General features: G+C 37.4%; 56 protein-coding genes, 1 other RNA gene, 1 pseudogene and 3 other annotated features (2 of these 61 cut by a window edge). Of the genes and pseudogenes, 54 read left to right on the plus strand and 4 right to left on the minus strand.

What is annotated here, in order from left to right; translation table 11 throughout:
• The 8 genes from hemA to FHR85_RS02920 all read left to right on the plus strand — a co-directional run.
• Positions 1-1,304: the 3' portion of a glutamyl-tRNA reductase gene (gene hemA, locus FHR85_RS02885; RefSeq protein WP_167260884.1), read on the plus strand. The gene continues 61 nt to the left of window position 1, outside the view; the window shows 1,304 of its 1,365 coding nt (coding positions 62-1,365); its start codon lies off the left edge, out of view; the stop codon is at positions 1,302-1,304.
• A gap of 19 nt (positions 1,305-1,323) precedes the next feature.
• Complete coding sequence (locus FHR85_RS02890; RefSeq protein ID WP_167260893.1) at positions 1,324-2,151, plus strand: cytochrome C assembly family protein; 828 nt, start codon at positions 1,324-1,326, stop codon at positions 2,149-2,151.
• 16 nt (positions 2,152-2,167) lie between these two features.
• A complete protein-coding gene (gene hemC, locus FHR85_RS02895) occupies positions 2,168-3,097 on the plus strand; it encodes a hydroxymethylbilane synthase (RefSeq protein ID WP_167260895.1) in 930 nt (309 codons plus the stop codon).
• On the plus strand, positions 3,097-3,864 hold the full coding sequence (locus FHR85_RS02900; protein ID WP_167260897.1) for a uroporphyrinogen-III synthase: 768 nt from the start codon (positions 3,097-3,099) through the stop codon (positions 3,862-3,864). The genes hemC and FHR85_RS02900 overlap by 1 nt, the downstream gene beginning before the upstream one ends.
• Before the next feature lie 4 nt (positions 3,865-3,868).
• Positions 3,869-4,846 (plus strand): porphobilinogen synthase, encoded by a 978-nt coding sequence (gene hemB, locus FHR85_RS02905; RefSeq protein WP_167260899.1) that lies wholly within the window; start codon positions 3,869-3,871, stop codon positions 4,844-4,846.
• Positions 4,847-4,860: 14 nt separating this feature from the next.
• Entirely contained in the window at positions 4,861-6,144 is a 1,284-nt protein-coding gene (gene hemL, locus FHR85_RS02910) for a glutamate-1-semialdehyde 2,1-aminomutase (protein ID WP_167260901.1), read from the plus strand.
• A gap of 267 nt (positions 6,145-6,411) precedes the next feature.
• Complete coding sequence (locus FHR85_RS02915) at positions 6,412-6,729, plus strand: hypothetical protein (RefSeq protein ID WP_167260903.1); 318 nt, start codon at positions 6,412-6,414, stop codon at positions 6,727-6,729.
• A gap of 202 nt (positions 6,730-6,931) precedes the next feature.
• Positions 6,932-7,939: a LysM peptidoglycan-binding domain-containing protein gene (locus FHR85_RS02920; RefSeq protein WP_167260905.1), complete on the plus strand. Its 1,008-nt coding sequence runs from the start codon at positions 6,932-6,934 to the stop codon at positions 7,937-7,939.
• Here FHR85_RS02920 and FHR85_RS02925 read toward each other — a convergent pair.
• Positions 7,936-8,124 (minus strand): hypothetical protein, encoded by a 189-nt coding sequence (locus FHR85_RS02925; protein ID WP_167260907.1) that lies wholly within the window; start codon positions 8,122-8,124, stop codon positions 7,936-7,938. The two genes, FHR85_RS02920 and FHR85_RS02925, sit on opposite strands and share 4 nt — an antisense overlap.
• Positions 8,125-8,238: 114 nt before the next feature.
• Positions 8,239-8,465 (plus strand) — a binding site (T-box leader).
• Positions 8,466-8,542: 77 nt separating this feature from the next.
• Here FHR85_RS02925 and FHR85_RS02930 point away from each other — a divergent pair.
• The 30 genes and pseudogenes from FHR85_RS02930 to yajC all read left to right on the plus strand — a co-directional run bounded on the left by FHR85_RS02930 (position 8,543) and on the right by yajC (position 35,478).
• Positions 8,543-11,194, plus strand: a complete 2,652-nt coding sequence (locus FHR85_RS02930) for a valine--tRNA ligase (protein ID WP_167260909.1) — start codon at positions 8,543-8,545, stop codon at positions 11,192-11,194.
• Between the two features lie 79 nt (positions 11,195-11,273).
• Positions 11,274-12,557: a bifunctional folylpolyglutamate synthase/dihydrofolate synthase gene (locus FHR85_RS02935; protein ID WP_167260911.1), complete on the plus strand. Its 1,284-nt coding sequence runs from the start codon at positions 11,274-11,276 to the stop codon at positions 12,555-12,557.
• A gap of 36 nt (positions 12,558-12,593) precedes the next feature.
• Entirely contained in the window at positions 12,594-14,318 is a 1,725-nt protein-coding gene (locus tag FHR85_RS02940) for a sensor domain-containing diguanylate cyclase (RefSeq protein ID WP_167260913.1), read from the plus strand.
• 145 nt (positions 14,319-14,463) lie between these two features.
• A complete protein-coding gene (locus tag FHR85_RS02945) occupies positions 14,464-15,267 on the plus strand; it encodes a hypothetical protein (RefSeq protein ID WP_167260915.1) in 804 nt (267 codons plus the stop codon).
• A gap of 156 nt (positions 15,268-15,423) precedes the next feature.
• Positions 15,424-16,113, plus strand: a complete 690-nt coding sequence (radC, locus tag FHR85_RS02950; protein WP_167260917.1) for a RadC family protein — start codon at positions 15,424-15,426, stop codon at positions 16,111-16,113.
• A 593-nt stretch (positions 16,114-16,706) separates the two neighbouring features.
• Positions 16,707-17,009 (plus strand): annotated as a pseudogene (gene radC, locus FHR85_RS02955) (RadC family protein); the annotation flags it as partial.
• A 130-nt stretch (positions 17,010-17,139) separates the two neighbouring features.
• Positions 17,140-18,249, plus strand: coding sequence for a rod shape-determining protein (mreB, locus tag FHR85_RS02960; RefSeq protein WP_279588341.1), 1,110 nt, complete (start codon positions 17,140-17,142; stop codon positions 18,247-18,249).
• 22 nt (positions 18,250-18,271) lie between these two features.
• Complete coding sequence (gene mreC / locus FHR85_RS02965; RefSeq protein ID WP_167260919.1) at positions 18,272-19,144, plus strand: rod shape-determining protein MreC; 873 nt, start codon at positions 18,272-18,274, stop codon at positions 19,142-19,144.
• Positions 19,141-19,662: a rod shape-determining protein MreD gene (gene mreD, locus FHR85_RS02970; RefSeq protein ID WP_167260921.1), complete on the plus strand. Its 522-nt coding sequence runs from the start codon at positions 19,141-19,143 to the stop codon at positions 19,660-19,662. The genes mreC and mreD overlap by 4 nt, the downstream gene beginning before the upstream one ends.
• A gap of 24 nt (positions 19,663-19,686) precedes the next feature.
• Positions 19,687-20,358, plus strand: coding sequence for a septum site-determining protein MinC (locus FHR85_RS02975; RefSeq protein ID WP_167260923.1), 672 nt, complete (start codon positions 19,687-19,689; stop codon positions 20,356-20,358).
• Position 20,359: 1 nt separating this feature from the next.
• Complete coding sequence (gene minD, locus FHR85_RS02980) at positions 20,360-21,154, plus strand: septum site-determining protein MinD (protein ID WP_167260925.1); 795 nt, start codon at positions 20,360-20,362, stop codon at positions 21,152-21,154.
• Positions 21,155-21,276: 122 nt separating this feature from the next.
• A complete protein-coding gene (locus tag FHR85_RS02985) occupies positions 21,277-22,020 on the plus strand; it encodes a M23 family metallopeptidase (RefSeq protein WP_167260927.1) in 744 nt (247 codons plus the stop codon).
• 1 nt (position 22,021) lies between these two features.
• Positions 22,022-22,822 (plus strand): site-2 protease family protein, encoded by an 801-nt coding sequence (locus tag FHR85_RS02990; protein ID WP_167260929.1) that lies wholly within the window; start codon positions 22,022-22,024, stop codon positions 22,820-22,822.
• A gap of 31 nt (positions 22,823-22,853) precedes the next feature.
• Positions 22,854-24,266, plus strand: coding sequence for a ribonuclease E/G (locus FHR85_RS02995; protein ID WP_167260931.1), 1,413 nt, complete (start codon positions 22,854-22,856; stop codon positions 24,264-24,266).
• Positions 24,267-24,304: 38 nt separating this feature from the next.
• Positions 24,305-24,378 (plus strand) — a sequence feature (ribosomal protein L21 leader region).
• Positions 24,379-24,391: 13 nt separating this feature from the next.
• Positions 24,392-24,700: a 50S ribosomal protein L21 gene (rplU, locus tag FHR85_RS03000; protein WP_167260933.1), complete on the plus strand. Its 309-nt coding sequence runs from the start codon at positions 24,392-24,394 to the stop codon at positions 24,698-24,700.
• Between the two features lie 11 nt (positions 24,701-24,711).
• Positions 24,712-25,044: a ribosomal-processing cysteine protease Prp gene (locus FHR85_RS03005; RefSeq protein ID WP_167260935.1), complete on the plus strand. Its 333-nt coding sequence runs from the start codon at positions 24,712-24,714 to the stop codon at positions 25,042-25,044.
• A 14-nt stretch (positions 25,045-25,058) separates the two neighbouring features.
• Positions 25,059-25,349, plus strand: a complete 291-nt coding sequence (rpmA, locus tag FHR85_RS03010) for a 50S ribosomal protein L27 (RefSeq protein WP_167260937.1) — start codon at positions 25,059-25,061, stop codon at positions 25,347-25,349.
• 145 nt (positions 25,350-25,494) lie between these two features.
• Complete coding sequence (locus FHR85_RS03015) at positions 25,495-26,010, plus strand: Spo0B domain-containing protein (protein ID WP_167260939.1); 516 nt, start codon at positions 25,495-25,497, stop codon at positions 26,008-26,010.
• 27 nt (positions 26,011-26,037) lie between these two features.
• Positions 26,038-27,327 carry a GTPase ObgE gene (obgE, locus tag FHR85_RS03020; RefSeq protein ID WP_167260941.1) on the plus strand — a complete coding sequence of 430 codons (1,290 nt, stop codon included), beginning with the start codon at positions 26,038-26,040 and terminating at the stop codon, positions 27,325-27,327.
• A 76-nt stretch (positions 27,328-27,403) separates the two neighbouring features.
• Positions 27,404-27,868, plus strand: coding sequence for a LysM peptidoglycan-binding domain-containing protein (locus FHR85_RS03025; protein WP_167260943.1), 465 nt, complete (start codon positions 27,404-27,406; stop codon positions 27,866-27,868).
• A 100-nt stretch (positions 27,869-27,968) separates the two neighbouring features.
• The gene (gene nadE, locus FHR85_RS03030; protein WP_167260945.1) at positions 27,969-28,727 is read left to right on the plus strand and encodes an NAD(+) synthase; all 759 of its coding nucleotides are present in this window, start codon (positions 27,969-27,971) and stop codon (positions 28,725-28,727) included.
• A 52-nt stretch (positions 28,728-28,779) separates the two neighbouring features.
• Positions 28,780-29,277 (plus strand): YhcN/YlaJ family sporulation lipoprotein, encoded by a 498-nt coding sequence (locus tag FHR85_RS03035; protein ID WP_167260947.1) that lies wholly within the window; start codon positions 28,780-28,782, stop codon positions 29,275-29,277.
• A 264-nt stretch (positions 29,278-29,541) separates the two neighbouring features.
• Positions 29,542-30,300, plus strand: a complete 759-nt coding sequence (locus FHR85_RS03040; protein ID WP_167260949.1) for a (S)-benzoin forming benzil reductase — start codon at positions 29,542-29,544, stop codon at positions 30,298-30,300.
• A 26-nt stretch (positions 30,301-30,326) separates the two neighbouring features.
• Positions 30,327-31,046: a YebC/PmpR family DNA-binding transcriptional regulator gene (locus FHR85_RS03045; protein ID WP_167260951.1), complete on the plus strand. Its 720-nt coding sequence runs from the start codon at positions 30,327-30,329 to the stop codon at positions 31,044-31,046.
• 143 nt (positions 31,047-31,189) lie between these two features.
• Complete coding sequence (gene ruvA, locus FHR85_RS03050) at positions 31,190-31,795, plus strand: Holliday junction branch migration protein RuvA (RefSeq protein WP_167260953.1); 606 nt, start codon at positions 31,190-31,192, stop codon at positions 31,793-31,795.
• An 11-nt stretch (positions 31,796-31,806) separates the two neighbouring features.
• A complete protein-coding gene (gene ruvB / locus FHR85_RS03055; protein WP_167260955.1) occupies positions 31,807-32,808 on the plus strand; it encodes a Holliday junction branch migration DNA helicase RuvB in 1,002 nt (333 codons plus the stop codon).
• Positions 32,805-33,005 carry a DUF2905 domain-containing protein gene (locus tag FHR85_RS03060; RefSeq protein ID WP_167260957.1) on the plus strand — a complete coding sequence of 67 codons (201 nt, stop codon included), beginning with the start codon at positions 32,805-32,807 and terminating at the stop codon, positions 33,003-33,005. Before ruvB ends, FHR85_RS03060 begins: the two co-directional genes overlap by 4 nt.
• Before the next feature lie 17 nt (positions 33,006-33,022).
• Positions 33,023-34,048, plus strand: a complete 1,026-nt coding sequence (gene queA, locus FHR85_RS03065; protein ID WP_167260959.1) for a tRNA preQ1(34) S-adenosylmethionine ribosyltransferase-isomerase QueA — start codon at positions 33,023-33,025, stop codon at positions 34,046-34,048.
• Positions 34,049-34,066: 18 nt separating this feature from the next.
• Positions 34,067-35,203 carry a tRNA guanosine(34) transglycosylase Tgt gene (tgt, locus tag FHR85_RS03070; RefSeq protein ID WP_167260961.1) on the plus strand — a complete coding sequence of 379 codons (1,137 nt, stop codon included), beginning with the start codon at positions 34,067-34,069 and terminating at the stop codon, positions 35,201-35,203.
• A gap of 17 nt (positions 35,204-35,220) precedes the next feature.
• Positions 35,221-35,478 (plus strand): preprotein translocase subunit YajC, encoded by a 258-nt coding sequence (gene yajC, locus FHR85_RS03075; protein ID WP_167260963.1) that lies wholly within the window; start codon positions 35,221-35,223, stop codon positions 35,476-35,478.
• Between the two features lie 385 nt (positions 35,479-35,863).
• On the opposite strand, the gene FHR85_RS03080 is transcribed toward yajC, so the two are convergent.
• The gene (locus FHR85_RS03080; RefSeq protein WP_167260965.1) at positions 35,864-36,244 is read right to left on the minus strand and encodes a TIGR04086 family membrane protein; all 381 of its coding nucleotides are present in this window, start codon (positions 36,242-36,244) and stop codon (positions 35,864-35,866) included.
• A 109-nt stretch (positions 36,245-36,353) separates the two neighbouring features.
• On the opposite strand from FHR85_RS03080, the gene FHR85_RS03085 reads away from it, so the two are divergent.
• Both FHR85_RS03085 and FHR85_RS03090 read left to right on the plus strand, forming a co-directional pair.
• Complete coding sequence (locus FHR85_RS03085; protein WP_167260967.1) at positions 36,354-37,634, plus strand: sodium:proton antiporter; 1,281 nt, start codon at positions 36,354-36,356, stop codon at positions 37,632-37,634.
• A 63-nt stretch (positions 37,635-37,697) separates the two neighbouring features.
• Positions 37,698-38,348: a DUF421 domain-containing protein gene (locus FHR85_RS03090; RefSeq protein ID WP_167260969.1), complete on the plus strand. Its 651-nt coding sequence runs from the start codon at positions 37,698-37,700 to the stop codon at positions 38,346-38,348.
• Here the strand turns inward: FHR85_RS03090 and spoVB are convergent.
• Positions 38,345-39,886, minus strand: coding sequence for a stage V sporulation protein B (spoVB, locus tag FHR85_RS03095; protein WP_167260971.1), 1,542 nt, complete (start codon positions 39,884-39,886; stop codon positions 38,345-38,347). The genes FHR85_RS03090 and spoVB overlap by 4 nt on opposite strands.
• Positions 39,887-40,066: 180 nt before the next feature.
• On the opposite strand from spoVB, the gene FHR85_RS03100 reads away from it, so the two are divergent.
• The 10 genes from FHR85_RS03100 (at position 40,067) to ssrS (ending at position 52,719) form a co-directional block, all read left to right on the plus strand.
• The gene (locus FHR85_RS03100; protein WP_167260973.1) at positions 40,067-40,375 is read left to right on the plus strand and encodes a post-transcriptional regulator; all 309 of its coding nucleotides are present in this window, start codon (positions 40,067-40,069) and stop codon (positions 40,373-40,375) included.
• 40 nt (positions 40,376-40,415) lie between these two features.
• On the plus strand, positions 40,416-42,686 hold the full coding sequence (gene secDF, locus FHR85_RS03105) for a protein translocase subunit SecDF (protein WP_167260975.1): 2,271 nt from the start codon (positions 40,416-40,418) through the stop codon (positions 42,684-42,686).
• A 116-nt stretch (positions 42,687-42,802) separates the two neighbouring features.
• A complete protein-coding gene (locus FHR85_RS03110; RefSeq protein WP_167260977.1) occupies positions 42,803-43,132 on the plus strand; it encodes a LapA family protein in 330 nt (109 codons plus the stop codon).
• 65 nt (positions 43,133-43,197) lie between these two features.
• Complete coding sequence (gene recJ / locus FHR85_RS03115; RefSeq protein WP_167260979.1) at positions 43,198-45,516, plus strand: single-stranded-DNA-specific exonuclease RecJ; 2,319 nt, start codon at positions 43,198-43,200, stop codon at positions 45,514-45,516.
• Positions 45,506-46,018: an adenine phosphoribosyltransferase gene (locus FHR85_RS03120; RefSeq protein WP_167260981.1), complete on the plus strand. Its 513-nt coding sequence runs from the start codon at positions 45,506-45,508 to the stop codon at positions 46,016-46,018. Before recJ ends, FHR85_RS03120 begins: the two co-directional genes overlap by 11 nt.
• 144 nt (positions 46,019-46,162) lie before the next feature.
• A complete protein-coding gene (locus FHR85_RS03125) occupies positions 46,163-48,352 on the plus strand; it encodes a RelA/SpoT family protein (RefSeq protein WP_167260983.1) in 2,190 nt (729 codons plus the stop codon).
• Between the two features lie 16 nt (positions 48,353-48,368).
• Complete coding sequence (gene dtd / locus FHR85_RS03130) at positions 48,369-48,812, plus strand: D-aminoacyl-tRNA deacylase (RefSeq protein ID WP_167260985.1); 444 nt, start codon at positions 48,369-48,371, stop codon at positions 48,810-48,812.
• A 269-nt stretch (positions 48,813-49,081) separates the two neighbouring features.
• Positions 49,082-49,311, plus strand: a binding site (T-box leader).
• A gap of 70 nt (positions 49,312-49,381) precedes the next feature.
• Positions 49,382-50,650, plus strand: coding sequence for a histidine--tRNA ligase (hisS, locus tag FHR85_RS03135; protein WP_167260987.1), 1,269 nt, complete (start codon positions 49,382-49,384; stop codon positions 50,648-50,650).
• 11 nt (positions 50,651-50,661) lie between these two features.
• Positions 50,662-52,428: an aspartate--tRNA ligase gene (gene aspS / locus FHR85_RS03140; protein WP_167260989.1), complete on the plus strand. Its 1,767-nt coding sequence runs from the start codon at positions 50,662-50,664 to the stop codon at positions 52,426-52,428.
• A 107-nt stretch (positions 52,429-52,535) separates the two neighbouring features.
• Positions 52,536-52,719, plus strand: a non-coding RNA gene (gene ssrS / locus FHR85_RS03145) — 6S RNA.
• Between the two features lie 49 nt (positions 52,720-52,768).
• Here the strand turns inward: ssrS and FHR85_RS03150 are convergent.
• Positions 52,769-53,407: an RsfA family transcriptional regulator gene (locus FHR85_RS03150; protein ID WP_167260991.1), complete on the minus strand. Its 639-nt coding sequence runs from the start codon at positions 53,405-53,407 to the stop codon at positions 52,769-52,771.
• Positions 53,408-53,574: 167 nt separating this feature from the next.
• Here FHR85_RS03150 and FHR85_RS03155 point away from each other — a divergent pair, with 167 nt between their 5' ends.
• The 4 genes from FHR85_RS03155 to mnmA form a co-directional block, all read left to right on the plus strand.
• Positions 53,575-54,873 (plus strand): replication-associated recombination protein A, encoded by a 1,299-nt coding sequence (locus FHR85_RS03155; RefSeq protein ID WP_167260993.1) that lies wholly within the window; start codon positions 53,575-53,577, stop codon positions 54,871-54,873.
• 126 nt (positions 54,874-54,999) lie between these two features.
• On the plus strand, positions 55,000-55,419 hold the full coding sequence (gene cymR, locus FHR85_RS03160; protein WP_167260995.1) for a cysteine metabolism transcriptional regulator CymR: 420 nt from the start codon (positions 55,000-55,002) through the stop codon (positions 55,417-55,419).
• A 21-nt stretch (positions 55,420-55,440) separates the two neighbouring features.
• Positions 55,441-56,592, plus strand: coding sequence for a cysteine desulfurase family protein (locus FHR85_RS03165; protein WP_167260997.1), 1,152 nt, complete (start codon positions 55,441-55,443; stop codon positions 56,590-56,592).
• Positions 56,593-57,671, plus strand: the 5' portion of a protein-coding gene (gene mnmA / locus FHR85_RS03170) for a tRNA 2-thiouridine(34) synthase MnmA (RefSeq protein ID WP_167260999.1). Its footprint extends 34 nt past the window's final position; 1,079 of the gene's 1,113 nt are visible here — the first part of the coding sequence; the start codon lies at positions 56,593-56,595; its stop codon lies beyond the right edge, outside the window.

Below are 57,671 nucleotides of genomic sequence, written 5' to 3' on the forward strand. Positions count from 1 at the left end.
TAACTTTTCCTGATGATCAACTCAGTGAAGCCATGCATCAGCTAAATGAACAAAAAAGCATTTTAGAGAACGTCATTGTATCAACATGTAATCGTACAGAGTTATACGTTGTTGCCGATCAGTTGCATACTGGTCGTTATTATGTGAAGAAGTTTTTAGCTGACTGGTTTTCAATGGATGTTGATTATATTGGTAATTTCATTGACATGAAAGAAGACAATGAAGCCATTGAACACCTGTTTAAGGTAGCTGCGGGCTTAGATTCAATGGTATTAGGGGAAACACAAATATTAGGACAAATTAAAACAGCATTCAAACGCGCGCAACAAGAAGATGCGTCTGGTTTGATGTTTAATCAATTGTTTAAACAAGCTATTACTAATGCTAAACAAGCTCATAAAGAAACAGGCATTGGACAAAATGCTGTTTCAATTAGTTATGCTGCTGTCGAATTATCTAAAACGATTTTTGATAACCTAAAAAATCAACATGTGGTTATTTTAGGTGCCGGTAAAATGGGAGAGTTAGCTGTTCAGAACCTATATGGTTCAGGTGTTAAAGACATTACAGTTGTTAATCGTACTGTTGAGAAGGCTGAAGAAGTAGCAGATAAATTCTCTGGACAAGCTCGTTCAATGGATGAATTGGACACGGTTCTAAAAGATGCTGATATTATGATTACTTCAGTGGGAACAGATGATTATATTTTGAATAAAGATTTTCTTAAACCTATGTTGAAGTCACGTCATGGTAAACCGTTATTTATGGTTGATATTGCTGTTCCACGGAATCTTGATCCTGATATTGAGGAATTGGATGACATTTTCCTATATGATATAGATGATTTACAAGGTATTGTTGATCATAATTTATCTGAACGACAAGAAGCGGCAGAAGAAATTCATCAAATGATTGAATCAGAGATGAATGAATTCAATGAATGGATTAAAACGTTAGGTGTTGTACCAATTATTTCAGCGTTACGTGAAAAAGCATTAACCATTCAACAAGACACGATGGCATCAATTGAACGTAAAATGCCTGATTTAACAGCACGAGAGAAAAAAGTGTTAAATAAACATACGAAAAGTATTGTCAACCAAATGCTTAAAGAGCCGATCTTACAAGCGATAGAAATGGCTGGTGAAGAACACGCTGATGATATGTTGAAATTATTCGTTCGTGTGTTTGGCATTGAAGAGGAAGTTGAACAAGAGATTAAAACACAGAGTAACAAGCATCAAAGCCACAAATCAGTCAATCAATCACTTCCTATTGCACAATTTGTTAAGGCAATGCAATAGATGAGAGAGGGGTTCTCTCATGGCGATCTTAGAGCAAATTAGATTATATGAAATCATTGTCTTATTATACGGGTTAAGCTTAACGTTGTATTTCTATGATTTTGTTGAACGGAACCGGAAGGCGAATCGTTTCGCCTTCTGGTTACTTTTATTCGTCTGGATTTTACAAACAGGTCTTTTATTTAGCAATATATATTCAAATGGATTTATTGCCATGTTTAATGGTGTTGAGGGTTTATATTTCTATGCTTGGTTAATATTGTTAGTATCGATTGTTGTAAATTATTTCTTCAAAGTCGATTTAGTTGTTTTTATCGTTAATTTAATCGGCTTTTCATTAATGGTTTTATCAATTTTAAATATAGCTTCAAGTGACGCAACTGCTGCTACAAATTATATTATCAGTGAGATTCTAGTTTCCCATATCGTTTTAGCTTTTGTTGCGTATACGCTTTATACATTATCATTTGCGTTCGCTACGCTGTATTTAATTCAGTTTTACCTGTTAAAAAGAAAAAGATGGCGTTCATTGGTTAAGCGAATTGGAAATTTAGCTCAACTTGAAAAGATATCTTTTCTATTAACAGTTTTTGCAACGCCGTTGTTGTTAATATCCCTCATTTTAGGTGTGTTATGGGCATACACGGCAGATGATTTGTTTTATTGGATGGATGCTAAAACAGTTGGATCATTTGTTGTGATTGGCATTTATTCAATAATTCTATATATTAGAGTTAGACATAAATTAATCGGGAAAAAGATAGCAAAATGGAATGTTTTCGCGTTCTTATTTTTATTTTGTAATTATTTAATTTTATCAATGTTGTCTAACTTCCATGGTTTATAAATAAGGAGGCTATCAAGTGCGCAATATTATCATTGGATCAAGACGTAGTAATTTAGCAATCACTCAAACAGAATGGGTGATCGATCAATTAAACAAAGTATCAAATGACTACAGTTTCGAAATTAAAAGAATCGTCACGAAAGGTGATCAAATCTTAGATGTGACACTATCAAAAGTCGGCGGAAAGGCTTTGTTCGTCAAAGAAATTGAACAAGCTATGTATAATCATGAGATCGATATGGCTGTTCATAGCATGAAAGATGTTCCTTCAGAAGTACCAGAAGGTCTAATGATTGGCTGTATACCAGATCGGGAAGACCACCGTGATGCATTTATTTCAGAAAATCATGTTATGTTAGATGATTTAAAAGAAGGTGCATTAATTGGAACAAGTAGTTTACGTCGTGGTGCACAATTACAAGCTTACCGACCAGACTTAAGAGTTCAATGGATTCGTGGTAATATTGAAACGCGTTTACGTAAATTGCAAGAAGAAGACTTTGATGCGATTATCTTAGCGGCTGCAGGCTTGAAACGAATGGGCTGGTCCACTGATCTTGTCACTGAATTCTTAGAGCCTGATGTATGCTTGCCTGCAGTAGGCCAAGGTGCATTAGCACTAGAGTGCCGTGAAGATGATGAAGATTTACGCCAATTGATTAGTCAAATTAATAATGACTATACAGCAAGAACTGTATCTGCTGAACGCCAATTCTTAAATCTATTAGAAGGAAGTTGTTCCGTTCCTATTGGTGCATATGCTGTGTTAGAAGGAGACGATGTCGTGTTACAAGCACTAGTTGCATCTTCTGATGGTAAAACAGTATTAAAAGAAACAGTTCGGGAGCAAGACCCAATCGAAGCAGGACGTAAAGCCGCAGAACTTCTAATTGAGCAAGGCGCTAGAGAACTTGTAGAACAAGCGAAGCGGGAGCTTGAAGAGTAGTGACACTCGGTGATCATAAGCGGCATGTCCTGTTATCTCGTTCTCTAGAGCATGCCTCTTCATTCTTGACACTTCATGAATCAGGCGATTTCTATGTAGAAGGGGTCCCTTTAATTACGTTTGACTATGTTGAGCCTGTGGATTCGGTATCAACTGAAGAACAAATTAAGGAGCATGACTGGCTTGTTATAACTAGTCATAATGGAATTTACTATTTCTTTGAGTGGCTTCAACAAATGAATATTTCTTCCCAAGTTCTGAAAACCTTACGAATTGTGACTGTTGGTGAGAAAACAAGAGAAACATTAGCATCTTATGGATTTGAAGTAGATTTTATTCCTGATGTTTATGATGCTGATTCACTGGCCGATGAATTAATTCACACTTATAAGGCCCAATACCCTTTATTAATAAAAGGAACTAAATCAAGAGCAGTTATTGATGAAGCTTTAACCTATTTTAATATTCCATTTCGCTCGTTGGTTGTTTATAAAACAGTGACTAATTGGTCGGAGCAAGAGCGAATAAAATGCTTAATGGAAACAACAACATTCGATGCTTTTGTATTCACATCGCCTTCTACTATAGATGCCTTTTTGGACATGGTAGGTCCGTTACAAGGGAATTGGACCTCTACACCTTGTTTCGCTATTGGAAAAACAACTGCTAATTATGCAGAGCAAATAGGGTTTGAACGAGTTAAACTACCAAATACTTATACCTTAGAAGGACTTGCGGAAGCTATTCAATACTTTTTTAAGGAGTGATAACATGACTGAATTACAATTTGATCGCCATCGTCGGTTACGACAAACGTCAACATTTCGCGATCTCGTCCGTGAAACACATTTACATACAGATGACCTCATTTATCCACTCTTCGTTCTAGAAGAACAGGGGAAAAAGAATGAGGTTCCATCTATGCCAGGCGTTTATCAAGTTTCGATTGATCGTCTAGATGAAGAAATTGAGGAAATTGTGTCGTTAGGGATTAAGTCGATTATCTTATTCGGGGTTCCCAATCATAAAGATCACGTTGGAACTGAGGCTTATAATGATGAGGGTGTTGTCCAAATGGCAACGAAGCGGATTAAATCAATTGCTCCTCATTTAGTTGTGATGGCAGACACTTGTTTATGTCAATTCACTGATCATGGTCATTGTGGTGTGATTCATGATGAATACGTCGATAATGATGCTACTTTACCGTTACTCGTTAAGGCTGCTATATCACAAGCAAAAGCAGGAGCAGATGTGATTGCACCTTCGAATATGATGGACGGGTTTGTAACAGCGATTCGTCATGGATTGGATGAAGCGGGTTATACAAATGTTCCAATTATGTCTTATGCAGTCAAGTACGCTTCAGCGTTTTATGGTCCTTTCCGAGACGCAGCTCATAGTTCTCCACAATTCGGTGATCGAAAGACGTATCAAATGGATCCAGCCAATCGCTTAGAAGCTCATCGTGAAGCTCAATCTGACGTTGAGCAGGGGGCTGATTTATTAATTGTTAAACCAGCTCTTAGTTACTTGGACATTATGCGTGATTTGAAAGATCGTTATGACCAACCGATTGTCGCCTATAATGTAAGTGGTGAATATTCGTTAATTAAAGCAGCTGCACAAAATGGATGGGTGAATGAACAAGAAATCGTTCTTGAAAAAATCACCTCAATGAAACGTGCTGGAGCTGACTTAATTATGACGTACTTTGCAAAAGATATCGCTAAATGGTTGAATGAATAGTAGGAGGGTTCATAATGACAAATCGATCAAAACAATTATTTGATGAAGCAGTCGAATTAATGCCAGGTGGCGTTAACTCACCAGTTCGCGCATTTAATTCAGTGAATGTTGACCCAATTTATATGGAAGAAGGTCAAGGGTCAAAAATTACTGACATTGAAGGAAATGAGTACATTGATTATGTGCTTAGCTGGGGTCCTTTAATTGTAGGACATGCCCATGAACAGGTGATGGAAACATTACAGCATGTGATGAAAAAAGGGACGAGCTTTGGTACGAACGTAGAGTATGAGAATAAATTAGCTAAGTTGTTAATTGATCGTGTTCCATCGATTGAAATGGTACGTTTTGTGAATTCAGGTACGGAAGCAACAATGAGCGCTTTGCGTTTAGCACGTGGGTTTACAAAACGAAGCAAAATTTTGAAGTTCGAAGGTAATTACCACGGCCACGCTGATTCACTCTTGATTAAAGCTGGCTCTGGTGTTGCCACGTTAGGATTACCTGATAGTCCTGGTGTTCCAGAGTCGATCGCGAAAAATACGATCACAGTTCCATACAATGATCAAGAAAGTGTGAAGTATGCATTTGAACATTATGGTGATGATATCGCAGCAGTGATTGTTGAGCCTGTATCCGGTAATATGGGTGTCGTACCACCAGTCAATGACTTCCTACAATATTTACGTGTTATGACGAATGATTACGGTTCACTACTTATTTTTGATGAAGTCATGACAGGTTTTCGTGTCGGATACAACTGTGCGCAAGGTCATTTTAATGTGACGCCTGATTTAACGTGTCTTGCAAAAGTAATCGGTGGTGGATTACCAGTCGGTGCTTATGGTGGTCGTCGTGATATTATGGAAATGATCGCGCCAGCGGGTGACATTTATCAAGCTGGTACGTTATCAGGTAACCCACTAGCTATGGCAGCGGGTTATGCGACGTTAAGTGAATTAACACAAGAATCTTATGATGACATGAATAAGAAAGCGGATCGATTAGTTGCTGGAATTGAAGAAGCGGCTCAAGCCAATGGAGTTCCACTTTGTGTCAATCGCGCTGGTTCAATGTTAGGTTTCTTTTTCACTAATGAAAATGTCGTTGACTTCGATTCAGCTAAGACATCTGATTTAGAATGGTTTGCCGAATATTATCGTCATATGATTGAACAAGGTATTTTCTTGCCACCGTCTCAATTTGAAGGCATGTTCTTATCCACTGTACACACGGATGAGGATATCGAGAAAACGATTCAGGCAATCCAGTATGCTTTTAAACATTACAAAAACTAATTTATCATTAAGAAAATTAATTTAAATGACATTCCCGAATCGATATGAACAAAATCGGTTCGGGAAATTTTATATTTAACGATTATAGGCCAATTCAAGTGAGATTATCAGCTATTGTTTTAGAACGTTAGTTCGATGTATAATAAATTTGAAGACTTCGCATCATCCCCAGATTCCTACTTCACCACACTTCAATCAACCATTTCTTAAGCATTTATTTCAGTTAACTTTTGAAAAATTAATATTAAAGGGAGTTTTGTTTATACGATGGGACATGACATATATGGTGTTAATCAATCACAACAACAAATCGCTTATGCGCGTTTTCACATGTTTAATGATTCTGCACACGACCTATATCAATTATTAGACGCAAAAGAGTGTGACGGAGGCGTCAGTGGCATAGGAGCTAAGAAAACATTCTCGAAACAACAAATTGAGCTAGCATTATCTCAACTTCAAAAGCGACTTGATCGTTTCAATCAGCAGTCCATTGACTTAGATGATCAACAAATTAAAAAGTTTTTAACAGATTGCTTGGAAACGGCAGAAGAAGAAGGACAAGTTGATGTTTGTTTTGCTTAGTAGAAGTTAATTAATTCATTGATTGTGCTTATTGATTAAATAATTTATTAGGACGATTAATGAGCAAACAGGATCCCTTGATGTGAAGTCTTCAATCTTACATATTGAAAATATTTATAAAGATTCCCCCCTTAAAGCGCATAGTTTGTTTTTCAAACTAATACGTATTAAGTAATGGATGATTAAGTAGAGGGGGAAAACAATGAGTTCATTAGAAGGTGTACCTTATCAATTTGATGTGCAAGAACATATTATGTTTCGCCAAGGTGAAGAAATTGAAGACTTGTATAGCATCGCGATTGATCCAGATGTGAATGTGATCCATCAGCAATCAACGATGCAAATCAGAGGCGTATTAATCGTGCATGGTGATTATTTAGCACGAGAAGTAGAACAGGAAGAAACGATTATGGTGGATGAAGACCAACAAAGTGTTCAGCAAGTTCGAGCGTTGGACAACGGATTTATGGAATTTCAGTACCCGATTCCAGTTGATATTTCAATTCCTTATGAACGGGTTAATAGTAACGAGGATGTAGATGTTATAGTTGATTATTTTGACTACGAAATACCTGAACCTAAGACACTCAAGGTTTATACGACTGTTCGATTAGAGGGTACTCAAGTCATAGAAGCAAGTCGTCAAGAACCAGAACTACCACGTGAACAAGAATCAACAGATTTTGAATTAAAGCAATTTCCAGTAATAGAAGAAGATGATGATGACCAAACGCAAAATGAATCCGAAACAGTATCTGAAAAGCAAGATGATGAACAAGAAAGTGGTCGCGATATATGGCACAAAAAACAATCTACATCATTAAAGGAATTTGTTAATCAACCCAAGCATAAAACAGATGAACCAAAGGATTATGATAAAAAGGCTGAACCTAAGGGTGAGAGTAAATCATCAAAAGAAGATGTAGACGGTGATTATGATGAAGATAAAAGTGATCATGAAGATCATCAATCACCAGTTAAAAAAGGTCTAGACTATCTGTCGAAATTTTTCCGAGAAGATGATGAGCGTCAGCAAGTTAAGATGACTGTACGTTTTGTTCAAGCTGATGAAACATTAGCATCAATAGCAGCTTCATATGATATGTCTATTCATCAGTTAGAGCGCTTAAACAACATCGAATCATCTTTCGAATTAAAAGAGGGTGACGTGTTATTGGTTCCAAGTCGATCTAAATCGTCCCCTCATTAAATCCATTTTAAGTAAAAAGCAATAAATATACCAACGATGGCACCAGCTAGAAACACATCCAATGTGGTAGGAAATAATAATGTGCGTATTAATTGAAAGATCATGATTGGTAAAATGCAACGTTCGATGGTGAAAATACATTTTCTAAGCCAAGGTGGTAAACGATATCGATAAAATTGCGCCATTTCAATAATCCCTCCTAGATATAATTTATGCGGTCTGAAACAATTTCGTGTAAAAGTAATTGACTAATATAATGAAAATTGGGTACAATATAGACAAATTAAATCTCTGAATAAATACAAGTAAGAGAGGAGTACAGTGTTGTACCCGTTTTAGAGAAGGAAGCCACGGCTGAAAGCTTCCTCGGAAATGCAAGCTGGAAGGTCGCTCTGAAATTAATGTAGTTTCTTTGAAATGAAGTAGAAGAAACCGGGAAAACCGTTAACTTACTTGAGTGTATGAGGAAATCCTCATAAATTAAGGTGGTACCGCGAAATCGGCGTAATAGCTTTTCGTCCTTTTATAAGGATGAAAAGCTTTTTTTGTTGTTTTATTTAGTTTATTAAACTACACATATCGTGAATAAAGGAGGATTTGGTAATGAGTGAAGGTCAAGAATTAAACATGGCACCAAAGTATAATCCAATAGAGGTGGAAAAAGATCGTTATCAGTATTGGGTTGATGGGAAATTTTTCGAAGCGAAAAATGATGAATCCAAAGAACCCTTTACAGTAGTTATTCCCCCTCCAAATGTTACGGGGCGTCTCCATTTAGGCCACGCTTGGGATACGACACTACAAGATATCATAACGCGTTATAAGCGAATGCAAGGTTATGATGTCTTGTGGTTACCAGGGATGGACCATGCTGGTATTGCAACGCAGGCAAAAGTAGAAGGAAAGCTTAAGGAAGAAGGTAAAACGCGTCATGATTTAGGACGTGAAGGCTTCCTGCAACAATCTTGGGATTGGAAAGAAGAATACGCATCATTTATCCGTTCACAATGGGAGAAATTGGGCTTAGGTGTCGATTATTCACGCGAACGTTTTACACTAGATGAAGGTTTGTCTAATGCCGTTCGTGAAGTGTTTGTTTCATTATACGAGCAAGATTTGATCTACCGCGGGCAATATATCATTAATTGGGACCCAAGTACTCAAACTGCTCTATCAGATATTGAAGTTATTTATAAAGAAGTCCAAGGTGCTTTTTACCATATGAAGTATCCACTTAAAGATGGATCTGGTCATATAGAAGTGGCAACGACACGTCCTGAAACAATGTTAGGTGATACGGCTGTGGCAGTACATCCGGAAGACGAGCGTTATAATCATTTAATCGGTCAAAAAGTTATCTTACCGATCATTGGTCGCGAGATGGAAATTGTCGGAGATGAGTATGTCGATATGGAATTTGGTTCAGGTGCTGTTAAGATCACACCAGCTCATGATCCAAATGACTTTGAAATTGGTGAACGTCATCATTTAGAGCGTGTGCTTGTGATGCATGAAGACGGAACAATGAACGAAAACGCAGCTCATTATGATGGCATGGACCGTTTTGAATGCCGTAAGCAAATTGTGAAAGATTTACAAGAGCAAGGGGTTTTATTTGATATAGAAGAGCATGTGCATCAAGTTGGTCATTCTGAGCGTAGTGATGCTGTTGTTGAACCTTATTTATCAACACAGTGGTTTGTTAATATGAAACCTCTTGCTGATCAGGCCATTGATCTTCAGGAGACAGAGGATAAAGTTGATTTTGTACCTGATCGCTTTGAAAAAACGTATCTGCATTGGATGGAGAATATACGTGATTGGTGTATTTCCCGTCAATTATGGTGGGGTCACCGTATCCCAGCTTGGTATCATAAGGAAACAGGCGAATTGTATGTAGGCCGTGAAGAACCAAGCGACAAAGAAAATTGGGTTCAAGATGAGGACGTGTTAGATACATGGTTTTCATCAGCACTATGGCCATTTTCTACTATGGGCTGGCCAGATGAAGATAGTTATGACTTAAATCGTTATTTCCCAACAGATGTACTGGTAACAGGTTATGATATTATTTTCTTCTGGGTTTCAAGAATGATTTTCCAAACGAAACATTTCATGGACCGCCGACCTTTCAAAGACGTACTGATCCACGGCTTAGTTCGTGATGCAGAAGGACGTAAAATGAGTAAGTCATTAGGTAATGGTGTTGATCCAATGGATGTGATTGATCAGTACGGGGCTGACTCACTTCGTTATTTCTTAGCAACTGGTTCATCACCAGGTCAGGACTTACGTTTCCACTGGGAGAAAGTTGAATCGACGTGGAACTTTGCGAATAAGATTTGGAATGCTTCAAGATTTGTCATTATGAATTTAGATGATTTCCGATACGAAGATATTGATCTATCCGGTGAGAAATCAGTTGCGGATGAATGGATCTTAACGCGCTTAAATGAAACGATTGAACAAGTGACACATAATATCGATCGATATGATTTCGGTGAAGCGGGTCGTCATCTATACAACTTCATTTGGGATGAATTCTGTGATTGGTATATTGAGATGGCGAAGTTACCACTATACGGTGAGGATGAGAAAGCTAAAATAACCACGAAATCTGTGTTGGTTAAGACCCTAGATGACATTTTACGTATGCTTCATCCGTTTATGCCGTTTATCACCGAAGAAATTTGGCAGCATATCCCACATGAAGGGGAATCCATTACAGTTAAAGCGTGGCCACAAGTTGATTCAACTTATAATAATCAGCAATCACGTGTAGAAATGGAGCGCCTTGTTTCAATTATTCGTTCGGTTCGAAATGTTCGTGCTGAAGTTGATACACCAATGTCCAAAGAAATAAAAATTGCGATCAAAGCACAGTCTGAAGATATCGTTAAGGAACTTGAACGAAACCAGATTTATTTAGAACGTTTCTGTAATCCTGAAGAATTAACGATCAAAACAGACCTAGAAGTGCCTGAACAATCGAAAAGTGCTGTCGTCACAGGTTCTGAGATCTATTTTCCACTTGAAGGTTTAATCGACATTGATGAAGAAATCAATCGCTTGAAAGAAGAACTTAACAAATGGAATAGTGAAGTTGAACGTGTTCAGAAGAAATTAGCGAATGAGAACTTTGTTAATAAAGCACCTGAGGAAGTTGTGCAAGAAGAGCGGGATAAAGAAAAGGACTACTTAGAAAAACAAAAAGCTGTTGAAGCACGCATCGCAGAATTAGAAAATGTGCGATAAAATGAGAAATGAGTTGCTATTCTTATAACAGAATAGCAACTCATTTTTACATATTAAAATATGAAATAGGTGACGAACAATGGAAGTAACTGAAGCGATTGCTTGGATTCATAAACAATTGCCGTTTGGGATTAAACCAGGACTAACAAGAATCAATATGATACTAAATGAACTAGGAAATCCTCAGCATCAAATAAAAACGATTCATGTAGCAGGAACGAATGGCAAAGGATCGACCACTTCTTTTCTAAGCCACATATTACGTGAAGACGGTTATGATGTAGGGACTTTTACATCACCTTATATTGAGACATTTAATGAGAGAATTAGTCTGAATCATCAGCCAATTAGCGATAGCGATCTGGTGGATTTGGTTGAACGGATTAAACCGCTATGCGAGCAAATTGCAACGACAGAAGTAGGACACCCAACAGAATTTGAAATAATTACAGCTATGGCTTATTTATATTTTAAAGAACAAGCAGTTGATTACGCGGTTATTGAAGTAGGTTTAGGTGGTCGATTAGATTCAACTAATGTCATTAACCCTATTCTTTCAATTATTACGTCGATTGGATATGACCACATCGATATATTAGGAAATAATTTAGCTGATATAGCTTATGAAAAAGCGGGTATTATTAAGTCGAATACTCCTATTATTACAGGGGTTTCACAACATGAAGCGATTCAAGTGATTGATCAAAAAGCACAAACAAACCATGCTGATGTACTTAAGTTAGGCCATGATTTTCATGCAGAGGCGAAAATAACGGAGCATCTAGTAGATGTTTTTGATTTTGCTAATAACTCTATTTCCCTAAAGGATTTAAAGATCCAATTATTAGGCTCCCATCAAATTAATAATGCATCTGTTGCAATTGAGGCGTACTTACAATTACTAGAAGTTGAAAATAGACTCCTAGATCCTGACATCATCCGCTCGGGATTGAAAAAAACTCAATGGCCGGGGCGTTTTGAGGTCGTTCGACATAATCCTGATGTTATATTAGATGGTGCTCATAATGTTGAAGCTATTCAATCATTGATTGATACAATCAATCAAAAATATGATAAAAATAATGTTTATATATTATGCTCTTTCTTAAAAACAAAACCAGTTGATCAAATCATGTCATTATTTTCAGAACATTTTCCACAAATTTATATTACAACATTTGACTTTAAGAATAATTATGAGTATTATGAACTAAATGAAAAGTATGAAAATGGAAATATAATCATAAAAGAAGACTGGAAAACGGCTTATGACCAGTTAATAAATCAAATGAAACCATCTGATGCATTAGTCATTACAGGGTCGTTATATTTTGTATCTGAGGTTAAACGTACCATGTTTTAATAGTAAGGTCGAAATCAGGGTTAAAGGAGCCTACATATGTCTGATAAGAAAAATATTAGTATTTGGCTGATTTGGTTAGCAATTTTTCCGCCATCTATGTTTTATCTTTATTTTAGTATTGAGCCGAATTTTACTGGTTATTGGATTGACATTATTGCTTTTGCGATTGTTATGTGTGCTGTGGCTGTTTTTCCAATTCAAGTCGGTTCAATTACGATCTTCTTTATAAATGGTGTTAGTTTTGCGGTGTTCTTATATTTTGGCCTGTTTGCTGAAATAATCCTAACTCAGTTGGCATTAATCGCCCTATTTATAAAGATTCGTTTAAAGAAAACTGAGTTTTACCGAATAGCGACAAATTCGACGATGTTATTTTTGACGTCTATATTTGCTGCAGTTGTATATTATGCTTTGGGTGGAACTCATGGCGTTTTGACATTAAATACGATGGATCAAATCATACCATTAGTAGGCTACATAATTGGGTCTATTGCAGTCAATCAAATCTTGTTAGCGCTAATTGATGTGTATGTGAAAGGGAACAAGTTCAAGGGAGTTCCTAAATCATTATTAATCGACAGTGCCGTAACAGCTATGATTTTCCCGATAGGTTTAATTTTGTATATTCTTTATTTACAAATAGGTCTAGCAGCCATACTCATTGTCGGATTTCCAGCTATTCTATTATCAGTAGTCATTTCGACTCACCATAAAGGAAGACGTATTAATCGCTATTTACACGACACGAGTAATATTGGCCACGAACTTTCTAAGAAGTTGAATGTTAAAGATGTATTAGATACCTTTGTGGCCAAAGTGCATGAATTAATACCTATGTCTTACATCTATGTATATGACATTACGAATTCATCTCGTTCCATGAACATGATTCGTTATGTCAGTGATGATGAATCAAAACAATTAGAAGATATTTCATTAGAATATGGAGAAGGTTTTGCTGGCATGATTTATCAAGACAAATCTCCTCATATCTTAGTAAAACGTAGTCAAATCGATAAGATATCTAATTTGGAAATTCCTAACGAAGTTAATAGTGTGGTAGGCGTTCCAATCTTAAGAAATAATTTAACCGTTGGTGTTTTAGTTATAGCGTCTAAACGAAAACACGCTTATGAAAAATATCATCTCATGTTGTTAGAAATCCTAGGTAACTTCCTATCAGTAGCAATCGAAAATGCACGTCATTACCAATCAGAAAAGAACAAAAGCCAACGTGATCGACTAACAGGTTTATATAATTATCGATATTTTACTGAGCATTTAGAAAGTTACGCACTAGACTTAGAGGAAAAAGAATTATCGGAAAAACTATCTGTCATTCTATTTGACCTTGATTCATTCAAAAAATTAAATGATACTTATGGTCATGAAGCAGGTAATGAAGTGTTAATTGAACTGGCACAACGAATTGAAACATTCGTAGGTGAACAAGGGCTTGTCGCGAGATATGGAGGAGAAGAATTTACTGTTCTAATTAAAGGATACAGTCATGATGAAGCAGTTATGTTTGCGGAATCGATTCGTTCTATGATCTCCTTAGAGTCTTTTAATGTCAAAAGTCATATGCTTAAACAGGACGAACCTATTGACCTTAATGTTACGGCTAGTGTGGGTGTCGCAACTTATCCAGACCACTGTGAATCACCAGATGAACTAATAAGACAGGCAGATCGTTCAATGTATGTTGGCGCAAAACGTAATGGAAAGAATTGCGTCGCATCTGCTGAACAAGCGATTTAGAATAAACTGATTAAATGAACTAAAAAAGTTCGTTTAATCAGTTTTTTTATTGTCCGAAATTGACGAAGTAGTTTGACAAATAATGTGCATTTTTTCGTTAATAGTATGCTAGGCTTGTCTTAATATTAGTGAAGGTGGTTGGCTTATGGAAGAACGAAAAAAAGTTAAAGTGGCGATTCAACAACATAATAAGCAATCTGAAAAAAACCCTTATGAAAAAGTGTTAACACCGAAGTCAAAGAAGAAAAATATATCAAAACTATCTCTATGGACGGTTTTGAAATCTGCCTTTTTAGCTTTAATTGTAGGTGCGGTATTCGGTATCGGCATGCTTATCTTTTTGGATATTTCTAATCCTGCTACAACTCAATCTCAGGATGATCCAACGCCCGTAACAGCAGATGATGAAGACTCAACTGAAAATAATTCTGACGGCGAATCTATTCAGTATAGTGGTGGTAGCTATGAAGTCTTTCAACTCGGGGTGTTTAGTACAGAGGAAAATGCGAGTGCTTTTCAGACATCATTAAATAACATACCATCAGTTGTGGTTCCAAATGAAGACCAATTTTATTTATTAACAGGCATACTTCATGAATCTGTAGACGAATCCGTTATAGAGTCGCATTTACAATCAAAAGGTTTGGATAAAAATGATGGCTATTATTTGACATCCTGGAGCTTTGAAGAAAAAACGGTTTCAACTAATGAGGATAACGAAACGTGGTTAGATGCAGGCCGTTCGCTGTTAGACGTTTCTGATTTAAATGGAGAGTGGGAAGAAGAATTAACAAGTTGGCTCGGTAACTATCCGCAATCTATGGAAGACCATCAATACATCAATGAGCTTATTAACTTAACAACGAGAGAGGCTGATGGTGATTCTGACGCTTTGCTAAATCGAGCAACAATGTATTTAACATTGAATTTATTATTTGAATCAATTTAATAGAAAAACGATTATCTTGGATTATTTGTTTTGTGATGACATGTTTACCTATCGAAACCCTTATCAGTGCCATAGATAATAGACTTTTCCCTTTTTGTTTCTTAAGAGAAGTTTCATTATAATAAAGCTAACTTAAGAACTGAAAGGGGTTTTCCAATGAGCAATCATTCTATCTTAATCCGAGATGTACCAGAAAGTGAGCGGCCGCGAGAGCGTCTGATGGAAGTGGGGGCACCTGCCTTATCTAATCAGGAGTTAATCGCCATTTTGCTAGGGAGTGGGTCGAAAGGTTTCTCTTCTTTATCACTCGCAACGAATGTATTAAAGCATTTTGAAGGTATTTCATTATTAAGAGATGCAACGATAAATGAACTGACTACGATTACAGGAATCGGAAATGCGAAAGCGATTCAGTTAATGGCAGCGCTTGAACTAGGGAAGCGTATTCAAACTTACAAAGCACGTGATCAATACGTGGTTAAAAGTCCTGAAGATGGCGCTAATTTCTTGATGGAAGACTTTAGAGGATTGCATCAAGAGCATTTTGTTGCGCTTTATCTGAATACCAAAAATCAAATCATTCATAGGCAAACGATTTTTATTGGGAGCCTGAATTCTTCAATCGTCCATCCAAGAGAAGTGTTCAAAGAAGCCATTAAACGTTCCGCTGCGTCTGTTATTTGTGCCCACAATCATCCTTCTGGTGACCCCTCTCCATCTAATGAAGATATCCAAGTCACACGCCGATTGTATGAATCTGGAAAAGTGATTGGGATCGAGCTGCTTGATCATTTAGTTATAGGCGATCAAAAATTTATTTCCTTAAAAGAAAAGGGATATTTGTAAAGGGGTTTATCTCCAGTCCATTAGCCTTATATTGCAATTTCAACAACTCTTTAACTATCTCATTAGGGTGATATACCGTATAATATAAATACTTACTTTTTTAGCACATAGTAACTATTCATTTCAAACAAAAATTTGAAAATTATGAATAAATATCAAACGTTAGTCCGAAGATAAAAATCCAAAATATACCTATTATAGTAATGGCAAAGATGAAATAGAATATACTTTTTTTAGATGGAGTGATAATTAAATCCATTATGTTGATGACTAATAGCGGAACAAAGCCAAGGTAAAACAGTAAATTTGATTCAGCAAATATTGAAATCAACACAGGTACCATACTTATACTATCTACAATCTTAGAAATTGATTCGTAATTAATGATTCACACCCCTAAATTAAATTATTTTTAAGACCTGTTACTATTGTAACAAAAATACAAAAATTCAAAAATCAATCCTCATCTTATAACTTAGATTTCAAATTTAATAAACTCTAGTGATCAAAAAGTGACCAATGAATGATATTTTACTTAATTAGCGAGTCTATTCACTCTATATTTATTATGTTTTATTTGTGTAATTGATTGTTTCATTGCGCTTTATCTGAATACCAAAAACCAAATCATTCATAGGCAAACGATTTTTATCGGGAGCTTGAATTCTTTAATCGTCCATCCAAGAGAAGTGTTCAAAGAAGCCATTAAACGTTCTGCTGCGTCTGTTATTTGTGCCCATAACCACCCTTCTGGTAACCCCTCTCCATCTAATGAAGATATCCAAGTCACACGTCGATTATATGAATCTGGAAAAGTGATTGGGATCGAGCTGCTTGATCATTTAGTTATAGGCGATCAAAAATTTATTTCCTTAAAAGAAAAGGGATATTTGTAAAGGGGTTTATCTCCAGTCCATTAGCCTTATATTGCATTTTTATCGAGTCTGTATCTATCTAATTATGACGTTATACCGTATAATATAAATACTTACTATTTCAGCACCACACGGAGGTCTATGCATAAAGTTGTGGTGCTTATTCATGTTTCGTTTGCTAACAGCGTACGTTATAGTAACACTTAAATTAGAGGGGCGATCAAGATTGGGAACAACATTATTTAATCGTGAAATAGCGATTGATTTAGGGACGGCTAATACGCTGGTATATATGAAGGGTAAAGGGATTGTTTTAAACGAACCGACTGTTGTTGCAAGACATATACCTTCAAATGAGATTTTAGCTGTTGGCAACGAAGCAAAAAGTATGATTGGGCGTTCGCCCCGAGATATCGAAATCATTCGACCATTAAAAGATGGGGTTATTGCAGATTTCGATATAACAGCTGAGATGATTCAATCTTTTATTGGGCGTGTTTATAATATGGAGACCATCTGGTCCAGAAAACCGCATATTATAATTTGCGTGCCATCCGGGGCAACTAAAGTAGAAAAAAGAGCTGTATTGGATGCAGCAAAACAGGCAGGAGCTAAAGAAGTTTATATAATCTCTGAGCCGTTTGCAGCCGCTATAGGTGCTGGTTTGCCTGTGTGGGAACCAACTGGTAACATGATTGTAGATATTGGTGGTGGAACAACAGAAGTTGCCATTATTTCTTTAGGTGGTATTGTTAGTAGCCAATCAATTAGAGTAGCAGGAGATTATCTCAATGAAGAGATTCAAACATATATACGGTTAACTTATAGTCTTGCTATTGGAATTTCGACTGCAGAAAAATTAAAAATTGATCTAGCCTCTGCAAAAATGGATGACAATCGTGGTAAAATGGTTGTTAAGGGTCGTGACTTAATTACAGGTCTACCAGAAACCGTAACGGTAACACGTGGAGAGATTATGTCAGTAATAGAGAAAACTGCTAAACAAATTGTTAGTACGGTAATTGATACGTTAGCTACAGCTCCACCTGAAATATCAAACGATATTATGTCCCGGGGAATAATTCTAACTGGTGGCGGGGCACTTCTTGATGGTTTAGCCAATATGATAAAAAAAGAAGTCGACCTTCCTGTATTTATTACTGAAGACCCAATGACATCTGTTGTTAAAGGTACAGGCAAAGCTATTAAACATATAGATCACATCAGACGCACTACTAATATTGCAGCAGAGAATACGTAACGTTAAGAGAAGGTGTCAAAATATGCCATCATTTTTAAGAAAGCGAAAGTTAATTGTCTTTTTATTAAGTATTATTATTATTGTTAGTTTGATTGGTTATTCATTAAGGTCAGATGGTTCATCTAGTGTACCGGCACAATTTGCGCATGACACGGTTGGATTGTTTCAAAGTGTCCTTCATAGACCAATCGGTGCCATAGCTGACTTTTCTGGATCTATATCAGATATACGTGAAGTTTATGAACAAAATCAAGTGTTAAAACAAGAGTTGCAAGATTATAAATCACTTGCATATGAAGTGAATGAACTAGAAAAAGAGAATGAAGAATTACGTGCTATGGCAGATGTTGATACAACACTTAGTGACTATGAAACTTTAAATGCAACAGTCATTGCTAGAAGTTCTGAACGTTGGTTTCAACAAGTAACGATCAATAAAGGAAGTCAACATGGCGTGCAAGAAAATATGGCCGTTCAAACCGCGAAAGGGATGGTAGGTAAAGTAATCAATGCTTCACAATTAACTTCAACCGTTCAATTATTAAGTGGTTTCGGTGCAGAACATCAAGTATCAGCTATAGTCGATCAAAACGAAAATATCTTTGGTATGATTGAAGGTTATGACAGTGAGAATGATCAATTGATTTTTCGAGATTTATCTGATGATAGTGAGTTAGAGGAAGGACAAACAGTGGTCACATCAGGCTTAGGAGGTGTGTTCCCACGAGGAATTTTAATTGGTGAAATCAGTTCAATTGAATTAGATCAGTATGGGTTAACAAGCATTGCCCATGTTGAACCGGCAGCAGATTTAAATGATATTAACCAAGTCAAAGTAGTCGATCGTGAATTGCAAAATGTAGAACCAACTGAGGAGGAGGATGAGGAGTCATGAAGATATTCCTACTTCCACTTGTAACGCTTATCTTATTGGTTCTACAAAGCGTTTTGACAGAAGTTATCCCATCATCTTTCTTAGATGGTATGTTGTACATACCACATTGGCCACTTGTCATTTCTATTATTGTCATGATTTTTTATGATCGTGAACATAGTTATGTTGGCTTAATGAATGGATTAGCATTTGCTTTTTTAACGGATTTAACATTCACATCTATTCTAGGCGTATATTTACTGGGCTATGGTGTGTCATTATATGTGATTCACCTACTAAAACGTGTTTTACACAAAAATTTTCTTGTCTCAATCGTATTCGTTCTTTTAGGAGTTGCCATAGCTGACCTCATCATTTTTGGCGTTTATTTCTTAATTGGCCAAGTTATGATTGGATTCCAAGATTATCTAACGATACGCCTTGTCCCTAGCTTAATTGTTAATGTGATTGGTTTACTTATCTTATATCCATTAACTAAACCTATGTTAACGAAATGGAAATATGAACTCGAGAAATAATTTTATTCAAAGGATGTCCTCATTATGACAGAAACGAACTTATACCTTACAATGAAAGGTACAACAGAAGGGATTATTGTTTATTTAGATGATCAATGTTCGTTCGAGCAATTATTGGAAGAACTCCATAAACAACTAGAATCTGATGCCATTCATCAACGAACAAGTATTAAGGTGCATACGCAAAATCGTTTACTTGATACTCAGCAGCAAGATGAAATTCGTCACCTCTTAAATGATCAACATTCAATCGGTATTAAATCATTTGAATCGAATGTGATCTCAAAAGAGGAGGCAAAATCTTGGTATGATCATATAACATTGAAACCTCGTGTCAAAACAATAAGGTCAGGACAAGAGCTACATGAGAATGGGGATATATTTATTATTGGTGATGTTAACCCAGGAGCAACCGTGACAGCTTCAGGAAGTGTTTTTGTACTAGGTCAATTACGTGGTATAGTTCATGCAGGGTTTCCTGATGGTGCTAATGAAGTGGTTGCTGCTTCTTATATGAATCCAAGTCAAATTCGTATAGCTGATCAACTCAGTCGTGCACCTGATTATGAGGTTGAAGGATCACAGCGTGAGTTTGCATTTATTAATCAAGAAACAGGCCAAATTGAACTCGATGATCTACATAACCTTCAAAAAATCCGACCAAATCTAACGGATATTTCAGAAAGGGGACTTTAAAATGGGAGAATCAATCGTCATCACATCAGGTAAAGGTGGGGTGGGAAAAACGACAACCACTGCTAATATTGGGACAGCTCTAGCTTTACAAGATAAAAAAGTGTGTTTAATTGATACAGATATAGGTTTGCGGAATTTAGATGTTATATTAGGGTTAGAGAATCGTATTATTTTTGATATTGTTGACGTCATTGAAGGTCAATGTAAACTACAAGCAGCTCTTGTGAAAGATAAACGATTTGATTGTCTACATTTACTTCCTGCTGCCCAATCAAGTGATAAAAATGAAGTAACACCAGAAGGTATTCAATCATTAGTTGAGCAGTTAAAACCTGACTATGATTATATATTGATCGATTGTCCAGCCGGGATCGAACAAGGCTATAAAAATGCAGTAGCAGGTGCTGATAAAGCAGTTGTTGTTACGACACCTGAGAAATCAAGTGTTCGAGATGCTGATCGAATTATTGGTTTACTAGAACAAGAGAATTTAGAATCAACTCATCTCGTAATCAATCGTATTCGAAAACATATGATGGATAATGGTGATATGCTTGCGGTTGATGATATCGTATCAACATTATCAATCGATTTATTAGGGGTCATTATGGATGATGAGGACGTCATTCGTGCCTCTCATCACGGTAATCCTGTAGCATTTCAACCAGACACGAAAGCTTCCATTGGATACCGTAATATAGCAAGAAGAATTCTCGGTGAATCTGTCCCATTAATGTCTTTTGATGAAGATAAAGGCTTCCTATTTAAAATGAAAAAATTATTAGGTATGAAGTAATAACTTTTCCGGATAAAGCGTGAAGCATTTATCCGGAATTTTTTGTGTAGTAGTAGTCTAGGTCATCATAATTCTTTTGATTAAGAATAGATTAGTACAAATGGTTAAAGGAATGGTGGCCTATGAATAAGCGAGTTGAAAAAATTAGAGAAGACATTGCGAAACGTAAATCAAGAGAGCGTAAGAAATTGCATCAACACCCTAATATGTTACCATCAAATGAAGAAATGCACGGCATGACATCTATTCCTCAATCGGATGATTTTAACTGGACAACTTATGTGATGTCCTTTTTAAGAAAAGGTGTCCTGGCATTAGCGTTATTTTTAGGTGTCCTATTATTGAGTCAGTCAAACTCGAGTTGGGCTAATCAGGTTGATTCTCGCGTTGATCAGTTATTAACTGATGACTTGCCTTTCGCTACTGTACAAGCTTGGTATGATGCGCATATAGCAACGATGTTTGTGTCAACTGGGTTTGATGCACCAGTTAATGAGCCTTCAGAACCTAATCAAGCGATGTTAGTTAATGGTTTAAATGAAAATCAAGTGACTTCGATGGAAGATCATTTATTAGTGGAAATTACGGAAGAGCAAACGATTCACCCGATTGAAAAAGGGACGGTTTTATTTGCGGGTAATAAAGAAGAAACTGGGAAAACGATTGTTGTTCAACATGAGGATGGAAGTGAAACAGTGTATGGCCATTTGTCATCTATTGATGTTTTCCACTATCAATTTGTCGGTCCATCAGACACTTTAGGTTCAATTAGTCCTGAAGCGGCTAGCGAAGAAGCTTCATTGTATTTTGCTGTTAAAAATCAAAATGAAAGTGTTGATCCAGTACCCGTCATATTAGGTCGTTAACATGACAATACGAATAATAGAATTACATCCATTATTATTAATTGTCTGTGCTACTTCCTATGTGTTTGGTTGGTTTTTGGAATTATTATGTTTATTAGTCATTGTGCTAATTCATGAATTTGGACATGTCCTAACTGCAAAATATTTTGGGTGGAATGTTACACGAGTTGTGATTTGGCCATTTGGCGGTGTTATGGAAACTTCGGATTATTATAACCGCCCTTTAAAAGAAGAATGGTTGGTAACAATTGCAGGGCCTTTGCAACATATATGGCTTTATGCAGTCATTATTGTTTTGGACAAGCTGTGGTTGAATGATGCATTAAGTCTATTATTAATTTGGATGAATTCAGCTATCTTAGTTTTCAATTTGATTCCCGTCTTGCCATTGGATGGGGGTCGTTTATTATTGTTGTTTTTTCAACAGTATTTTTCATTTTATCGAACCATTATCATGATGGCTATATGGTCGATTGTTTTTTTATTGTTTTTAAATGGTATACTATGGATTAATCAGTTGTATTCTTTACAATTGATGGGGATTTCCATTTTTTTAATTTTAGACAATTGGTTCTTGTGGAGACAGAGAGACCGATTTTTATTAAAGCACTTATTATCACGCCATTTACGAAGGCAAGTTAAGCGGGATCATATTTGTATATTACGAGCAAATCCCAATTACTCATTATCGAATATTGTTAAAGAATTCAAACGAAATCATTATCATTATGTTTATATTGAAGATGAAGATTTGCTTAGCGAAGATGATTGTTTAACAGGGTTATTCGGACAGGCTAGATAATTAATAATTTTAATTCACCAGGGTGTTGATCATGAGACAAATTTGGATACAAACAAAAACACGGCACCAGCTTTACTTAGATCAAATCAATGGTCAAACGGCTGAGGTATTATTTCAAAAGATTACAGATTTTCAAACAGGAGATATTCTGTACGGCACAGTTAAACAAGTTGATCAACGGCTGAAGGCTTGTTTTGTTGATGTGGGGCAGGGGGATATCGCTTATTTACCGTTTCGTTATATGGTTGATGAAAAGGTAGGTCATGGCGATTGGTTGCTAGTTCAAGTCGAACGATTAGCTACTCCATCTAAATATATGACGGTTACAACGAAACTGCAAATAAAGAATGACACGCTTGTTTATTCGCCTTTCGAAACCTCTATTCATGTCTCTCATAAATTAACAAGCGAAGAAAGAGATCATTTAATTGAATTATTGTCTCCATACGTTAATGAAGGCTTGATTGTTCGCACGAAAGCCAATCAATTGGATCAAACAACTCTAATAAATGGGTTAGAACGTTTAAAAACCGTGTATAAACAAATAAATGAAATGCCCGTTAAGAAAGGGCTGGCTTATCGTCAAAGCCATCCGTTTATTACGGCACTTCAGCAAACGGATCTAAGTGACGTCGATCGAATTATTGTTGACGAACCAGATATGAAACAAAAAATATTATCCATACTACCTCATGTGTCTGAACGATTAAATCTGGATCGTCATTATCTTCATCACCGCCCTTATGGATATGAGTCATTGGCTGACGAATTAACGCGACGTCAGATTTCACTACCTAGTGGTGCAACATTAATGATTGACCAGACTGAAGCCTTAACAGCTGTAGATGTCGATTTTGGTTCTTACCGAGTACATCAACAAACAGAGCCAGATTACATGGTGATTAATCGTGAAGCAGTCACACAATTAGCCAAGATTCTAAAAGAGCGGAACATGTATGGTGCTATCATCGTTGACTTGTTAAACATGCAATCAAATAAAGAACAACAAGAGATTATAAATACACTAAAACAACATAACAAACAACAATCAGCTTCCATACACATTGTCGGTTTTACTAAACTTGGCATGTTAGAGGTGACTAGAAAACGAGAAGTATCTAATAGTTACCAATTCTTTGGGGTCGATCAAAGGACCTTAGTACCCACTGAAAATTATTACTTACAGCAGTTAGAGGAAGAATTGTGTTGGTTTGATGAAGACCGATCAATCGATGTTATTCACTTAGAAGTTGATTCTAATTACAGCTCAATGATGAAGCCATTTCTAAAACTGTTACATGAAACACACGAATTTCATTTCCCCCTTTATATAAGTGCAAAAAAAGGTTTACAATCACCTTATCAATTATATAAAATAGGTGACGTTCATTGGTTATTGTCACGCTATGAAGATAAAGGGTTGTCTATTGACAAGGCTTTTTAATACGTGGTAATATCTATATGTTATGTTTTTGTAGCACCCGCATGCTACAACCGCTCAGAGAAGGTTTTTAAACTCAATTTGAGTACCTTTAATGGCGAGTCTGAGTAATTAGAGGAGGTGCAAGTATGTACGCAATTATTGAAACTGGTGGCAAGCAAGTAAAAGTTGAAGAAGGTCAGGAAATTTTCGTCGAAAAGCTAGATGGTGAAGCAGGCGAAGAAGTGACATTCGACAACGTTCTTTTCGTAGGTGGAGACTCTGCTAAAGCAGGAACACCATACGTTGATGGCGCGTCTGTTACAGGTAAAATTGACCGTAACGGCAAAGGACGTAAAATCACGGTTTTCAAATATAAGCCGAAGAAGAACTACAAGCGTAAGCAAGGTCACCGTCAACCGTATACTAAAGTAACAATTGATAAAATCAATGCGTAAGGACTGTCAGCATGATTGAAGTAATCGTTAACCGTTATCCTGATGATACAATTAAAGGCTTTCAAATGTCGGGACATGCAGATAGTGGCCCATATGGACATGATTTAGTTTGTGCAGCAGCTTCTGCTGTTTCATTCGGAGCTGTTAATGCGGTTATTTCAATATGTGACATTGAACCATTGATCGATCAACGTGAAAATGGTGGATTTTTAAATGTGACGTTACCAGACGATTTAACAGGTGAAGTGTTAGAACAAGCACAATTACTGTTAGAAGGTATGGTCGTCTCACTTGAAACGATTGAAAGAGACTATGGACAATATATTCACATTTCAAAATCTTAAGGAGGTGCATGGTAATGCTACGTCTAAATTTACAGTTTTTCGCTCAGAAAAAAGGTGTAAGTAGTACGAAGAACGGTCGTGACTCAGAGTCGAAACGTTTAGGCGCTAAACGTGCGGACGGTCAGTTCGTATCAGGCGGTTCAATTCTTTACCGTCAGCGTGGTACGAAAGTTTATCCGGGCTATAACGTAGGAATTGGTGGCGACGACACACTTTTCTCTAAAGTAGATGGTGTTGTTCGTTTCGAACGTTATGGACGCGATCGTAAAAAAGTTAGTGTTTATCCAGAAGCTCAAGAAGCGTAATGGATGAAAAACCGACTCTAGCCTAATAGAGTCGGTTTTTTTGTGATTATGTGATACAAATTAATAGTTATAGTGACCATTTTCGTCAAATGTTGAGCGTTAATTTATGGTATTATGGAGGAAAATCTTAATGTAGGTGATTGTCATGGAACGCCAACAATTTTTACAATGGTTACGTCAGTACCGACATGATTTAATGAATGATTTGCAAATCGTTCAAGGCTATGGGAGTATGGGAAAGTACGAAAAGTCACTTAATAAAGTTAATGACTTAATTGAACGCTTGAAGCAAGAACGACTGTTACAAACGTTAAATTGTGATGAGTTTGTTTTCTGGTTGTTATCAACATCCCTAATGGAGCATGAATTAAATATTACCTTTTCGGTTAATACTGATTTAACAGAACTGGCAGCATTTGACGAAAAGTTAACCTATGATGGTCAAGCGATTGTTTCAGAGCTTGAAAGCAGTATTATTGCAATGACTGATGTATCAGTTCATGTTGCTATAGAAGGTGAAGAAGAATTAACTTTACAGTATGATATTCATTTGCCGAATGAAGATCAATCAGATTTCATGGAAAGATTGTCTTTTAGTGGTGAATGTCTTCATGCTGAACAAAACGAAGAAAAAGTTTCAATCACGCTAATGTATCATTAGGGTGAATGCAGGAAGTAGGTGAAAGAAATGTTTGTCGATCGCGTTAAAGTATTTGTTAAAGCCGGTGATGGTGGAGACGGACTTGTGTCTTTTAGACGAGAAAAATATGTCGCAATGGGTGGCCCCAACGGCGGAGACGGGGGTCATGGTGGCGACATCGTTTTAGAAGTCGACGAAGGGCTAAACACATTGATGGACTTTCGTTATCAACGTCATTTTAAAGCCAATCGCGGCGAAAATGGAATGAGCAAAAGTAAACATGGAAAAAACTCAGACGCTTATGTAATTCCAGTACCACCAGGCACTACGGTTCGTGATGCTGAAACGCAGGAAGTGATTGCTGATTTGGTTGAACATGGACAGCGCGCTGTTATTGCTGAAGGTGGCCGTGGAGGCCGTGGGAATATTCGTTTTGCCAATTCTCGTAATCGTGCACCAGAATTATCTGAAAAAGGTGCTCCTGGTGATGAATTAAATGTGGAGCTCGAGCTAAAAGTACTTGCAGATGTCGGATTAGTTGGATTTCCAAGTGTGGGTAAATCAACTTTACTTTCAGTTGTTAGTGGAGCAAAGCCAAAGGTAGCAGATTATCATTTTACAACCTTGAATCCTCATTTAGGTATGGTTCGTATTGAAGATGAGCGAAGCTTCGTAATGGCCGATTTACCTGGATTAATTGAAGGAGCTCATGAAGGTGTTGGTTTAGGCTATCAATTTCTACGCCACATTGAGAGAACGCGTGTCATTGTTCACGTCATAGATATGTCAGGACTTGAAGGGCGTGACCCATATGAGGATTACGTTACAATTAATCAAGAGTTAGAAGCTTATGATGAGAAGCTACTTGAACGTCCTCAAATTATTGTCGCGAATAAAATGGATATGCCTGATGCGGAAACACATCTAGAAATGTTTAAAGAACAATTAGGTGAAGATTTACCGATTTATCCGATATCCGCTTATACGCAAACAGGATTACGCGATATGTTATTCGAAGTGGCTAATACACTTGATGAAATACCGAAAGATACATTTGAGACTACTGATGAAGACGCTAGTGATGAACGTGTTGTCTATAAATATGAAGGCGATGATGACAGTTTCCATATCACACGTGATCCAGACGGTGCTTATGTGCTGTCAGGACCAAAAATTGAACGTTTATTCAAGATGACGGACTTTAATCGTGATCAATCGGTTAGACGATTTGCACGTCAAATGCGTCATATGGGAATTGATGATGCTCTTCGCAAGCGTGGAGCAGAAGAAGGAGACACTGTTCGATTATTAGACTTCGAATTTGAATTTGTCGAATAAGATTATGTGTCAACATCCCCTTACTGTGTGCATAAATTAGGGTAACGCCTAAATTCACAGTAAGGGGGTATTTATAATGAAATTTCATATCGTGAAGCAAGGTGAAACAATGGCCTCAATCGCGGAACAATATGGCCTTTCTGAATCAAATCTTTATGACATGAATAAACATTTATCTGATGTAACAGAAGTGTTAGAAGGCATGAAAGTGAAAGTGCCTCAACAAGCGGTAGCTAATCGCCAAGAAGTTAAACAAAAGCAAACGAGTTCGAGTCATTCAAATGAACGATTTCCGTTTCCAGATCATGCAAAACCTCGGTCGATCCCGGTTATAAGAGAAGACGAATGGTTTGATAAAAAATTAGCACCTTATATTCAAAATCAAGGAAATTCTAATTATAATAATGGTTCTTATCAACATTATGGTACTAATCAGCCGGTATCTTTACCATTTCCGTATCCACATTTTTATCGTGAGAACCCGTATGGTTATGGCTGGAGTAATGGCTATGGCTGGAATAATGGTTGTGGTTGTCAATAAAAGTTTTAAAGTGATCAAGTCGCATTCGTCGGCTTGATTTTCTTTTTAATTCCATTATGATAGAATAAATTTAACAAAGTGGAGTAAAGGGGAGCAGTATATGGAGCAACATATCAACCAGTTAGTTCAGTGGTTACAAGAAACCGTTAAAGACACAAATTCAAATGGATTAGTTGTCGGTTTGAGTGGAGGTATTGATTCAACAGTTGTAGCATATCTAATTAAACAAGCATTTCCTGAGCAATCATTAGGAGTTATTATGCCTTGTAAGAGTGCAGATCAAGACCGTGATGATGCTGAATTAGTAGTAGAAGAATCTGGCGTTAATCATATGACGATTGATTTAACAGACCAACATGAATCAATGTTCTCGACCATTAAGCAACAAATTGAAAACCAAGGGGAATGGAATTCGGATAAAGAACAAATCGCAGATGCTAATTTGCGTGCTCGCATGCGCATGAGCACCTTATACACGGTAGCTGCTAACTATAATTATTTAGTTGTAGGTACAGACAATGCAGCTGAATGGTACACAGGTTACTTCACTAAACATGGTGATGGTGGCGTTGATATTGTTCCATTACTTCACTATACAAAAGAAGAAGTTCGTGAATTAGGTCGTGCATTAGGTGTACCGAGTAAGATAGTTGATAAAGCTCCGAGTGCAGGATTGTGGGATGGTCAAACTGATGAGTCAGAAATGGGCGTTTCGTATGATGCCATTGATGCCTTCTTAAACGGAGAATCAGTGAGTGATGGCGATGCTGAAAAAATTGAAATCATGCATGAACGAACAGCACATAAACGCGCTTTACCTAAATCACCTCCCGATTTCCATCATTTCACACTCGAATAATTGTATGTTTTAACACCTCTTATTTCAAAATAATGAAACGGAGGTGTTTTGCATGTTTAAGTCAATAGTTATCATTCTGGTTACGTTTGTTTTAGTTTCAGGCTGTACATTTGTTAACCCAGAACGTGAGGCTAACCGAACGCAAGATGATCACACGATGGAATCACAGGGAGACGCTGAGTTAACTCCTGAACAGCAGATTCGTTTGAATATGTATGAAAACCCTCATGAATACTTTAATGAGAAGCAAATTGAGGATACATTAGATAATTCGGATGGAAAACCGTATGTCTCTAAAGAAGTGACAGAACGTAAAGAGATGGAACGAAAATTATATGAAGAAGTGATGCATTTAGATGAAATAAAACAAGCTGGTATTTCGGTCCAAGAGAAACACATATACGTGTCTGTTCAATTGACATCACGAACAACAGAGGAAGAGGCAGTTACGGAAGTGAAAAAAGTAGTAGAAGACATTACAGATCGAACGGATGTCAGTGTCTACGTCAACCGAGAATTTCATAATCGTATCGAAGACCGAAAAGAGTAAACAGGCTCATCCTGTTTACTTACATATTAGCTTTGTTAAAGTCCGTTGTTGATATTGTGATCCGCTATCGGTGGACGCTTTCCGCGGGCACGGCTCGAGCCTCCTCGGAAGAAAAGCACTTCCTGCGGGGTCTCGAGACACGTGCTGTTCCCGCAGGAGTCGCCACCTTCGCTACTCATAATTCAACAACTCTCAGCTACATCATTTGAAAATTAACAATTAACTTTAACAGAGACTACATATTAATAATTGGGGGATTATATCATGAAATATGCTATTGTAACAGGAGCATCAAAAGGGTTAGGAAAAGAAGTGGCTAAAAACTTAATGCAAAGTGGCTACCATGTTATTTCTGTTGCTCGCCAGCAGCAAGTTGACGAATTAGAAATGCTAACACAAAATAACGAACCGAATTACCGTCATATCTCAGGTGATTTATCTAATGTAGACCAAATCGAAAACATAGCGACATCTTTGGCGGAACAATTAAATCAACAAACCGTGGAAGAGTTACTGATTGTAAACAATGCAGGTATGGTTACGCCTATGGGTCCTGTAGGTCAGTTAGAAAATGAAACGATTGCTAAACATGTCACATTGAATCTAACAGCACCTATGATGTTAATTAACACATTAAAAGCGCAGGTTAATCCGAATCGTTTGGCTGTCATTAACATTACCTCAGGTGCAGCAGAAAAAGCAATCTACGGTTGGAATGCTTATAGTTCTACGAAAGCTGCGATTAATCAATATACAGAAACCGCAGCAGTAGAGGCAAGTGAGTTAGGCACTAATGATCTTCACATTGCTTTTAGCCCTGGTGTGATGGACACTGATATGCAAGGCGAAATTCGATCTGCAACTACTGATGAGTTCAAAGACGTTGACAATTTCAAGCAATTAAAAGACAATAATCAATTGCGGAGCCCGAAAGAGGTTGCCGACTTATTACAAAACTTAATTAACGACCAAGAACAATTAGAAAACGGTCGTGTTTACCGAGTTCATGATTTAATTCAATAATTTCCATAATAAGGGAGGGGAATGTCATGGCTGGACACTCAAAATGGCATAATATTAGACATAAAAAGAATGCCAAAGACGCTCAGCGCGGGAAACTTTTTATGAAACTGGCTAAAGAAATCTATGTGGCTGCAAAAGAAGGTGGTGCTGATATGGAAACAAACTCAGCACTTCGTTTGGCAGTTGATAAGGCCAAATCAAACAATATGCCGAATGATAATATTGAGCGCGCTATTAATAAAGCAACAGGTAATCTAGATGGTGCTAATTATGAAGAATTCACTTACGAAGGATATGGCCCAGGTGGAATTGCCGTTATGGTCGATGTACTAACCGATAATAAAAACCGCACAGCCTCAGAGGTACGCCATGCATTTAATAAGAATAATGGTAACTTAGGAGAAAATGGTTGTGTCTCTTTTATGTTTCGTCGCAAAGGTTATATCGCGATTGAGCGTGATCAGATAGAGACTGATGAAGAGGAGTTTATGCTAGAAGCGATTGAAGCGGGTAGTGAAGAAATCGAAACAAGTGATGAAGTATTTGAATTATTTACTGAACCCGAAGATTTTGAAACGGTTCGTGACACGATGAAGGAACATTATTCATTAGCAGCTGCTGAATTAACGATGGTTGCTGATACGTATACACCCATTCCAAATGAACATGAAGAAGATATGGACCATCTTCTTAACATGTTAGAAGATCTTGATGATGTGCAAGAAGTCCATCACAATATGCAATAATTAAGGGCCACTTCTCCAAGCTGGGGAGGTGGCATTTTTACTTTATGGTGTTAAAAAAACGTAACAATAAATTACGGACGAATGGGCTATGACATGTTAAACTAGAGAGAGAACGTTTGTTCAGACATAGTAGGAGGAACAAAATGTACGCATATATACAAGGTAAACTAACATCGATTACCGAAGAGTATGTCGTTTTGGATGTTGATGGCGTCGGTTATGAAATATGGTGTCCACATCCTTTACGTTACCAATCCAAACAAGACGAATCCGTTAAATTATTTACATATTTTTATGTCCGTGAAGATACTCAGATGCTTTATGGTTTCTATCAGAGCGAAGAGAAAGATTTGTTTAAGAAGTTATTAAACGTCTCGGGCATTGGACCGAAAAATGCGTTAAGTATTGTGAGTGAAACATCCGTCCATGATTTTGCTCAAGCCATTGAACAAGAAAATGATGCTTATTTAACCAAATTCCCTGGTGTCGGTAAAAAGACAGCTCGCCAAATGATCTTAGACTTAAAAGGAAAAGTGGATGCATGGATGCAAACGTCTGTTGATGATATGTTGACGATTGAGCATGAAGCACAGCCAAACCATCAGCAGTATGACGAGGCAATAGAAGCATTATTGACACTTGGTTATACGAAACGAGAAATTGATAAAATCGCACCAACATTAAAATCTTATCAAGCAGAATCGACAGATGAATTGGTGAAACAAGGTCTTCAATTATTAATGCGTTAAGGGTGAGTTGAATGGATGAACGAATGGTTTCAAGTGAAGCTCAGTGGGAAGATGTACAAGTCGAACAAAGTTTACGTCCGTCAACACTGAGGCAATATATAGGACAAGATAAAACAAAAGAAAACTTAAAAATATTTATCGAAGCGGCTAAAATGCGTGAGGAGCCATTAGATCATGTCTTACTATACGGACCACCTGGACTTGGTAAGACGACATTAGCTGCGATTATTGCAGAAGAAATGGGTGTGCAATTTCGGACGACATCTGGCCCAGCGATTGAAAGAGCTGGTGATTTAGCAGCTATTCTATCCTCGTTAGAGGCAGGGGACGTCTTGTTTATTGACGAAATCCATCGTCTACCGCGTTCAGTTGAAGAAGTATTATATCCTGCCATGGAGGATTTTGTACTCGACATTGTGATAGGTCAGGGGGATGCAGCGCGGTCAGTAAGGTTAGACTTACCTCCTTTTACTCTTGTAGGTGCTACCACAAGGGCTGGGCTATTATCAGCTCCTTTACGCGACCGTTTTGGCGTCCTCAGTCGTCTCGAATTTTATCAAGTGACAGATCTCTGTTCGATAATCGAAAGAACAGCATCTGTTTTTGAATTCGATATTGATCAACAAGCAACCGAAGAGATCGCCTCACGTTCGCGTGGAACCCCAAGAATAGCTAATCGTTTATTAAAACGTGTTCGAGATTTGGCCCAAGTGAACCGTGAACCTATCATATCGATTGATAGTGCTAATAAAGCGTTAAATATGTTACAGGTAGACGCATCAGGTTTAGACCATATCGACCATAAATACTTACTCAGTATCATTGACCAGTTCAAAGGTGGTCCCGTTGGTTTAGATACATTGTCTGCTACTATTGGAGAAGAGTCTCAAACGATTGAAGATGTCTATGAACCATTTTTACTTCAACAAGGATATGTTCAACGTACACCGAGAGGTCGAGTGGCAACGCATAAAGCATATGATCATTTTAATCGGGAGGTTCGTGAAACTTGACTGGTTTTGGCAAGTTCTTTATCTTAATAGGCGTACTATTTATTATGATTGGCTTGATATGGAGTTTTATCGGTAAGTTACCTGGAGATATTACGATTAAAACAGGTAACACAACGTTTTATTTTCCGATCGTAACTTCAATTGTTGTCAGTATCATTTTAAGTGTGATTTTCATGATTATTGGAAGGTTTAAATAAAGGGACGTGTAGAAACAATGAAAATAGAAGATTTCGATTTTGATTTACCTGAAGAACTAATTGCTCAAACACCATTAAAAGACCGAGCGGCTTCTAATTTGATGGTGTTAAATCGTGAAGATGAATCGATTGAACATCGAACCTTTTCTGATCTATTGGAATACTTACAACCAGGTGATAGTCTGGTTCTCAATAATACTAAAGTATTACCTGCTCGTTTATTAGGAACGAAAGAAGAAACAGGAGCTAGTATCGAATTATTATTATTACATCAAATTGAAGGAAATCGCTGGGAAGTATTAGCAAAACCAGCTAAGAAATTTAAAGAAGGTACCACTATTCAATTTGGTGATGGCTTATTAACAGCAACCTGTGTTGAAACACTCGACCAAGGCGGTAAAATTGTCGAATTTGACTATGAGGGCATCTTCTTAGAAGTACTTAATGAACTTGGTGAAATGCCTTTACCGCCTTACATTAAAGAACAATTAGATGATCAAGAGCGTTATCAGACAGTGTATGCTGAAGATCCTGGTTCGGCTGCAGCTCCAACAGCAGGATTACATTTCACTGAGGATTTATTGAACAAGATTCGTGAGCAAGGGATTAATATAGTTTATCTGACGTTACATGTAGGGCTAGGGACGTTTAGACCTGTTCAAGTCGATAACGTAGAAGAACACGACATGCATGCAGAGTATTATCATTTATCTCAAGAATCGGCTGAACAACTAAAAGCAACGAAGGAAAACGGTGGTCGCGTTATTGCTGTTGGGACGACGTCAATCAGAACGTTAGAAACAGTTATGCGCGATCATGGCGAATTAAAAGCAGCTTCGGGTTGGACAGATATCTTTATCTATCCTCCGTATCAGTTTCAGGCCGTTGATGGTCTAATTACAAACTTTCATTTGCCTAAATCAACATTGATTATGTTGGTTAGTGCTTTTGCGAATCAGAATTTTATCATGCATGCTTATCATGAAGCGATTCGAGAAAGATATCGTTTCTTTAGTTTCGGCGATGCGATGATCATATTATAAAGATTAGGAGACGTGACCATGGCCATTACTTATGAGTTGTTTAAAACGTGTAAACAAACAGGTGCCAGATTAGGAAGAGTTCATACACCACATGGATCATTTGACACCCCAACGTTCATGCCTGTAGGAACACTTGCAACAGTTAAAACGATGGCACCAGAAGAATTAAAATCGATTGGTGCGAATATAATACTCTCAAATACGTATCACTTGTGGTTAAGACCTGGAGAAGATATTGTTGAAGAAGCAGGTGGATTACATCAGTTCATGAACTGGGATGGGTCCATTTTAACTGATTCTGGCGGATTTCAAGTGTTTAGTTTGAGCGATATGCGTCAAATTGAAGAAGAAGGTGTACACTTTCGTAACCATATAAGTGGTGCAAAGTTATTCTTGTCACCTGAAAAAGCAATGCATATTCAGAATTCGCTTGGTTCTGATATTATGATGGCGTTTGATGAGTGCCCACCTTACCCAGCATCCTATGATTATATGAAATCATCAGTTGAACGGACAAGCCGTTGGGCAGAACGTTGTTTAGAAGCTCACCAAAAGCCTAGTGAGCAAGGGTTGTTTGGCATTATCCAAGGTGGGGAATATGAAGAACTCCGTAAACAAAGTGCCAAAGATTTAACGAGTTTAGATTTTCCTGGCTATGCCATAGGTGGTCTATCTGTAGGTGAGCCAAAAGATGTCATGAATCGCATGCTAGATTATACAACACCATTATTACCCGATAACAAACCTCGTTATTTAATGGGGGTAGGGTCACCTGATTCCTTAGTGGACGGGGCTATGCGTGGTGTGGACATGTTTGACTGTGTCTTACCAACACGTATTGCACGAAATGGAACTTGTATGACATCTAATGGACGATTGACTGTTCGAAATGCTAAATATGCTCGTGATTTCACACCGATCGATGAGAACTGTGATTGTTATACTTGCCGTAATTATACTAGAGCTTATATTCGTCATTTGATTAAGGCGAATGAAACTTTAGGTATTAGGCTTACGACTTATCATAACTTATACTTTTTGGTAAAATTGATGGATGAAGTTAGAAATGCGATTCGAGAAGATCGCTTAGGAGATTTTCGCGATGCATTTTTTGAACAATATGGTTTTAATGAACCCAATGCTAAAAACTTCTAGAAAGGAGGGGTGAAAGAATGGATATTATTGGTGCAATTCTTCCGATTGTCTTGTTTATTGCATTGTTTTGGTTTATTTTGATTAGACCACAACAAAAACGTCAAAAACAAGTAACAGAAATGCAAAACAACTTAGAAAAAGGCGATGAGATTATCACTATTGGTGGTCTTCACGCTACAGTGCACGCTTTAGACGAAGGTACGATTGTATTAGAAGTTAATGAAGGTCAGAAGCTTACATATGATCGTTCATCAGTTCGTGAAAAGAAAGCATAATAATAAGCCGCTTTGAGTCAATGAACTCGAAGCGGCTTTTTATTATTCAAGCTTTGATAAAATTTAATGTTTATTTTTAAAATGATGTAGTACTTAGTTGTTGAATTGTGAGAAGCGAAGGTGGCGACTCCTGGTCGACTAAGTGCGGTCACGTCCTGTGACCGACGTCGACATTAGACCATCCAGGTCGTCACAGGAACAGCACGAGTCTCGAGACCCCACAGGCCACGCATTTGGGCCGAGGAGGCTCGAGCCGTGCCTGCGGAAAGCGTCCACCGATAGCGGATCACAATATCAACAACGGACTTTGATAAAGCCATTATTTAATACCTCTGAAACTATATCCTAATTAAATGACTGAAATATAATTAGGTAGGATTTCGGGTTAAGTATCATTAGATTGGCCACGTAATTGTACCCCTAAAATACTACCAATAATCGTTGCAATAATAAATATAACGAAATGTAACCACTGTCCTGAATAAACGCCAGTATCGTGGGCTAGAAACTGATAACCAATTAAACTGATTATGTACAAACTACTAACAAGTAGTCCAGATAACCAACCTTTTTGTTCGGTTAAATAGCCACTGATCCCCCCACCAATCATCACAATGAGCGTACTAATAATAAACGGTAACCAACTAAGTTGATCAGTATTAAGCCAATCAAATCGAATGAGTAAAGCTAACACAAAACTTACCGTAATCATTAATGCGTAAATGGACAACACACCTAGTAACACTGCCTTCAAACGTTGATTCAATGTCACCACACCCTTTTCTAAACTTTTGCTTGTCTTACTTTAAACTATGCATGAATAGATTAAAAAAGACGTATGAATGGATTAGGTTAGTCGAAAAGGGGTAATCAGTGTGGAAGCCATTATTGCTATCGCTATTTTTGCAATAAGTTATCTTTTCTTATTGTTAGAGAAAATAAATCGAGCTCTAGTCGCATTATGTGGTGCGGCATTATTAATTGTTTTTGATATATTCACGATTGACGATGCGATGACTAGTTATGTTGATTGGAGTACCATTGTGCTCTTGTTTTCTATGATGGTGCTAATCACAATCACACAACGTACAGGCATCTTTGAGTTTATAGCTTTATGGTTAATTAAACGGATTGGTGAGCGGCCTTATGCACTATTTTTTTGGGTAGCTGTCCTTACAGCAGTCGGCTCAGCGTTATTAGATAACGTCACAACGGTTTTATTATTTGTACCGATATTGATTCATATGATTCGAGAATTGAATTTGCCGGCTTTTCCATACCTTGTTATGGTGATTATTTCTTCTAATATTGGTGGTACAGCTACTATGATTGGGGATCCGCCTAATATTATGATTGGACAAGCCGTAGAACATTTAACCTTTATGTCATTTATTGTGCATTTAGCCCCAGTCGTTGTGATTATATTCTTAATGACAATGGGTCTATTATTTCTGTTCTTTAATCGTTCATTAAAGCAGGCTAATACTGAAAATAATCGTTCAATAAGCAATGTCGACCCCAAATCTGCCCTAAAACATACTCCGCTATTATACCAATCGGTCAGTATTTTATGTATAACGATTATCGCCTTTATGTTCCATGGGCTTTTGCATGTAGAATTAACAACTATAGCGTTAGTTAGTGCTTTATTATTGTTATTGCTATCAGAAAAGGATAGTTTGACTGATATTGTTTTTTCAAAGATAGAATGGACGACATTGTTCTTCTTTATTGGTTTATTTATTTTGGTAGGAGGCCTAGAACAGACAGGTGTTATAGATCATATAGCTGTTATGTTTATGTCGCTTACAGATGGTGAAAGTTTTAAATCTTCCTATGCGATCCTTTGGTCTGCTGGATTGTTATCAGGATTTCTTGATAATATCCCTTATGTCGCTTCAATGATTCAAGTATTATTAGAATTAGAAGAATTCGGGATGCAAGCAACAGATCCCATGTGGTGGGCTTTAGCATTAGGGGCATGCTTAGGGGGGAATAGTACACTTTTAGGCGCTTCAGCTAACGTTGTAGTAGCAGGTATTGCGAGTACGAATGGCGTTCGTATTCCGTTTTTAAAATATATGATTTATGGCTTTACAGTGGTGTTATTATCGTTATTAATCGCATCAGGTTATCTGTATATTCGGTATTTTTAGACCGTATATTTACAACTCCAAAGGCTCATCCTAACTATGGATAGACTTTTGGAGTTGAAGATTATGGTAGAAGAAATTATTTTATTAGTTATACGTACGATTGGGGTTTATATAGCGATTTATTTACTTTTTCGATTTATGGGTAAGCGCGAGATCGGGGAATTAAGTGTGATGGATTTGGTCATCTTCATTATGCTTGCTGAGATCGGTATTTTATCGATTGAGCGGACTGATGATTCATTTTTAGTCCTCTTAACCCCCATGCTCGTCTTATTTGTAATCCAGCGAGTGACAGCTTGGTTGTCATTAAAAAATCACCGTGTGCGCTCTTTGCTAGATGGGCAGCCATCGATTATCATTAGACATGGCAAAATTGATGAAGAAGTTATGAAAAAACAAAGATATAATCTAGATGACTTGATGGTCCAATTAAGAGAAAAAGGTGCCGTGAATCTAAAAGAAGTAGAGCTTGCCATTTTGGAAACAAGTGGCAAGCTCTCTGTGTTTACACGTGATGATCAACCATTAAACTATTTTGAGCCCGTTATCTTGGATGGAAAGTGGCAAGAAAAGGCTTTAGATCAACATCAAGTGACGAAAGAAGATATCTTAAAACAATTGAAACATCATGGGATCGAGCAAATTGATAAAATTTCATTTGCTCAAATTCAACAAGATGGCTCTATACACATTGATTTGCAATCAGTTGATTAGAACCGTCCAGCTCTAAGTTGATCCCATTCATCTTTAGAGACAATGCGAAGCAAAATCAATCCAAGTAAGTAGATGATACAAAGAAATCCTAACGAAGTGATCGCATACCACAATGGTTGTAAGTGACTTAGAAATGATAATATAGGTTGACCAATTAAGATTAACACTGAAATAAGGCCTAGCATTTTTAAGATCAATGATAGTGGAATCGTAAAGTGTATGAGTTTATACAAAGAAATAATATGTAAAAAGGTTACGACTATGACACCAATGATGATGGAAAGCATGACCCCATCAATTCCAAATGAAGGTTGGGTAGCCAGTAACCATAACGTACTTAATTTTACTATGGCGCCAATTAAACTATTAATCATTGCTTGTTTGGCATACTCTAAAGCTTGTAACGTAGCTTGAAGAGGGGCTTGGATATATAGTAATAAGAAAAACGGTGCCATAAAGGTCAACATATCAGCGCTTGCTTCTGTATCATACATCAAATGAAGCAGAGTTGATGCTAATAACACAAAAACGACAGTTGCAATACCACCTGAAGCAAATGACAATCGAATAGCTTGTCTAATTCGATAATGAACGGTTTGCATATGATTTAATGCATGAGCCTCGCTAATCGAAGGAATTAAAGCCACAGATAGTGAATGCGTAATAAATGTCGGTAATAGTAATAAGGGCATAATATAGCCTGTTAACTGCCCGTACAAACTGGTACTTTCGCTAATGGTATAGCCTGCAATAATTAAGGTGTGTGACACGAATATGGGCTCTAAGAAATAGGTGATGGATCCGATGATACGTGTCCCAGCTGTTGGTAAAGCAATATCGAGAATTCGTTTATAAAGCTGTTTCATCTTATAATGTGCTGTGTTGACAGTTTTGCCGAAAATGTCTTGCTTGTTTCGCTTATAACAATAATAAATGTATAATAGTGAACCAAATTCACCAATAACGACTGATACCATAGCTCCAGCAGAAGCGGCTTCCAATCCATAAGGCAATGTTAATCTAACAAGAATGAAAACAAAGACAATTCTGATGATTTGTTCAATGACTTGGGCAATGGCTTGGGGTTTCATATTTTGTAATCCTTGAAAATAGCCACGTAATACAGCAGAAATAGCAATAATTATAATAATAGGACTGATCGCAAGAAGCGATAGATGTGTGCGCTCATCTAAGATGAGGTAGGTTGAAATATAGGGTGCAAAAGCAACTAATAATAGTGTTAGAACAATGCTTAAGGAGACAGTAATGATTAAAGAGAGAGAGACAATTTTTCTAATCTTATCATATTGTTGGTTTGTTTCAGCTTCAGCGACTAATTTTGAGACCGCAACAGGTATCCCAATTTGTGATAATGTAATGACAAAAAATAAAGCAGGTAGTGTGAGCATATAAATGCCGACACCTTCATCACCAAGCATGCGTGCCAACACAATGCGGTTGATGAAGCCTAATAATCGACTGATCATGCCTGCTACCATTAAAATTAAAGCACCTTTTATGAAAGTCTGTTTAGACAATTTGAATACCTACCTTCTCAAACATAAGAAATTCCGATACAATAATTTATATGCTTGTCTATTCGTATAACATGTTAAACGTGTGTAAGTTTTTCGATTAGTTAGGTATTGATTGTGACAGCACCTTTAAAATATAAAGCGAGATTTATTATGTTTAATGGGAATTGAGGAGGGTTCTTAGTGGAACCGATAAAAAAACACGTAGAAACGTGGCGCCCTGAATTAGATCATGTCATTCAAAGTAAAGTAGATGAATTAACGCTACTAGGGTATGATGACGTAACACATGAAGATGTATGGGTTTGCCTGAATCAAAAAGTTTGGCGTAAAAATAAAGAAGTAACGTTACATCAAGTTGTACAAGACATTTTACATATGAGTGATCAATTATTTATGAGTTATTTAACAGTACAAGCTCAAAAAGACACAGGCGATTTAATGGAAAATATAGAAGCCTTAACAAATGGAGAACCTGAACAAACTAAATAAAGAGTAAGCGTTGGATTGATAAAAGGAGGATACGAGAAAAATGAAAAGGAAGGGTAGAATAGTCGGGTTCTTTTTAATTGTAATATTATTAGGAACAATTATTGGAACCACGACAACTTCAATAACGAAAGACATTCCCCTTGGTTTAGACTTACAAGGTGGTTTTGAAGTTCTATATGAAGTGGAACCATTAAACGAGGGGGACGAAGTAACTGATGACACGCTCGATGCCGTGGTAGAGAGCTTGTACCAACGTGTTGACGTATTAGGCGTTAATGAGCCTTCGATTAATATTGAAGGGGATAATCGGATTCGTGTTCAGCTAGCAGGTGTAAGTGATCAAAACGAAGCAAGAGAATTGCTCTCAACTACCGCTAGTATTTCGTTTCGTGGTGTTGATGATGAGCTCTACTTCGACGGTAATCAATTAGTTGGAAATAGTGCTTCACAAGACTTCAGTGAAACTAATCAACCGATTGTCACATTAGAGACAAAGCGTCAATTCGAAGATAGTGAATACGAAAACTTTCGTGATGTAACTGAAGAAGTTGCAGCTAAACCACGTGGAGAGAATCTACTTGTGATTTGGCTCGATTATGAAGAAGGTGATTCTTTCTCTGAAGAAAGGCAGAAAGAAGATCCGAAATACTTGTCTGCACCCCGTGTTCAGCAGCCAATTCCAGGCAATGATGTGATGATTGAGGGTAACTTCACGATTGAAGAAGCCAAACAGTTAGCAGATTTATTAAATGCTGGCTCATTACCGGCTGATTTGAATGAAGTATATTCAGTCTCTGTGGGTGCTCAATTTGGTGAACAAGCCTTAGATAAGACGGTTATTGCAGGTGCCTTAGGTGTCCTATTAATCCTTCTTTATATCATAGGTTATTATCGTTTCCCTGGTATTATTTCTGCGGTAACGTTAAGTGTTTATATTTATCTTATTTTATTAGTCTTTAACTTGATTAATGGTGTATTAACATTACCAGGCATAGCGGCCTTAGTGTTAGGTGTTGGTATGGCTGTCGATGCGAATATAATCACCTTTGAGAGAATTAAAGAAGAATTAAAAGCAGGTAAAACCTTAAAATCAGCTTTTAAAGCAGGTAATAAACGGTCGCTAGCCACCATTTTAGACGCTAACGTCACAACCATTATTGCCGCAACTGTACTCTTTATCTTCGGGACGAGTTCAGTTAAAGGCTTTGCGACAATGTTAATCATTAGTATTGTTTTAAGCTTTATAACAGCCGTGTATTTAACTCGTCTGTTGTTAAATCTTTGGGTCAATAGTAAAGCCCTTAATAATAAGCCGAAATTATTCGGGGTTAAACCAGAAGAAATTAAGGATATATCTGAAGGTGAAGAAGTTGAGCCGCATGTATTTGGTAAAACATTTGATTTTGTTAAACACCGGAAGAAGTTTTTCGGTATATCTATAGCTCTGATTACAGCCGGTGCCATCTTTTTAATGACAGCTGGGTTAAACCTAGGCATTGATTTTGAAAGTGGTTCGCGTGTACAAGTCTTATCAGATGATACGTTAACAACGGAAGAGGTCGAATCAGAATTTGATTCACTTGGCTTAAATCCAATACAAGTTGTGATGGCTGGTGATGAGAATGATATGGCCATGGCGCGTTTTGATAAGGTATTGGATCAGGATCAAATTGCAGAAGTTAACAATCATTTCACAGAACAATATGGTAACGAACCGAGTGTGAGTACAGTGACACCACAAATCGGAAGAGAACTGGCAATGAATGCTATTTATGCAGTTTTATATGCATCTATTGCGATTATCATCTATGTCACATTCCGATTCGAAATGTTCTTTGCCATCACGGCTATTTTAGCATTGCTACATGATGCGTTCTTTATTTTAGCATTGTTCAGTATCTTCCAATTTGAGTTTGATGTCACGATTATAGCTGCGATACTGACCATTGTAGGTTATTCGGTCAATGATACGATTGTCACCTATGACCGAATACGTGAAAATCTAAGATTAGAACAACGGGTGAAATCATTCAGCCAATTAGCCTCCATTGTTAATAAGAGCTTGATGCAAACATTAGCACGTAGCTTTAACACCGTTATTACGGTTGTGTTTGCTGCTGTCATGCTGTTTGTATTCGGCGCACAAGCCATTACCTACTTCTCGTTCGCCTTAATTGTAGGGTTAATTGCTGGTACGTACTCATCATTATTCTTGGGTGCTCAATTATGGCTTGTAACTCGTGGTCGAAATATCAAAGATAAGCCAATTGATTACCGCAAGAAGAAAAAACAAGAAGGACCACAAGTATAATGTGATTAAAAGATGGCAGATCCAAAGTCTGTCATCTTTTTATTTCGCTTGAAGATTACAAAATATTGTTAAAGGGAATAAAATAACAAATACTATTCTGGAATAGGAGAGATTATATGAAACAACAAACGATGATTATTTTATCGATTATTTTCACGCTAATCATTGCGATTTTTGCAGTTATTAATGTGGAATCAGTGCCCGTCGATTTTCTGTTTACACAAACTGAAGCACCATTAATTCTTGTTATTTTAATATCGGTTCTTTTAGGTGCATTAGTTGTCGCTGGTGGTAGTTTTGCAAAAATTTATCAACTACAAAGACAACTCAAACAAGCTAAGACTCATTCAGAGCACGAATCATCGCAAACTCAACATGAAAGTACTGACTTTGAGTCTGATCAGACCACAGAAAATATAGATACAAATACAGAAAATAATAAATAGACACGTAATCGTCAATTGATACCCCTGGCAAGCTCTTGTATAATGAGTGGGTCAGGGGTGAAGTTATGTTAGAGAGTAAAATGAACTGGCAATTAAATAATATTGAAAATCAAACACAATTGAATGTGCCTGTTTCCCCCGTTATTAAACGAATGTTAGCAAAACGAGGAATCTATACTGATGAACAGGCACAGCAATTTTTATACCCAAACATAAATGATTTACATAATCCATTTTTATTTGAAGATATGGATAAAACGGTTCAACGCATTCAACAGGCGATTGATACAGGTGAACAGATTGTTATTTATGGCGACTATGACGCAGATGGGGTGACATCAACATCTGTTTTAGTGTCAACATTACAGTCGTTAGGGGCTGTTGTTGATTATTATATTCCGAGTCGCTTTTCAGAAGGCTATGGGCCCAATGAAGAGGCTTTTCGAATGTTGGGTGAATCTGGTTGTACACTTATTATTACAGTGGACAATGGGATTGCAGCGCCTCATGAAGCGACAGTCGCAAAAGAATTAGGCATTGATCTAATTATTACGGATCACCACGAACCACAAGATACCATGCCCGACGCATTTGCGATTATTCATCCTAATTTATCGGAACAATACCCGTTTGATGATTTAGCCGGAGTAGGCGTTGCTTTTAAATTAGCCCATGCGTTAATTGGTGAAGTCCCAACATGGTTGACAAGCTATGTCGCGATTGGAACTGTTGCAGACCTTGTTCCTTTACGAGGTGAAAATCGTCTGCTCGTCAAGCAAGGGTTATCCATTTTATCTAAAGAGTGTCAACCAGGCATTGAAGCATTAAAACAACTAGGGAAACTAGAAGGGGATTTGACCGCTGAGAATATCGGTTTTGTTATTGCGCCAAGATTAAATGCGGTAGGACGATTACAAGATGCTGACTTAGCTGTTGATTTATTGCTAGAAGAAGATGCTGTTCTGGCAGAAGATATGGCCAAAGAAATTGATCAATTGAATCAAGAACGGCAACAACTCGTTAAAGCAATAGCTGAAGAAGCTTTTGAACAAATCGAAAACTATTATCGTGATGATTCCGTTATAGTTGTATCAGGTGAAGGATGGAATCCAGGTGTTTTAGGGATTGTTGCATCACGGATTGTAAATAAATATTATCGTCCGACACTTGTTCTTGGCGAGGACCCAGAATCGGGAATTGCTAAAGGAAGTGGCCGTAGTATTCCAGCATTTGACTTGTTTCAAGAGGGAATGCAGATTAGAGATTATTTCAAACAGTTCGGTGGACATGCCCAAGCAGCTGGGATGACAGTGGATCTTAATCAAGTCAGTCTGCTAAGAGAAGCCTTTAATGAACGAGCACAGGAAGTCATGAGCCCTGAAGATTATATCCCTACTTTACCGATTGAGGATGACGTTGACTGGGCCGAAATCGATCTCAATTTTCCTAAAGAGCTTGAATTGTTAGCACCATTTGGAATGGAAAACGAAAAGCCGATTTTTCAGGTTTCTAATATCACCTTATCTCAAATCAAGCGAATCGGAGCTAATCAGAATCATATTAAGATGATGGGCACGAAAGATCAAGTTTCGATCGAAATGATTGGTTTTCAACTAGGTGAAATTGCAGAGAGATTGACACCAGGTGTTGAAATTGATGTAGCTGGTGAAATAGAAGTGAATGAATGGAATGGTCACCGAAAACTACAAATCAAGTTAAAAGATGTTCGTTGTCAAGAATGGCAATTGTTTGATTATCGTGGTAAAGTTTTACCAGACACAGTTAAGCATCAATTAATGAATGATCAAGAAACATTGTTTGTCTATTTCAATCATGAAATGAAACTGGATATGGACGGCGCTGTTTATTATGAACAGTTAATAAATGAGAGCGATCGTGAACATAAGCATATCGTCTGTCTTGATTTACCTCAAAATTTACAAGCTTTTGAAGACATACTGAAACAAGGCGATATCGGTTCTGTATATTTATGTTTTCATCAAGAACAATCACATTTTTTATCGGTCATTCCAACACGAGATGACTTTAAACAGCTATACGGATTATTAAAAAAACATAAACAAATTACTGCTGAGCAAAAAGCACAGCTTGCCCAAGCTAAAAATTGGTCAATTGACAAACTTGATTTCATGCTGGACGTGTTTTTTGATTTAGATTTTGTTAAAATAACTAATGGTTTGATTGTCTTTCAAGAAAGTGTCTCATATAAACCACTTGATCAATCAACCACATACCAACGTAAGTTAGACGCAGTAAAAGTAGATGAGATTTTATATTATTCAACTTATCGTGATTTGAAAGAATGGATTGATTCTAAAATTCATTCCCGCGAAATGGAAGGAGAAGTTGTACATGAATTTTAAAGACTATGTAACGATTGTTGAGGATTGGCCGAAGGAAGGCATTAAATTCAAGGATATTACTACATTAATGGATAATGGTCCTGCATTCAAAGCAGCTGTAGATGAAATCGTGGCTTATGCTAAAGAGCAAGAGGTTGATGTGATCGTCGGACCTGAAGCACGCGGCTTTATTGTGGGCTGTCCCGTTTCGTATGCACTTGAGGTAGGATTTGCTCCTGTTCGTAAGGAAGGCAAATTACCACGCGAAACGATTAAAATGGATTATGGTTTGGAATATGGATCAGATGTCTTAACGATTCATAAAGATGCGATCAAGCCAGGTCAACGCGTGTTATTTGTTGATGATTTACTAGCGACAGGTGGCACTGTTCAAGCGACAATAGATCTTGTTGAACAACTTGGTGGTAATGTCGTTGGCTGTGCTTTCCTTATCGAATTATCTTACTTAAACGGTCGTGAAAAATTACAAGACTATGATATACTTAAATTAATGGAGTATTAAAGAAATTTTGGCTGACCCACATTTCGGGCAGCCAAGTTTTATTATTTTATAGCGTTTGTGATTGTATAATCGTGATTTTCTACTTTACAATTTCTCTTATATTCTAAATAATAAAGACAAATTATTTTACACCTAGGTGATGTTATGGCTAAGCATGAAGAAAAAACAATAGATGAAGTCATTGAAGAAGCGAGTCATTATTTAAATGAAGAACACACGACGTTTCTTCGACTTGCCTATGAATACGCTAAAGACGCACATGAGGGACAAACTCGTAAATCGGGAGAACCTTATATTACACACCCTGTTCAAGTCGCTGGCATTCTAATTGAGTTGGAAATGGATCCTTCTACGATTGCGAGCGGATTTTTGCATGATGTATTAGAGGACACTGAAGCAACGTATGAAAACTTGACAGAAGAGTTTGGTGAAGAAGTCGCATCACTTGTTGAAGGTGTAACAAAATTAGGTAAGATTAAATATAAATCCAAAGAAGAACAGCAAGCCGAGAATCACCGTAAAATGTTCATCGCGATGGCCAAGGATATTCGTGTGATTCTCATTAAACTAGCAGACCGCTTGCATAATATGCGCACACTTGATCACCTCCCAGAGGACAAGCAACGTCGCATTGCCAATGAAACACTAGAGATTTTTGCACCTCTTGCTCATCGACTTGGTATTTCCACAATCAAATGGGAATTAGAAGATGTGTCATTACGTTATCTTAATCCGCAACAATATTATCGGATTGTTAATTTGATGAAACAGAAGCGGGATGAGCGTGTCTATTATATTGATCAGGTCATTGATGACATCCAAGATCAATTGCAGGATGTCAGCATAACAGCAGAGATTTCAGGACGACCAAAGCATATTTATAGTATTTATAAAAAAATGGCTTATCAGAAAAAAGATTTTAATGAGATTTATGACCTTTTAGCTGTACGCGTCATTGTGAAAAGTATTAAAGAATGCTACGCGGTGTTAGGTATTATTCATACTTGCTGGAAGCCAATGCCTGGACGTTTTAAAGACTATATTGCAATGCCGAAACCAAACCTTTACCAATCGCTTCACACAACAGTGATTGGACCAAAAGGTGACCCGTTAGAAGTTCAAATCAGAACGCAGGAAATGCATGAAATCGCTGAATATGGTATCGCAGCGCATTGGGCTTATAAAGAAGGCACTACGAATACACAAGAAGATATGTCGAAGCAACTGGCTTGGTTCCGCGAAATACTTGAATGGCAGAATGAAACGAATGATGCCGAAGAGTTTATGGAATCTCTTAAAGTTGATTTCTTCTCTGATATGGTATATGTTTTCACGCCAAACGGTGACGTAATTGAGCTGCCGAGTGGCTCCGTACCTCTAGATTTTGCTTTCCGAATCCATACTGAAGTGGGGAATAAAACCGTCGGCGCCAAAGTGAACGGGAAGATTGAACCTTTAGATTATGAGCTACAAACAGGCGACATCGTTGAAATGCTGACTTCGAAACATTCATATGGCCCATCAGAAGACTGGGTGAAAATAACGCAAACAACACAAGCTAAGAATAAAATTAAACAGTTTTTCAAAAAACAACGTCGTGAAGAAAATGTTGAACGCGGTAAAGAATTAATAGAAAAAGAACTAAAGAACTTAGGTCTATCACCTAAGGAAGTATTAGTTGACGATAATATTCAAAATGCTGTTGATAAATTACACATTAATTCATTAGAAGATCTCTATTCTGCTGTTGGTTATCAAGGGGTAACAACTCAACAGGCTGTCAATCGATTAACAGAAAAAATCGTCAAAGAAGAGCGCGCTGAAGATCTAGAGAACTCTATTTTGGAAGCCCAACAAGAAGTAGAATCGAAACGTAAAAAAACCACAGGTATGGGTGTTAATGTTAAAGGTATGGACAACTTGATGGTCCGACTATCTAAATGTTGTAATCCTGTACCAGGTGATCCCATTATCGGCTTTATTACAAAAGGTCGTGGTGTTTCCGTACACCGAGAAGACTGTCCAAACATGAAAAATGAGGACGAAAATAGGCTGATTGAAGTTGAATGGGAAGACGTAAGCAGTCAACGTAAGAATTATAGTGTTGATTTAGAAATCTCAGGATTCGATCGAAATGGTTTATTAAATGAAATTTTACAAGTCGTGAATGAAACAAATACGGATATTGTGGCAGTAAATGGAAAATCTGATAAGAATAAAATGGCTACTATTAATTTAACGATTTTAATTCAAAATGTGGATCATTTAAAACGAATTGTTGAACGAATAAAACATATAAGAGATGTCTTTACTGTCCAACGAACGATTCAATAAGGAGTTCTGAAGAAAGATGAGAGCAGTCGTACAACGAACTGTAAACGGAGAAGTAGAAGTGGACCAAACGATTACAGGTGAGATTGATTTTGGATTAGTGGTTTTACTCGGGGTCACACATGAAGATACCGAAAAAGATCTTGAATATATCGCTGATAAAGTGACTAATTTACGGATCTTTGAAGATGAAGCGGGTAAGATGAATTTATCATTAAAAGATGTAGGCGGAAAGATATTGTCGATTTCGCAGTTCACTCTCTACGGTGATACGAGGAAAGGTCGTCGTCCAAGCTTTATGCAAGCAGCTAAACCAGAACAAGCAAACACGCTGTATGAACAATTTAACGATAAAGTTCGTTCATTAGGAGTGCCTGTAGAAACAGGAGCTTTCGGCGAACATATGAAAGTTTCCCTAACAAATGATGGCCCAGTAACATTGATTATAGACTCCAATGAATGATAAACTTGACAGTCGTATGAAATATGGATATGATAATAAAAACATTTTAATAAGTAGCTATGTTAAAGTATAGTGTTGATTTAAGAATAGTTTAGCACTGAGTTGTTGAATTGTGAGAAACGAAGGTGGCGACTCCTGCGGGAACAGCACGAGTCTCGAGACCCCGCAGGAAGCGTTTTTCTTCCGAGGAGGCTCGAGCCGTGCCCGCGGAAAGCGTCCACCGATAGTGGATCACAATATCAACAACGGAATATAATATAACTTAATAAGTAAAACCGACGAAGGAAAAAGTAGTGGAAACCGAACGATTGCAGAGAAGGTTTATCGTGGCTGAAAATAAACCTATCCGTTCATTTCATGAAAGACATTCTGGAGGTGTCGTGCTGAACCACACTTGTCTAGTAAGTACGATCGCGATTAAGCGTTATGTTAACGAAGCGAAAGCATATGACAATATGCTTTAATCAGGGTGGCAACACGGGTGAACCTCGTCCCTATCAAATAATCATTTGATAGGGACGTTTTTTATATTTAATGCGTATTAAGGAAAACTTAAGGAGGGACTTTATATGAACATCCATATTCCTAGAGGGACGGAAGACTTACTTCCAGAACAAACGAAAACTTGGCAAATCATTGAAGATACATTAAAACAATTATCTGAACGCTATCATTATCACGAAATTCGCACACCAATGTTTGAACGAACCGAATTATTCCAACGTGGTGTTGGTGATACAACGGATATTGTTCAAAAAGAGATGTACACGTTTACCGATCGCGGAGGCCGTAGTTTAACACTACGTCCAGAAGGGACCGCGTCAGTCGCACGTTCTTATGTTCAAAATAAAATGCACGGGAATCCTGAACAGCCGACTAAATTATATTATTTAGGGCCGATGTTCCGTTACGAACGCCCACAACAAGGCCGTACACGCCAATTCACACAATTTGGAATTGAGGCGATTGGGAGTGCTGATCCAGCAATCGACGCAGAAGTCATTGCTTTTGCGATGGATTGTTATCAAGATCTCGGTTTAAAATCGCTAAAACTCGTCTTGAACAGCTTAGGTGACCATGAGAGTCGCGAAGCTCATAGACAAGCATTGGTTGATCATTTCAAACCACACGAAGATGAATTATGTTCAGATTGTCAGATGCGTTTAGAACAAAATCCACTTCGATTATTAGATTGTAAAGTGGATCAAGATCACCCTTCTATGCAGAATGCTCCGTCAATCTTGGATTACTTAAATGATTATTCTCAACAGTATTTCAATGACGTCAAAAAGCATTTAGATGTGATGGGGATCGATTATGTGGTTGATGATGCATTAGTGCGTGGCTTGGATTATTACACACATACAGCATTTGAAATTATGAGTGAAGCGGATGGTTTTGGTTCAATCACAACTTTATCTGGAGGCGGACGTTACAACGGGCTTATTCAAGATATTGGCGGTCCGGAAATTTCCGGTATCGGTTTTGCTTTAAGTATTGAGCGATTAATTATGGCTCTTGAAGCAGAAGGTATTAATTTGAATAGCGAAGACGAACTGGATTGTTATGTGATTACAATGGGCGATGAGGCCAAATTTGCAGGATCAAAACTCGTTTACCAATTAAGAAAAGCGGGATTCATTGTCGATCAAGACTATTTAGATAAGAAAATGAAAGCCCAATTTAAAGCGGCTGACCGTTACCAAGCGTCTTATGCAATAGTTATTGGTGAGTCAGAGGTAGAACAAGGCGTAGCTAATATTAAGCGATTAGAAGATGGCGAACAGAAAACGATAGCCATTGATGACGTCAAGGCCCAAATTGAACAAGGATTGTAAGGAGGTACACCATGGAAAAACGAACACATAGTGGGCAGGTAACAACTGCATTAGTTGATGAATCTGTACTGTTAAAAGGCTGGGTACAGAAACGCCGTGATCTAGGAGGCTTAATTTTTATTGATCTCCGTGATCGTTCTGGTATTGTTCAGACTGTTTTCAGCCCCGAACATAATCAAGAAGCACTTGAAACAGCAGAAAACTTACGTAGTGAATATGTTGTTGAAATTAAAGGGACTGTTAAGCGTCGTGATGAACAAACCGTAAATCCTAATATGGTTACAGGTGAAGTTGAAGTGCTTGTTGATGAGGTAACGCTTGTTAATAGTTCAAAAGCTTTGCCAATTAAAGTGGACGATGCCAACGATCTGAATGAGGATACAAGATTAAAATATCGTTATCTTGACTTACGACGTGAAACGATGCAAAACACGTTGAAACTAAGACATCAGACGGCTCAAGCCATACGTCATTATTTAAATAATCAAGACTTTTTAGAAATGGAAACACCGATCCTAACGAAAAGCACGCCTGAAGGAGCACGTGACTATTTAGTGCCAAGTCGAGTTCATCCAGGAGAATTCTATGCACTGCCACAATCTCCTCAGATCTTTAAGCAGCTCATTATGGTGTCTGGATTTGAAAAGTATTATCAGATCACCCGTTGTTTCCGTGATGAGGATTTACGTGCTGATAGACAACCAGAATTTACCCAAGTCGATATTGAAACGTCATTTATGTCTCAAGAGGAAATCATGGAAATGACTGAGGAAATGTTGGCATCTGTCGTTAAAGATGTTAAAGAAGTAGATGTACCTTTACCGTTTCCACGCTTGACTTACGAAGAAGCTATGGAGCGATACGGTTCGGACAAGCCAGATACACGATTTGATTTAGAACTAATTAATTTAAATGAAGTTGTGAAAAATAGTGGCTTTAAAGTATTTAGACAAGCAATAGAGTCTGGCGGTAAAGTCAGTGCAATTAATGTTAAAGGTTATGCCGATCAATTCTCTCGTAAAGATATTGATCAGTTGACTGAATTTGTCGCTATATACGGAGCTAAAGGCTTGGCGTGGATGAAAGTGGATGAAGGTCAACTCACTGGGCCAATTGCTAAATTCTTTGAAGAAGAAGATGCTAATGCAATCTTGAACGCTACAAATGGTGAATCAAATGATTTAATATTATTTGTTGCAGACCAAGCTGAAGTCGTCTACGACAGTTTAGGTGCTTTACGCCAAAAATTAGCTAAAGACTTAGACTTAATTGATGATAGCCAATATAATTTCTTATGGGTCACAGATTGGCCATTATTTGAATATGATGAAGATGACGGTCGCTACCATGCAGCACATCATCCGTTTACAATGCCTCAAACTGATGACCTAAGCGAGCTTCAAAATAATCCAGCAGATGTGAAGGCGCGTGCTTATGATATCGTATTAAATGGATACGAATTGGGTGGAGGCTCATTACGTATTTATAAGAAAGACATGCAAGAAAAAATGTTTGAAGCATTAGGATTTACACAGGAAGAAGCTCAAGACCAATTTGGTTTCTTACTTGAAGCTTTAGAGTTTGGTGCACCGCCTCATGGTGGTATTGCATTAGGCTTTGATCGTTTAGTGATGCTTTTAGCTGGAAAAACAAACTTACGTGATACGATTGCGTTTCCGAAAACAGCTTCTGCATCAGACTTGTTGACGCAAGCGCCTGATGCAGTAGACGAAAGCCAACTAGATGAACTTTATTTAAAAACAACTAAAAAAAAATGAAAACCCTTCAGAGTAACAATCGGAAAAAATTACTACAAAAAACGACGATTTCTAAGCTTGAAACACAGTGATGTTCATGCTATGATTTAAATACAAAATAAGATGAAGCAATCCTAATGTGTTCGTCTTACTCCTAATACGTTTTGACCGAACACTTATATAAAATGGGAGTCTGACGTTTCCATGGTGCGTAAATGCCTTTTGAGGACTTACAACAAACATGGAACAAGACACCCACCTGCCTTGAGCGGGTTCAAAACAAAATGGAGAGACGGCACAATTGGGATTGTTACATATAAGAAAAGCGGTTATTTCCAAATCAGGAAATAACCGCTTTTCTTTATTTAGCAATTTGCTGTAAATTACCGTTTTTCTCCATTTGAAATGCTGGAGATTCTTGTCCATCTTCGAGAATCATCATTTTACGAGCACGATCCATGATTGTAATAAATGTCTGATAATCCTCTTGTAGACTATTGTACTGCGCTTTTAAAGATTGAAGTTCTTCTTTCAGTAGATCATTCTCTTCACGCAATTGCTGATTATCAGTTTTGATGATATCAATATCACTTTGATCACGCATTTGAGTCTTTAATGTCTCTAATTGTTGAATAATTCCATCGAGCATAGAATCATTGACTGTCTCACTTGTCGTTTGGACAGATGGTGACTCAACAGTGACTGGAAGTTTGGAACTTTCACCTTGTTCAGGAAGTTTCTCTGAATGAGTTTGAGTTTGATTTTTAGCTCGCTTCCGTTCCTTCCGTTGTCTCTTAGCTAAATCTACTGCTTTTTCATAGTTTTGTCTCACTTCGGCATTCCAACGAAAGCCACAAGCAGCCGCTGTGCGATTTAAAGCATCCCCGACTTCTTCAAAAGCGTTTAATTGTGTACTACCTTCTCGTATGTGTCTGAGAACGGTTTCGGCTAGTAATAGATCATCTTCATGTGACCAAGCATCTTGACGTACTTTCACCATAGTCGCATCGATCCTTTCGTTTATATCATTATTAAAAGTTGATTATAGATTTCGATATCTATCATATACAAAATATGAACGCTTTATACATGGTGAGAAAGAATGTTCGTCACAATATGTCCTAATCATGTAAAATAGTATTAGAGCTAGATTAAAGGAGTTATGCTATGTTAGTACAAGAACCTTTAGCGTATCGTATGCGACCAGAAAAAATAGAAGATGTCATCGGACAAGACGATGTTATTGGAGAGCACACCCCACTATATAAAATGATTAAGCAAAATCATGTGCCCTCCATGATCTTGTATGGTCAACCAGGAACAGGAAAAACATCGTTAGCTTTTGCTATTGCTGGTTCGACTAATCAAGATTTTTATGCCATTAATGCAACGACCGCAAGTAAGAAAGATATAGAGGAGATTATTGCCAAGGCAAAAATGAGTGGCGGAGCTATTTTATTCATAGATGAGATTCATCGTTTTAATAAGAGTCAACAAGACTATTTATTGAAAGCATTGGAAGAAGGGGTTATTACCCTAGTAGGAGCTACGACAGAGAATCCATATCACAGTGTGAACAATGCCATTCGATCACGATGTGGTCAAATTAAACAACTATCATTATTAGACCAAGATGCGATCATGACTTTACTTCATCAAGCCTTAAATGATGACATGAAAGGTCTGGGTCATTTATCAATCAATATCTCAGATGAACAATTACAACAGATTGCATCTGTGACAGGTGATGCAAGAACAGCTTTAACATTGTTAGAGGATATTGTTTTTGCATCAGACCAAGACGAAAATGGAACGTATATCGTACACCATGACACGGTTTCGTATTGCATCAAAAATAAAGGTTTCTCACATGATAAGAAAGGTGATATATACTATAACCTTTTGTCGAGTTTTCAAAAAAGTATACGTGGAAGTGATGTGAATGCTGCTTTACATTATTTAGCCAGATTATTAGAAGGTGGCGACTTAGAAGCAATCACCCGTCGTTTACTTGTCATTGCTTATGAAGATATTGGATTAGCTAATCCACCTTTAACGGCTCGTGTTTTGCCAGCCATCCAATCAGTAGAGAGACTAGGCTTACCTGAAGGTAGAATTCCTTTATCTGTTGTAACTGTCGAATTATGCTTATCACCTAAATCTAATACCGCATATAAGGCTTTAGACCAAGCAATCGCCCATGTTCAAAAAGGGATCACTGATGATATTCCAGATCATTTGAAAGATACACATTACCAAGGCGCCCAAGACTTAGGGCATGGTCTAGAATATAAATATCCACATAACTACCAAGGTTCTTGGGTTTATCAAGAGTATCTTCCTGAGCGACTAAAGGATGCGAAGTATTATAAACCAAAAGAAATCGGGGAAGAAAAACGATTAGCCCAAACTTACGAGAAGTTAAATTCTTTAAAAGAAAAAGGACGACAAAATCAATCAGATTAAATGCATTTAGGCTTTAAAACATGCTATAATATCCTGTGGTTTTTATACGACTTAATCGGCAAGCCAATTTGACCGTGTTATAATAAATTTAGATAAGAATAAAAGAAAAGATAGGAGGCGCTTTGTTTGAAAATCTCAACAAAAGGTCGTTATGGATTAACTATTATGATCGCATTAGCCAAAAATTATGGCGACAAACCGATTCCATTAAAATCCATTGCGGCAGATTATGAATTATCAGAGCATTATTTAGAGCAATTAATTGCGCCTTTAAGAAATGAGCGTTTAGTGAAAAGTGTTCGTGGTGCTAAGGGTGGTTATTTACTGACACGCGAACCAAAACAAATCACGGCTGCAGATATTATTCGGACATTAGAAGGTCCTATTCGTCCTGTTGAAGAAATGGACGATGAAGAACCTGCAAAACGTGAGCTATGGAAACGAATTCGTGATGCAGTTAAAGATGTTTTAGAACAAACAACCCTTGAAGACTTGGCAGAATATGACCAAGATTTATATCAAGAAGAGTATATGTTTTATATTTAAGAATCAAAGAAGGTGACGATTTTGGCTTCAATTTATTTAGATCATGCGGCAACAACGCCCATTCATAAAGAAGTGCAAGAGAGAATGATGGCTGTGATGAATCAACAATATGGAAACCCATCTAGCATCCATGCATTTGGTCGTGAGGGCCGTAAGATAGTCGATCAAGCACGAACAACAGTAGCTAAAGCGATCAACGCAGCTTTTTCGACAATTGTTTTTACTAGTGGAGGAACAGAGGCTAATAATCTAGCTATTTTTGGTTCAGCTTATGCTTACCAGACTCAAGGTAAACACATTATAACAACAGCTATTGAGCACCATGCTGTTCTCCACCCATGTGAACAATTAGAAAAGGACGGCTTTGACGTCACTTATTTACCTGTTGATGAATTAGGCAGAGTTAAAGTTGAAGATGTGAAAGCTGCGTTACGTGACGATACGATTTTGGTAACGATTATGTCTGTGAATAATGAAATAGGTGTTACTCAACCTATCCAAGAAATTGGTGTATTATTAGACGAACATCAAGCGATCTTCCATACAGATGCTGTTCAATCATTTGGTGTTTATAAAATGGATGTTCAAAATCTAGGCGTTGATTTATTAACTGCCTCAAGCCATAAGATTTACGGACCTAAAGGAGTTGGGTTCCTGTATAAGAAGGAAGATCTTCATTTACAACAACAATTACATGGTGGAGAGCAAGAGAGAAAGTGGCGTTCTGGTACGGAAAACACTTTAGCTATTGCTGGATTTGATGAGGCTATACAGGTGTTAGAAAGTGAACGAGAAAGACGCTACCATCATTATGAAGCATTGCAAAATCGTTTGTTGACAGAATTAGAGCAACAAGGTATAACCTTTACTTTAAATGGCGATTTAAACGACCGTGTGCCTAATATTATCAATATAAGTTTTCCTAACACAGAAGTTGAGATGTTTTTAACGAACTTGGATTTAGCAGGAGTAGCTGTCTCTTCAGGTTCTGCTTGTACAGCTGGTTCTATTGATCCATCCCATGTATTAAAAGCCATGTACGGTGAAGAAGATCCTCGCTTAACCAATTCGATTCGTTTTAGTTTCGGAATTCATAATACAGAAGAAGAAATGGCTACTGTAGCTGAAAAAATTAAGCCGATTATTGATCGGTTAAAGAAGGTGGTGACATAAATGTCAGATAACGCAAATACACGAGTCGTGGTCGGAATGTCTGGAGGTGTTGACTCCTCTGTGACAGCACTTCTTTTAAAGCAACAAGGATATGATGTAGTGGGAATTTTTATGAAAAATTGGGACGACACTGATGAGTTTGGTGTTTGTACGGCGACAGAGGATTATGAAGATGTCGCACGCGTGTGTCACCAATTAGATATCCCATACTACTCAGTTAATTTCGAATCAAAATATTGGGACAAAGTCTTTCAATATTTCTTAGATGAATATCAATCAGGTCGAACACCTAACCCTGATGTGATGTGTAATAAAGAAATCAAATTCAAAGCGTTTCTTGATCACGCAATCGGTCTTGGTGCTGATTATTTAGCAACTGGTCATTACGCTCGCGTGCGTGAACGTGACGGACAAGTTGAGATGTTACGTGGAATTGACAATAACAAAGACCAAACGTATTTCTTAAATCAAATTTCACAAGATATCTTACCGAAAATTATGTTCCCATTAGGTGAACTAACGAAACAAGAAGTACGCGATATTGCGAAAGAAAACGATCTAGCTACAGCAACGAAAAAAGACAGCACGGGCATTTGCTTTATTGGTGAACGGAATTTTAAAGAATTCCTAAGCGAATATTTACCAGCTCAACCTGGTGAAATGCAGACTTTATCTGGTGAGGTTAAAGGTCAACACGACGGTTTAATGTATTACACCATTGGTCAACGTCAAGGTTTAGGCATTGGTGGCGCAGGTGATCCATGGTTTGTTGTCGGTAAAAACCTTAAAGATAATGTTCTTTACGTCGGTCAAGGCTTCCATCATGATGCTCTATATTCAGATGCTTTATTAGCTGTTGAGGTTAATTGGTTAGTTGAACAAGATTTATCACAACCATTTTCATGTACAGCGAAGTTCCGTTATCGTCAGCAAGATAGTCCAGTGACAGTTTATCCTAATGAAGACGGAACCGTTCATGTGAAATTTGATCAAGCAGAACGTGCAATTACGCCTGGACAAGCGGTTGTATTTTATGATGGAGACGTTTGTCTTGGTGGAGGTACGATTGAAGAAGCTTA

The organism is Alkalibacillus almallahensis (assembly GCF_011761495.1).
In the GTDB taxonomy this organism is placed as follows: domain Bacteria; phylum Bacillota; class Bacilli; order Bacillales; family Alkalibacillaceae; genus Alkalibacillus; species Alkalibacillus almallahensis.

Bases quoted from the DNA above. Each gene is read 5' to 3' on its own strand.
- mreC (WP_167260919.1), top strand. From the start codon at position 18,272: ATGCCATCATTTTTAAGAAAGCGAAAGTTAATTGTCTTTTTATTAAGT.
- FHR85_RS03015 (WP_167260939.1), top strand. From the start codon at position 25,495: ATGGAACGCCAACAATTTTTACAATGGTTACGTCAGTACCGACATGAT.
- FHR85_RS03090 (WP_167260969.1), top strand. From the start codon at position 37,698: ATGGTAGAAGAAATTATTTTATTAGTTATACGTACGATTGGGGTTTAT.
- FHR85_RS02890 (WP_167260893.1), top strand. From the start codon at position 1,324: ATGGCGATCTTAGAGCAAATTAGATTATATGAAATCATTGTCTTATTA.
- FHR85_RS02945 (WP_167260915.1), top strand. From the start codon at position 14,464: ATGGAAGAACGAAAAAAAGTTAAAGTGGCGATTCAACAACATAATAAG.
- rplU (WP_167260933.1), top strand. From the start codon at position 24,392: ATGTACGCAATTATTGAAACTGGTGGCAAGCAAGTAAAAGTTGAAGAA.
- radC (WP_167260917.1), top strand. From the start codon at position 15,424: ATGAGCAATCATTCTATCTTAATCCGAGATGTACCAGAAAGTGAGCGG.
- FHR85_RS03110 (WP_167260977.1), top strand. From the start codon at position 42,803: ATGAAACAACAAACGATGATTATTTTATCGATTATTTTCACGCTAATC.
- minD (WP_167260925.1), top strand. From the start codon at position 20,360: ATGGGAGAATCAATCGTCATCACATCAGGTAAAGGTGGGGTGGGAAAA.
- nadE (WP_167260945.1), top strand. From the start codon at position 27,969: ATGGAGCAACATATCAACCAGTTAGTTCAGTGGTTACAAGAAACCGTT.
- hisS (WP_167260987.1), top strand. From the start codon at position 49,382: ATGAACATCCATATTCCTAGAGGGACGGAAGACTTACTTCCAGAACAA.
- FHR85_RS02940 (WP_167260913.1), top strand. From the start codon at position 12,594: ATGTCTGATAAGAAAAATATTAGTATTTGGCTGATTTGGTTAGCAATT.
- hemB (WP_167260899.1), top strand. From the start codon at position 3,869: ATGACTGAATTACAATTTGATCGCCATCGTCGGTTACGACAAACGTCA.
- FHR85_RS03120 (WP_167260981.1), top strand. From the start codon at position 45,506: ATGAATTTTAAAGACTATGTAACGATTGTTGAGGATTGGCCGAAGGAA.
- FHR85_RS02920 (WP_167260905.1), top strand. From the start codon at position 6,932: ATGAGTTCATTAGAAGGTGTACCTTATCAATTTGATGTGCAAGAACAT.
- mreD (WP_167260921.1), top strand. From the start codon at position 19,141: ATGAAGATATTCCTACTTCCACTTGTAACGCTTATCTTATTGGTTCTA.
- FHR85_RS02995 (WP_167260931.1), top strand. From the start codon at position 22,854: ATGAGACAAATTTGGATACAAACAAAAACACGGCACCAGCTTTACTTA.
- aspS (WP_167260989.1), top strand. From the start codon at position 50,662: ATGGAAAAACGAACACATAGTGGGCAGGTAACAACTGCATTAGTTGAT.
- rpmA (WP_167260937.1), top strand. From the start codon at position 25,059: ATGCTACGTCTAAATTTACAGTTTTTCGCTCAGAAAAAAGGTGTAAGT.
- FHR85_RS03155 (WP_167260993.1), top strand. From the start codon at position 53,575: ATGTTAGTACAAGAACCTTTAGCGTATCGTATGCGACCAGAAAAAATA.
- FHR85_RS02990 (WP_167260929.1), top strand. From the start codon at position 22,022: ATGACAATACGAATAATAGAATTACATCCATTATTATTAATTGTCTGT.
- FHR85_RS02930 (WP_167260909.1), top strand. From the start codon at position 8,543: ATGAGTGAAGGTCAAGAATTAAACATGGCACCAAAGTATAATCCAATA.
- yajC (WP_167260963.1), top strand. From the start codon at position 35,221: ATGGATATTATTGGTGCAATTCTTCCGATTGTCTTGTTTATTGCATTG.
- obgE (WP_167260941.1), top strand. From the start codon at position 26,038: ATGTTTGTCGATCGCGTTAAAGTATTTGTTAAAGCCGGTGATGGTGGA.
- FHR85_RS03045 (WP_167260951.1), top strand. From the start codon at position 30,327: ATGGCTGGACACTCAAAATGGCATAATATTAGACATAAAAAGAATGCC.
- ruvB (WP_167260955.1), top strand. From the start codon at position 31,807: ATGGATGAACGAATGGTTTCAAGTGAAGCTCAGTGGGAAGATGTACAA.
- FHR85_RS02915 (WP_167260903.1), top strand. From the start codon at position 6,412: ATGGGACATGACATATATGGTGTTAATCAATCACAACAACAAATCGCT.
- FHR85_RS02985 (WP_167260927.1), top strand. From the start codon at position 21,277: ATGAATAAGCGAGTTGAAAAAATTAGAGAAGACATTGCGAAACGTAAA.
- FHR85_RS02925 (WP_167260907.1), bottom strand. From the start codon at position 8,124: ATGGCGCAATTTTATCGATATCGTTTACCACCTTGGCTTAGAAAATGT.
- FHR85_RS03025 (WP_167260943.1), top strand. From the start codon at position 27,404: ATGAAATTTCATATCGTGAAGCAAGGTGAAACAATGGCCTCAATCGCG.
- FHR85_RS03040 (WP_167260949.1), top strand. From the start codon at position 29,542: ATGAAATATGCTATTGTAACAGGAGCATCAAAAGGGTTAGGAAAAGAA.
- queA (WP_167260959.1), top strand. From the start codon at position 33,023: ATGAAAATAGAAGATTTCGATTTTGATTTACCTGAAGAACTAATTGCT.
- ruvA (WP_167260953.1), top strand. From the start codon at position 31,190: ATGTACGCATATATACAAGGTAAACTAACATCGATTACCGAAGAGTAT.
- FHR85_RS03150 (WP_167260991.1), bottom strand. From the start codon at position 53,407: ATGGTGAAAGTACGTCAAGATGCTTGGTCACATGAAGATGATCTATTA.
- tgt (WP_167260961.1), top strand. From the start codon at position 34,067: ATGGCCATTACTTATGAGTTGTTTAAAACGTGTAAACAAACAGGTGCC.
- hemL (WP_167260901.1), top strand. From the start codon at position 4,861: ATGACAAATCGATCAAAACAATTATTTGATGAAGCAGTCGAATTAATG.
- dtd (WP_167260985.1), top strand. From the start codon at position 48,369: ATGAGAGCAGTCGTACAACGAACTGTAAACGGAGAAGTAGAAGTGGAC.
- FHR85_RS02935 (WP_167260911.1), top strand. From the start codon at position 11,274: ATGGAAGTAACTGAAGCGATTGCTTGGATTCATAAACAATTGCCGTTT.
- FHR85_RS03035 (WP_167260947.1), top strand. From the start codon at position 28,780: ATGTTTAAGTCAATAGTTATCATTCTGGTTACGTTTGTTTTAGTTTCA.
- FHR85_RS03005 (WP_167260935.1), top strand. From the start codon at position 24,712: ATGATTGAAGTAATCGTTAACCGTTATCCTGATGATACAATTAAAGGC.
- FHR85_RS02975 (WP_167260923.1), top strand. From the start codon at position 19,687: ATGACAGAAACGAACTTATACCTTACAATGAAAGGTACAACAGAAGGG.
- secDF (WP_167260975.1), top strand. From the start codon at position 40,416: ATGAAAAGGAAGGGTAGAATAGTCGGGTTCTTTTTAATTGTAATATTA.
- FHR85_RS03125 (WP_167260983.1), top strand. From the start codon at position 46,163: ATGGCTAAGCATGAAGAAAAAACAATAGATGAAGTCATTGAAGAAGCG.
- recJ (WP_167260979.1), top strand. From the start codon at position 43,198: ATGTTAGAGAGTAAAATGAACTGGCAATTAAATAATATTGAAAATCAA.